49 protein-coding genes (1 of these 49 running past the window's edge) are annotated in these 57,671 nt (G+C 72.1%); 21 read left to right on the plus strand and 28 right to left on the minus strand.

All coding sequences use genetic code 11. From position 1 onward, the window contains the following. From recF to dnaA, 4 genes are all read right to left on the minus strand, one after another. A protein-coding gene (recF, locus tag ACIA6B_RS10130; protein ID WP_396772395.1) for a DNA replication/repair protein RecF crosses the window boundary here: on the minus strand, positions 1–292 show its 5' portion. 842 nt of this gene lie to the left of the window's left edge; 292 of the gene's 1,134 nt are visible here — the first part of the coding sequence; its start codon is at positions 290–292; its stop codon lies beyond the left edge, outside the window. Between the two features lie 16 nt (positions 293–308). Further along, positions 309–1,181, minus strand: coding sequence for a phosphogluconate dehydrogenase (NAD(+)-dependent, decarboxylating) (gnd, locus tag ACIA6B_RS10135; RefSeq protein ID WP_396772396.1), 873 nt, complete (start codon positions 1,179–1,181; stop codon positions 309–311). A 40-nt stretch (positions 1,182–1,221) separates the two neighbouring features. After that, positions 1,222–2,355, minus strand: coding sequence for a DNA polymerase III subunit beta (gene dnaN, locus ACIA6B_RS10140; protein WP_396772397.1), 1,134 nt, complete (start codon positions 2,353–2,355; stop codon positions 1,222–1,224). An 805-nt stretch (positions 2,356–3,160) separates the two neighbouring features. Beyond that, on the minus strand, positions 3,161–5,032 hold the full coding sequence (gene dnaA, locus ACIA6B_RS10145) for a chromosomal replication initiator protein DnaA (protein ID WP_396772398.1): 1,872 nt from the start codon (positions 5,030–5,032) through the stop codon (positions 3,161–3,163). Positions 5,033–5,608: 576 nt separating this feature from the next. Between dnaA and rpmH the strand changes: the two genes are divergently transcribed. The 8 genes from rpmH to ACIA6B_RS10185 all read left to right on the plus strand — a co-directional run bounded on the left by rpmH (position 5,609) and on the right by ACIA6B_RS10185 (position 12,048). Next, entirely contained in the window at positions 5,609–5,746 is a 138-nt protein-coding gene (gene rpmH / locus ACIA6B_RS10150) for a 50S ribosomal protein L34 (protein WP_091061882.1), read from the plus strand. A gap of 30 nt (positions 5,747–5,776) precedes the next feature. Then, positions 5,777–6,190, plus strand: coding sequence for a ribonuclease P protein component (rnpA, locus tag ACIA6B_RS10155; RefSeq protein ID WP_396772399.1), 414 nt, complete (start codon positions 5,777–5,779; stop codon positions 6,188–6,190). A gap of 41 nt (positions 6,191–6,231) precedes the next feature. After that, the gene (yidD, locus tag ACIA6B_RS10160; protein ID WP_233220212.1) at positions 6,232–6,471 is read left to right on the plus strand and encodes a membrane protein insertion efficiency factor YidD; all 240 of its coding nucleotides are present in this window, start codon (positions 6,232–6,234) and stop codon (positions 6,469–6,471) included. A gap of 3 nt (positions 6,472–6,474) precedes the next feature. Continuing rightward, complete coding sequence (yidC, locus tag ACIA6B_RS10165) at positions 6,475–7,464, plus strand: membrane protein insertase YidC (RefSeq protein WP_396772400.1); 990 nt, start codon at positions 6,475–6,477, stop codon at positions 7,462–7,464. Positions 7,465–7,672: 208 nt separating this feature from the next. After that, positions 7,673–8,263, plus strand: coding sequence for a R3H domain-containing nucleic acid-binding protein (locus ACIA6B_RS10170; RefSeq protein WP_281933921.1), 591 nt, complete (start codon positions 7,673–7,675; stop codon positions 8,261–8,263). A gap of 374 nt (positions 8,264–8,637) precedes the next feature. Further along, complete coding sequence (gene rsmG / locus ACIA6B_RS10175) at positions 8,638–9,408, plus strand: 16S rRNA (guanine(527)-N(7))-methyltransferase RsmG (RefSeq protein ID WP_396772572.1); 771 nt, start codon at positions 8,638–8,640, stop codon at positions 9,406–9,408. A gap of 240 nt (positions 9,409–9,648) precedes the next feature. Beyond that, positions 9,649–10,980 (plus strand): AAA family ATPase, encoded by a 1,332-nt coding sequence (locus ACIA6B_RS10180; RefSeq protein ID WP_396772401.1) that lies wholly within the window; start codon positions 9,649–9,651, stop codon positions 10,978–10,980. Between the two features lie 27 nt (positions 10,981–11,007). Then, complete coding sequence (locus ACIA6B_RS10185; RefSeq protein ID WP_396772402.1) at positions 11,008–12,048, plus strand: ParB/RepB/Spo0J family partition protein; 1,041 nt, start codon at positions 11,008–11,010, stop codon at positions 12,046–12,048. 329 nt (positions 12,049–12,377) lie between these two features. Here the strand turns inward: ACIA6B_RS10185 and ACIA6B_RS10190 are convergent, their stop codons facing one another. Continuing rightward, complete coding sequence (locus ACIA6B_RS10190; protein ID WP_396772404.1) at positions 12,378–12,623, minus strand: hypothetical protein; 246 nt, start codon at positions 12,621–12,623, stop codon at positions 12,378–12,380. 1,416 nt (positions 12,624–14,039) lie between these two features. Between ACIA6B_RS10190 and ACIA6B_RS10195 the strand changes: the two genes are divergently transcribed. Next, positions 14,040–14,891, plus strand: coding sequence for a hypothetical protein (locus ACIA6B_RS10195; RefSeq protein WP_396772405.1), 852 nt, complete (start codon positions 14,040–14,042; stop codon positions 14,889–14,891). 25 nt (positions 14,892–14,916) lie between these two features. On the opposite strand, the gene ACIA6B_RS10200 is transcribed toward ACIA6B_RS10195, so the two are convergent. Beyond that, complete coding sequence (locus tag ACIA6B_RS10200; RefSeq protein WP_281933927.1) at positions 14,917–15,909, minus strand: D-alanine--D-alanine ligase; 993 nt, start codon at positions 15,907–15,909, stop codon at positions 14,917–14,919. 7 nt (positions 15,910–15,916) lie between these two features. After that, on the minus strand, positions 15,917–17,230 hold the full coding sequence (locus tag ACIA6B_RS10205) for a PLP-dependent aminotransferase family protein (RefSeq protein WP_281933929.1): 1,314 nt from the start codon (positions 17,228–17,230) through the stop codon (positions 15,917–15,919). A gap of 290 nt (positions 17,231–17,520) precedes the next feature. Here ACIA6B_RS10205 and ACIA6B_RS10210 point away from each other — a divergent pair, with 290 nt between their 5' ends. Further along, the gene (locus ACIA6B_RS10210) at positions 17,521–18,186 is read left to right on the plus strand and encodes a GNAT family N-acetyltransferase (RefSeq protein WP_396772406.1); all 666 of its coding nucleotides are present in this window, start codon (positions 17,521–17,523) and stop codon (positions 18,184–18,186) included. Between the two features lie 5 nt (positions 18,187–18,191). Here the strand turns inward: ACIA6B_RS10210 and ACIA6B_RS10215 are convergent, their stop codons facing one another. From ACIA6B_RS10215 to murJ, 7 genes are all read right to left on the minus strand, one after another. Beyond that, positions 18,192–19,352: an N-acetylmuramoyl-L-alanine amidase gene (locus tag ACIA6B_RS10215; RefSeq protein WP_396772407.1), complete on the minus strand. Its 1,161-nt coding sequence runs from the start codon at positions 19,350–19,352 to the stop codon at positions 18,192–18,194. A gap of 165 nt (positions 19,353–19,517) precedes the next feature. Further along, positions 19,518–19,841, minus strand: a complete 324-nt coding sequence (gene trxA, locus ACIA6B_RS10220; protein ID WP_281933936.1) for a thioredoxin — start codon at positions 19,839–19,841, stop codon at positions 19,518–19,520. A 30-nt stretch (positions 19,842–19,871) separates the two neighbouring features. Next, positions 19,872–20,825, minus strand: a complete 954-nt coding sequence (trxB, locus tag ACIA6B_RS10225; protein WP_396772408.1) for a thioredoxin-disulfide reductase — start codon at positions 20,823–20,825, stop codon at positions 19,872–19,874. Between the two features lie 178 nt (positions 20,826–21,003). Then, positions 21,004–21,972 carry a hypothetical protein gene (locus ACIA6B_RS10230; RefSeq protein ID WP_396772409.1) on the minus strand — a complete coding sequence of 323 codons (969 nt, stop codon included), beginning with the start codon at positions 21,970–21,972 and terminating at the stop codon, positions 21,004–21,006. After that, the gene (gene sigM, locus ACIA6B_RS10235) at positions 21,969–22,679 is read right to left on the minus strand and encodes an RNA polymerase sigma factor SigM (RefSeq protein WP_396772411.1); all 711 of its coding nucleotides are present in this window, start codon (positions 22,677–22,679) and stop codon (positions 21,969–21,971) included. Before sigM ends, ACIA6B_RS10230 begins: the two co-directional genes overlap by 4 nt. After that, positions 22,676–24,295, minus strand: coding sequence for a protein kinase family protein (locus ACIA6B_RS10240; RefSeq protein ID WP_396772412.1), 1,620 nt, complete (start codon positions 24,293–24,295; stop codon positions 22,676–22,678). Before ACIA6B_RS10240 ends, sigM begins: the two co-directional genes overlap by 4 nt. A 373-nt stretch (positions 24,296–24,668) precedes the next feature. Continuing rightward, positions 24,669–26,414, minus strand: a complete 1,746-nt coding sequence (gene murJ, locus ACIA6B_RS10245) for a murein biosynthesis integral membrane protein MurJ (protein WP_396772414.1) — start codon at positions 26,412–26,414, stop codon at positions 24,669–24,671. A gap of 131 nt (positions 26,415–26,545) precedes the next feature. On the opposite strand from murJ, the gene ACIA6B_RS10250 reads away from it, so the two are divergent. Then, positions 26,546–28,003: a CCA tRNA nucleotidyltransferase gene (locus tag ACIA6B_RS10250; protein ID WP_396772416.1), complete on the plus strand. Its 1,458-nt coding sequence runs from the start codon at positions 26,546–26,548 to the stop codon at positions 28,001–28,003. Positions 28,004–28,185: 182 nt separating this feature from the next. Beyond that, positions 28,186–30,225 (plus strand): S8 family serine peptidase, encoded by a 2,040-nt coding sequence (locus ACIA6B_RS10255; RefSeq protein ID WP_396772417.1) that lies wholly within the window; start codon positions 28,186–28,188, stop codon positions 30,223–30,225. A 58-nt stretch (positions 30,226–30,283) separates the two neighbouring features. Here the strand turns inward: ACIA6B_RS10255 and ACIA6B_RS10260 are convergent, their stop codons facing one another. The 4 genes from ACIA6B_RS10260 to ACIA6B_RS10275 are packed head-to-tail and all read right to left on the minus strand — an operon-like array spanning position 30,284 to position 33,975. Continuing rightward, positions 30,284–31,789 carry an SPFH domain-containing protein gene (locus tag ACIA6B_RS10260; protein ID WP_357298760.1) on the minus strand — a complete coding sequence of 502 codons (1,506 nt, stop codon included), beginning with the start codon at positions 31,787–31,789 and terminating at the stop codon, positions 30,284–30,286. Between the two features lie 25 nt (positions 31,790–31,814). Beyond that, positions 31,815–32,336, minus strand: coding sequence for an NfeD family protein (locus ACIA6B_RS10265; RefSeq protein ID WP_281933951.1), 522 nt, complete (start codon positions 32,334–32,336; stop codon positions 31,815–31,817). 41 nt (positions 32,337–32,377) lie between these two features. Continuing rightward, positions 32,378–33,469 (minus strand): hypothetical protein, encoded by a 1,092-nt coding sequence (locus ACIA6B_RS10270; RefSeq protein WP_396772418.1) that lies wholly within the window; start codon positions 33,467–33,469, stop codon positions 32,378–32,380. Then, positions 33,466–33,975 carry a SigE family RNA polymerase sigma factor gene (locus ACIA6B_RS10275; protein ID WP_396772419.1) on the minus strand — a complete coding sequence of 170 codons (510 nt, stop codon included), beginning with the start codon at positions 33,973–33,975 and terminating at the stop codon, positions 33,466–33,468. Before ACIA6B_RS10275 ends, ACIA6B_RS10270 begins: the two co-directional genes overlap by 4 nt. A gap of 67 nt (positions 33,976–34,042) precedes the next feature. On the opposite strand from ACIA6B_RS10275, the gene ACIA6B_RS10280 reads away from it, so the two are divergent. Continuing rightward, positions 34,043–34,522, plus strand: a complete 480-nt coding sequence (locus ACIA6B_RS10280; RefSeq protein WP_281933957.1) for a methylated-DNA--[protein]-cysteine S-methyltransferase — start codon at positions 34,043–34,045, stop codon at positions 34,520–34,522. A gap of 88 nt (positions 34,523–34,610) precedes the next feature. Here the strand turns inward: ACIA6B_RS10280 and ACIA6B_RS10285 are convergent, their stop codons facing one another. Next, a complete protein-coding gene (locus tag ACIA6B_RS10285; protein WP_107162010.1) occupies positions 34,611–35,690 on the minus strand; it encodes an inositol-3-phosphate synthase in 1,080 nt (359 codons plus the stop codon). A 23-nt stretch (positions 35,691–35,713) separates the two neighbouring features. Next, the gene (locus ACIA6B_RS10290; protein ID WP_396772573.1) at positions 35,714–36,352 is read right to left on the minus strand and encodes a PadR family transcriptional regulator; all 639 of its coding nucleotides are present in this window, start codon (positions 36,350–36,352) and stop codon (positions 35,714–35,716) included. Positions 36,353–36,528: 176 nt separating this feature from the next. Between ACIA6B_RS10290 and ACIA6B_RS10295 the strand changes: the two genes are divergently transcribed. The 3 genes from ACIA6B_RS10295 to ACIA6B_RS10305 all read left to right on the plus strand — a co-directional run bounded on the left by ACIA6B_RS10295 (position 36,529) and on the right by ACIA6B_RS10305 (position 41,674). Continuing rightward, the gene (locus ACIA6B_RS10295) at positions 36,529–36,975 is read left to right on the plus strand and encodes a DUF5318 domain-containing protein (RefSeq protein WP_396772420.1); all 447 of its coding nucleotides are present in this window, start codon (positions 36,529–36,531) and stop codon (positions 36,973–36,975) included. A 194-nt stretch (positions 36,976–37,169) separates the two neighbouring features. Beyond that, the gene (locus ACIA6B_RS10300) at positions 37,170–39,986 is read left to right on the plus strand and encodes a transglycosylase domain-containing protein (protein ID WP_396772421.1); all 2,817 of its coding nucleotides are present in this window, start codon (positions 37,170–37,172) and stop codon (positions 39,984–39,986) included. A gap of 122 nt (positions 39,987–40,108) precedes the next feature. After that, positions 40,109–41,674, plus strand: coding sequence for a glycosyltransferase family 87 protein (locus ACIA6B_RS10305; RefSeq protein ID WP_396772422.1), 1,566 nt, complete (start codon positions 40,109–40,111; stop codon positions 41,672–41,674). A gap of 16 nt (positions 41,675–41,690) precedes the next feature. On the opposite strand, the gene ACIA6B_RS10310 is transcribed toward ACIA6B_RS10305, so the two are convergent. Together ACIA6B_RS10310 and ACIA6B_RS10315 are read right to left on the minus strand one after the other, a co-directional pair. Then, entirely contained in the window at positions 41,691–43,976 is a 2,286-nt protein-coding gene (locus ACIA6B_RS10310; protein WP_396772423.1) for a hypothetical protein, read from the minus strand. Next, on the minus strand, positions 43,973–44,755 hold the full coding sequence (locus ACIA6B_RS10315; RefSeq protein WP_396772424.1) for a deoxyribonuclease IV: 783 nt from the start codon (positions 44,753–44,755) through the stop codon (positions 43,973–43,975). Before ACIA6B_RS10315 ends, ACIA6B_RS10310 begins: the two co-directional genes overlap by 4 nt. A gap of 644 nt (positions 44,756–45,399) precedes the next feature. Here ACIA6B_RS10315 and rpsF point away from each other — a divergent pair. The 4 genes from rpsF to rplI all read left to right on the plus strand — a co-directional run bounded on the left by rpsF (position 45,400) and on the right by rplI (position 47,049). After that, positions 45,400–45,690, plus strand: coding sequence for a 30S ribosomal protein S6 (rpsF, locus tag ACIA6B_RS10320; protein ID WP_088643630.1), 291 nt, complete (start codon positions 45,400–45,402; stop codon positions 45,688–45,690). Between the two features lie 80 nt (positions 45,691–45,770). Continuing rightward, entirely contained in the window at positions 45,771–46,307 is a 537-nt protein-coding gene (locus ACIA6B_RS10325; RefSeq protein ID WP_175441301.1) for a single-stranded DNA-binding protein, read from the plus strand. A 41-nt stretch (positions 46,308–46,348) separates the two neighbouring features. Beyond that, positions 46,349–46,588, plus strand: coding sequence for a 30S ribosomal protein S18 (gene rpsR, locus ACIA6B_RS10330; protein ID WP_007073789.1), 240 nt, complete (start codon positions 46,349–46,351; stop codon positions 46,586–46,588). A 14-nt stretch (positions 46,589–46,602) separates the two neighbouring features. Beyond that, entirely contained in the window at positions 46,603–47,049 is a 447-nt protein-coding gene (gene rplI / locus ACIA6B_RS10335; RefSeq protein ID WP_281933971.1) for a 50S ribosomal protein L9, read from the plus strand. A gap of 99 nt (positions 47,050–47,148) precedes the next feature. Here rplI and ACIA6B_RS10340 read toward each other — a convergent pair whose 3' ends face one another. Further along, positions 47,149–48,558, minus strand: a complete 1,410-nt coding sequence (locus tag ACIA6B_RS10340) for a hypothetical protein (protein ID WP_396772425.1) — start codon at positions 48,556–48,558, stop codon at positions 47,149–47,151. A 483-nt stretch (positions 48,559–49,041) separates the two neighbouring features. Here ACIA6B_RS10340 and ACIA6B_RS10345 point away from each other — a divergent pair, with 483 nt between their 5' ends. Further along, entirely contained in the window at positions 49,042–51,723 is a 2,682-nt protein-coding gene (locus tag ACIA6B_RS10345; protein WP_396772426.1) for a replicative DNA helicase, read from the plus strand. 6 nt (positions 51,724–51,729) lie between these two features. Here the strand turns inward: ACIA6B_RS10345 and ACIA6B_RS10350 are convergent, their stop codons facing one another. The 5 genes from ACIA6B_RS10350 to ACIA6B_RS10370 form a co-directional block, all read right to left on the minus strand. Then, positions 51,730–52,413: a maleylpyruvate isomerase N-terminal domain-containing protein gene (locus tag ACIA6B_RS10350; RefSeq protein ID WP_396772427.1), complete on the minus strand. Its 684-nt coding sequence runs from the start codon at positions 52,411–52,413 to the stop codon at positions 51,730–51,732. Positions 52,414–52,516: 103 nt separating this feature from the next. Beyond that, the gene (locus ACIA6B_RS10355) at positions 52,517–52,906 is read right to left on the minus strand and encodes a zf-TFIIB domain-containing protein (protein ID WP_396772428.1); all 390 of its coding nucleotides are present in this window, start codon (positions 52,904–52,906) and stop codon (positions 52,517–52,519) included. Between the two features lie 23 nt (positions 52,907–52,929). After that, positions 52,930–53,562 carry a phosphoribosyltransferase gene (locus ACIA6B_RS10360; protein ID WP_396772429.1) on the minus strand — a complete coding sequence of 211 codons (633 nt, stop codon included), beginning with the start codon at positions 53,560–53,562 and terminating at the stop codon, positions 52,930–52,932. Continuing rightward, a complete protein-coding gene (locus ACIA6B_RS10365) occupies positions 53,559–54,914 on the minus strand; it encodes a glycosyltransferase 87 family protein (protein ID WP_396772430.1) in 1,356 nt (451 codons plus the stop codon). The genes ACIA6B_RS10360 and ACIA6B_RS10365 overlap by 4 nt, the downstream gene beginning before the upstream one ends. 53 nt (positions 54,915–54,967) lie before the next feature. Continuing rightward, positions 54,968–57,496 carry a putative bifunctional diguanylate cyclase/phosphodiesterase gene (locus ACIA6B_RS10370; protein WP_396772431.1) on the minus strand — a complete coding sequence of 843 codons (2,529 nt, stop codon included), beginning with the start codon at positions 57,494–57,496 and terminating at the stop codon, positions 54,968–54,970. Positions 57,497–57,671 lie beyond the last annotated feature (175 nt).

Consider the following 57,671-nt stretch of genomic DNA (forward strand, 5'->3'; position numbering starts at 1 on the left):
CGAGCCGGGCCCGGTTCGCCTTGCCCGGCACGATCTCCAGCTCGACGAGCAGTTCCCGGCCGTCGTGCACCACCGCGCAGCGGATCACCGCCGAGGTGGCGCCCATCCGGACCAGCGGGGCGTCCGTGGCGACCCGGTGCGAGTCCAGGGTCGCCACGTAGCCCAACGCCTCGACCAGGTTGGTCTTGCCGACGCCGTTGGCGCCGACGAGCACGCTCGGACCCGGCTCCAGGTCGACGCCGACCCGCTCGTACGAGCGGAAGTCGACCAGTTCGAGCCGGCGAACGTACACAGGCGGTGGACGCCGGTCAGCGCTTGTGGACGGCGTGCCCGCCGAACTGCTGGCGCAGCGCGGCGACGGCCTTCAGGGCGGGTGATTCGTCCTGCCGGGAGGCGAACCGGGCGAACAGCGCGGCGGTGATCACGTTGAGCGGCACGGCGAGCCGGACCGCCTCGTCGACCGTCCACCGGCCCTCGCCGGTGTCCTCGGTGTAGTCGCTCAGCTCGGCCAGCTCCGGGTCCTCGTCGAGGGCCCGGTCGAGCAGGTCGAGCAGCCAGGACTGGACGACGGTGCCCTTGCGCCACGACTTGACCACACCGGGGACGTTCGTCACCAGCTCGGACGCCGAGAGCAGCTCGAAGCCCTCCGCGTAGGCGTGCATCAGGCCGTACTCGATGCCGTTGTGCACCATCTTGGCGTAGTGGCCGGCGCCGACCGGGCCGGCGTGCACGAAGCCGAACTCGCCCTCGGGCCGGAGCGCGTCGAAGATCGGCATGAGCCGGTCGACGTGTTCCTGCGCGCCGCCGACCATCAGGCCGTAGCCGTTCTGCCGGCCCCAGACGCCGCCGGAGACGCCGACGTCGACGTAGCCGATGCCGTGCTCGTTGAGCCGCTCGGCGCGCGGGGCGTCGTCGCTGAACCGGGAGTTGCCGCCGTCGATGATGATGTCGCCCTCGCCGAGCACCCCGGCGAGGTCGTCGATGGTGGCGTCGGTGACGCCGGCCGGGACCATCACCCAGATGGCGCGCGGCGCGTCGAGCTTCTCGGCCAGCTCCGCGAGGCTCGCGGCGTCGCTGAGCTCCGGGTTGCGGTCGTAGCCGACCACCTCGTGCCCGGCGGCGCGCAGCCGTTCGCGCATGTTGCCGCCCATCCGGCCGAGTCCTACCAGGCCGAGCTGCATGTGCTGCTACCTCCGTACGTCAGGGTGGTGCTGCCGGCGATCAGCGGGAGACGCGGATCGGCATGATGAGGTACCGGTACCCCGGAATGACCTCGCCATCCTCGCCGGCCGGAGAAAGGACCGCGGGCTTGAAGGCGTCGACGAACCGCAGCAGGACGTGCTGGGCACCCAGGTTGGACAGGCCGTCGATCAGGTACTGCGGGTTGAAGCCGATGGTGAGCGGGTCACCGCTGAAGGTCGCCTCCATGGCCTCGCTGGCCCGGGCCTCCTCGGTGCCGCCGGCCTCCACGACCAGGCCGTCGGCGCTGAAGCTGAGCAGCACCGGGGTGGTGCGCTCGGCGACCAGCGCCACCCGCTTGACCACCTCGATGAGGGTGGCGACCGCGACCCGGGCCTCGGCGTTGTGGGCGGCCGGGAACAGCGAGCGCACCGGCGGGTAGTTGGCGCCGTCGAGCAGGCGGCTGGTGGTCCGGCGGGTGCCGCCGGAGAAGCCGATCATGCCTTCGCCGGCACCGCCGGCGGAGAGCGCCATGGTGACGTGCCCGCCGAGCGGGCCGAGCGCCTTCGCGGTGTCGTTCAGCGTGCGGGCCGGCACCAGCGCGTTGAGGCTGATCTCCGGGTCGTCCGGGTGCCACTCCATCTCGCGCAGCGCGAGACGGTAGCGGTCGGTGGCGAGCATGGCCATGGTGCCGCCGGACAGCTCGATCCGGACGCCGGTCATCATCGGCAGCGTCTCGTCGCGGCCGGCGGCCACGGCCACCTGGGCCACGGCGGCGGCGAACGCGGCGGCGTCGACGGTGCCGGCGCTCTCCGGCATCTCCGGCAGGGTCGGGTAGTCCTCCACCGGCATGGTGGGCAGTGTGAACCGGGCGCTGCCGCAGACCAGCTCCAGGTGGGAGCCGACGGCGGCGATGTCCACCGGCTTGGCCGGCAGCGCCTTGGTGATCTCGGCGAGCAGTCGACCGGAGACCAGTGCCGCGCCGTCCGCGTCCCCCTGCACCTCGACGGTGACCTGGCTGGAGACCTCGTAGTCGAAGCCCGAGACCTGGAGGTTGCCGTCGGTCACCCGGAGCATCACCCCGGCCAACACCGGCACGGAGGGTCGGTTGGGCAGGCTCTTGGCGGTCCACGCGACCGCCTCGGCGAGCGCGTCGCGCTCCACTCGGAACTTCATCAATGCCTCCGCGTCGACGTCAGCGACAACTCTCTCATGCCGACCGCTGCCACCCGTCCCGCCCGACCGTGCGGGTACCCATCGCACCTTAGGGCGCGTGGGCATCGGCTGTGCGCCCGACCCCGTGGATCCAGGTGCCCGGCTGACTGCCGACGGCAGCGCTGCGGCCCGATCCACAGAAAGTCCAACGGTGATGATTGGTTTTTGTTGTTTAGAAGAGATAACTCATCGTCTTCATCGCACCTGTGCAAACTGTGGAGAACCGGCGTCTGCGCAGGTCAGACACGTTTTCCACAGGTGGGTTGCCGGTGGATAACCCGGGGTACAACCCGGGTGGTGGTCCACAGGCCCCGCCGGCCGCCGGGTTTTCCACCGCCGTCCACCGGTTGTCCACCGGTAATCCACCGGTTTTCTCCCCAGCGCTGTGGACAACGCCGACGGCCCGGACCCCCGTCGTCCCCAGAACCTTCAACAGGATCCCCACAGGCGGCTCGTCGTCGGTGGACAACGCGACCGTCGTCCCCAGGCGTCCACAGGCTCGTCCCCAGGAGTTGTCCACAGTCTGTGGGTAACCGGCCGGGTGCACAGGGTGGTTTTCCACCGCCTGTGACACAGGGGATGTGGACAACCGGTACGAGCTGTGGACAACCACGACGCCGATTCTGGGCCCTCCACCGGGTCGAGGGTCAACCGGCGGCGTCCACGGGCGGCCCCGGGCCGTCGACCCGGCGTCCGACAGGCACGAAGAAGCCCGGCCGGAACGTCGTCCGGCCGGGCTTGTCGTGTCGGGTACGAGACGAGCGTCTCAGGTGTTCTGCTTGATCCGGTTCGTCAGCTCGGCGATCTGGTTGTAGAGCGAACGCCGCTCCGCCATCTGCTGCCGGATCTTGCGGTCGGCGTGCATCACCGTGGTGTGGTCGCGTCCGCCGAACGCCTGGCCGATCCGGGGCAGCGACAGGTCGGTCAGCTCCCGGCACAGGTACATGGCCACCTGGCGGGCGTTGACGAGCACCCGGGACCGGGAATGACCGCGCAGGTCCTCCAGGCTCACCCCGAAGTACTCGGAGGTCGAGACCATGATCTGGTCCGCGGTGATCTCCGGGCCGGCGCCGTCCGGGATGAAGTCGCGCAGCACCTCCTCGGCCAGCGACAGCTCGACCGAGGACCGGGTGAGGCTGGCGAACGCGGTGACCCGGATCAACGCGCCCTCAAGTTCCCGGATCGAGTTCGACACCCGGGAGGCGATGAACTCCAGCACGTCCGGCGGGGCGTAGAGCCGCTCCTGCGCCGCCTTCTTCTGAAGGATCGCGATCCGGGTCTCCAGGTCGGGCGGCTGGATGTCGGCGAGCAGGCCCCACTCGAACCGGGTCCGGAGCCGGTCCTCCAACGTCGCCAGCTGTTTCGGCGAGCGGTCGGAGGTGATGACGATCTGCTTGTTGGCGTTGTGCAGCGTGTTGAACGTGTGGAAGAACTCCTCCTGCGTCCGTTCCCGGTTCTCCAGGAACTGGATGTCGTCGATCAGGAGGATGTCCACGTCCCGGTAGCGGCGCTGGAACGCGCTGGTCTTGTCGTCCCGCAAGGAGTTGATGAAGTCGTTGGTGAACTCCTCGGTCGAGACGTACCGGACCGAGCGGGCGTTGCCCAACGTGGTGGCGTAGTGCCCGATGGCGTGCAGCAGGTGGGTCTTGCCCAACCCGGAGCTGCCGTAGATGAACAGCGGGTTGTACGCCTTGGCCGGCGACTCGGCCACCGCCACGCTCGCCGCGTGCGCGAAGCGGTTGGACGAGCCGATGACGAACGTCTCGAACATGTACTTCGGGTTGAGCCGGTTGCCGCCGCTCTCCACGCCGGGCAGCCGGCGATCGGCCTGCCCGCCCGGCCGGTGGTGATCGGCGGTGCCGCGGCCGGGGCCGTTGTCGGTGGCGCCACGGCCCGGACCGTTGTCGGTGGCGCCGCGCCCCGGACCGTTGTCGGTGACACCGTCCCGGGGCAGTCCGCGCAGCGGCGGGGAGTCGACCGGCCCCGGGGCCTCCCGGTAGCGGGGCTCGTACCCACCCCGGTCCGGAGCGGCCGGCTCCAGGTCGGGGCGGTCGTCGAAGGACCGGCGGTCGGGGGCGGCGCGCAGCGGCTCGGCGAACGCGGCGCCGAAGAGCGTGTCCTGCCCGTCCCGGCCGGCGGGGATCAGGTGCGGCCGGCCGCCGTCCGCGTTCCGCTGCCGTGGCGCGGGCTCCTCCAGCGGATGCTCCGGTCGGGCGTCCGCCGCGTACTGGGGCTCCGGGCGGGGCGCGGGGTAGGCGGACTCGGGGGGCGGGCCGGCCCGGTCGAATCCGGGGAGCAGACTGACCGCGCCCTCCCGGTCGGGAAGCGGTTCCGGGCCGCTGCGGTACACCGTGCCGGCCGGTCGCCCGCTCGGGTCGTCGGGGACCCGCACGGTGACGGCCACCTGGATCGGTCGGCCGAGCCGGCGGCTCAACGCCTCGGTGATGGCCGGGCGGAGCCGGGACTCGATCACGTCGCGGGTGAACGCGTCCGGCACGGAGAGCAGCGCGGTGTCCTCGACGATCGCGCGGAGCCGGGTCAGCCGGAGGTACGCCCGTTGCTGGGCGGAGATGATCTCGTCGGCGAGTTCCTCGGTGGCCGCCGCCCACACCGCGGCAAGGTCTGTCGCTCCGGTCACCGTCGTGCCACCCCCTCGCCTGATCCTCACGCCCGCCCGGACGGCTGACCGGTCGTCATCCACAAGTTATCCACAGCCTGTGTACCGACCGATTGTGGCCGCCCACCGGACGCGGGTCGGACCTGCCCCCCTGATTGGCGGAGGCGCTGAAGCGGGTTCACCGTGCCGAACGATTCAACAGCTTGTCCGGTCTTGCCGGTCGGCGACAAACCCGGGCACCCGACGCCGACCGCAATCGCGCACGCTAACAGCGCGGACCCCGCGCCATCAACCGCCGACACCCTTGAGGCGGTGACGACCGCACCGGAAACGACCCCGTCGGCCGCCGTCGCGGCGCAGGTCGGGGCCGGGCGGGAAGGGTTTGACGGTCATTGCGGTGCTGCGTAGGCTGGAGCGGATGCTCTCTCGCCCTCTGCTAGGGTGATGGATGCTCGTTGCCTGCGGCCACCTCCCCAGCACCACCGGGGGCCGGTTCGCCGGGCAGCGTCGATCAGCGGTCACCGTCGAGGTGATCGGGACCAGCACAGGACCCCGGGCGATCCGCCGCGCGGGGCGTACGACAACGGAGAGCCTGACGTGAGCAAGCGCACCTACCAGCCGAACAACCGCCGGCGCGCGAAGACCCACGGCTTCCGGCTGCGCATGCGCACCCGTGCCGGCCGCGCCATCCTTTCGACCCGTCGCGCCAAGGGCCGCACCCGCCTGGCGGCCTGAGGCCGACCGGGTCCGGGGACGTGGGCAGTCGTGCTGGCCGCCGCACAGCGACTGCGGCGCAGTAGCGACTTCGCCGCAGCGGTTCGTGGTGGCCGACGCGTCGGCCGTGGCGCCGTCGTGGTCCACCTGACGCTCCCCGAGCCGACCGAGTCCACCGCGACACCTTCGCCGGAGCCGGCGCGGAGCAGCGGTGCGGAGATCTCCGCACCCCGCCGCGCCGGCTTCGTCGTGTCCAAGGCCGTCGGCGGCGCGGTGGTGCGCAACAAGGTCCGCCGCCGGCTGCGGGACCTGGTCCGGGACCGCCTGGCCGAACTGCCCGCCGGCACCACCCTGGTGGTACGCGCCCTGCCCCCGGCCGCCGACGCGGCGTACGCCCGACTCGGGGCGGACCTGGACGCCGCGCTCGCCGCCGCACGGGCCCCCCGGGGACGGCGGTCGCGATGAACGGCGGCGCCACGACCCCCTCGCCGACAACCGGTGCCCGCATGCTGCTGGTACCCATCATCGCGTACCGTCGGTGGATAAGTCCGGCACTGCCGGCCCGCTGCCGGTTCTACCCGTCGTGCAGTGCCTACGCCGTGGAGGCGGTGTCCCGGCACGGCGCGTTGCGGGGAGCCTGGCTGACGGTCCGGCGGCTGTCGCGCTGCCACCCCTTTCACCCAGGTGGACACGACCCGGTGCCGGAGCCGGGCGGTCGCCGCCGTGCCGACGTGACTGGAGCCTGAGAATTGAGTCTCGACTGGATCTACTACGCGATCTCGTGGATCCTGCTGACCTGGCACTCGGCCTGGGACGCCATCGGGGTGCCGGTCGGCGCGGTCATCGGCACGAACTGGGCCTGGATCCTCGCCATCATCTTCCTGGTGGTGACGGTCCGGGTGATCCTGTTCCCGGTCTTCGTCAAGCAGATCAAGTCGCAACGGGCCATGCAGGCGCTCCAGCCGAAGGTGAAGGAGCTCCAGGAGAAGCACAAGGGTGACCGGGAGACGCTCCAGAAGGAGATGATGGAGCTCTACCGGAAGGAAAAGGCCAACCCGCTGATGGGCTGCCTTCCGATGTTCCTCCAGATCCCGGTCTTCCTGGGCCTGTTCCACACGCTCAAGCGGCTCAACCCGACGAACCCCGGCAAGACGCTCTACGGCTGGACGGCCGACCAGTTCAACAGCGCCTCCAGCGCGAAGCTCTTCACCGCCCCGATCTCCGGCCGGTTCGGCTCGACCGCCGCCGACCTGGCCCCGCTGGGCGCGAACACCGGCACCGTGAAGCTGATCGCCGGCATCCTGGTGCTCATCATGATCGCCACGACCTACCTCACCAGCCGGCAGATGATCCTCAAGACCGGCTGGGCGGAGGACCCGCAGCAGCGCATGGTGCAGCGACTGATGCTCTACGGCATCCCGGTCTCGCTGCTGGTCTCGGGCTCGATCTTCCCGATCGGTGTGATCATCTACTGGGTCACCAACAACCTCTTCACGCTCGGCCAGCAGCAGTGGGTGCTGCGGAAGTTCCCGCCGCTGGTGCCGCCGAAGAAGGCCACCGCCACCGCCGGCAAGACCACCGCCCAGCCGGCCAAGACCAGTGGCCTGTTCGGTCGCAAGGCCGCCGCGCCGGTGGCCAAGGCCCCGGCCGCCGCGCCGAAGGTGGCCGGTCCGAAGCCGGGCGCCAAGCCGACCAACCCGAAGAAGGGCGGCAACCGCCCCGCCAAGCGGCAGGGCTGAGCCGCACCGGGCCGCCGCCGCGACCGGTGGCGGCCCCTCCGGACCCGAGCAGCACCCGAGGAGTCGGCGCCGGGCCGGAACCGCCGCGCGACGCGCGGTCACGGGCGACACTGGCCCGTACGGACGTGCCCGAGGGGCATCCGGCGAACCTCCCGCCGGCCCCCGGGAGACAAGCGGACCTCGACGGTCCGGCCGAGCGAGTACGGAGATGAGACCCGTGACCGACACCAGCATCCCCAGCGCCGACCAGTCCGTGGACGAGGAGATCCCCGCGGCTGCCGCCACCGAGACCGACGAGGGCACGGCCGGGACCCGGGAGAAGAAGGCCCCGGCCGACAGCGACCTGTTCCGGCAGAGCGAGATCGCCGCCGACTACGTCGAGGGCCTGCTGGACATCCTCGACTACGACGGCGACATCGACGAGTTGGTCTCCGGTGGCCGGCCCGTCGTCGAGGTGGTCGGCGGTCGACTGCAGAACCTGGTCGGCCAGCGCGGCGCCACCCTGGAGGCACTCCAGGAGCTGGCCCGCCTGGCGGTGTTCCGGCAGACCGGCACGCCGAGCCGCCTGCTGCTGGACGTCGGCGGCTACCGGGCCGCCCGGCGCAAGGAACTGGCCGCGGTCGCCAAGAACGCGGTCGAGAAGGTCAAGGAGCACGGCGAGCCGGTGCGCCTGGAGCCGATGTCGGCGTTCGAGCGCAAGTGCGTGCACGACGTGGTCAACGCGATGAGCGGTGTGGAGAGCGAGTCCGAGGGCGTGGAGCCGAACCGCCGCATCGTCGTCCGGCCGGTTGCGGACTGAGGTCAGTGACCTCCGACGACACGACGGCGGACGCCGTGGCCGGCCCGGGTGGTACGCCACCCGGGCCGCCGGCTGTGCGGCCCGAAACGACCCCCGACCCGTTCCGCTCCGACGAGGACCGGCCGGCTGATCCGGCGTACGCGCCCGAGGCCGCGGTCGATCCCGAGTTCTCCGGCGACACCACGACGGTGGACGGCACCGAGCCTCCCGCCGCCACCGAGGTGACACCGGCCTTCTCCGGTGACGTGCCGGCAGCGGCTGAGCCCGTCGACGCCGACGCTCCGGCCGGGACGGTCGACCCGTTCTTCGCCGAACCGGACGTGGTGGCGGTGCCGGCCTTCGCGGATCCGGCAGCCGTTTCCGAGCCGTCCACGGTGGACGGGCCCGTCGCGGGTGCCGCGCCCGACCCGGCCGACGCCACATTGCCGCCGGAGCTGGCGGAGGCCGCACGCGCCCTCTTCGGCGACCGGCTCGACCTCGCCGCCGCGTACGCCGAACTCCTGGCCACCGAGGGTGTGCTCCGGGGCCTGATCGGGCCCCGCGAGACGCCCCGGCTCTGGGACCGGCACCTGCTCAACTGCGCCGTGGTGGCGGAGCGGATCCCGGCGGACGCCCGCGTGATCGACGTCGGTTCCGGTGCCGGACTCCCCGGCCTGGTGCTGGCGATCGCCCGCCCGGATCTCACCGTGACCCTTGTCGAACCGCTCGCCCGCCGGGTCGCCTTCCTGGTGGAAGCGGTGCAGCGCCTCGGCCTGACCCGGTCCGTCCGGGTGTTCCGGGGGCGGGCCGACGAGGCGGCGGCCGGTTCCCGGGACCGCGATCCGCTCTCCGCCGACATCGTCACCGCACGGGCCGTGGCCCCGCTGGACCGGCTCGCCGGCTGGTGTCTCCCGCTGATCGTGCCGGGCGGCCGGCTGCTGGCGCTCAAGGGCGCCTCCGCGGCCGAGGAGATCGCCGAGCACGCCGATGCGGTGACCCGGCTCGGCGGCGGGGAGCCCACCCTGCACCGGTGCGGGACCGGATTGATCGATCCGGCGGCAACGGTGGTCGAGGTGGTCCGGGAACGGGTGGTCAACCCGAAGAAGCCGAAGGCGAAGCGCTCGCGTGGCGGTCGCCGACGTGGCGACCGTAACCGGGATCGCTGAGCGGAGCAGGCTTTCCGGATGCCCCACGGGTCGTTGGACCCGTGGGGCGTGACCGGATCGATCACAACCCGACATGGACCCGCCACGCCCGTCGGCCGTAGGCTGACCGCGCGTCGATAGTGTGGAGCGGCGGTGCCGGGCGGCACCCGACCCGACCGTTTCGCCGGCCGGTGACGCCGCGCACAGCGGAGGCCCGATCGACGGTGCGGACCGACCATCCGGAGCGGGTAGGGATGACAGGTGCATGACGACGGCAGGTACGACGAGCCACGGCTGACCGGCGCCGGCGGGCGAGCCCCGGACGGTTCCGTTTCACGTGAAACCAGCTACCAGGAGTGGGCGGTGAACGATTTCCGTGACGCCTTGTCGCCTTCTCCCGTCGACCCGGCCCACCGGCCGGAGGCGTCGGTGGCGGGCTCTCTCCGACCGGTCTCGTCCGCACCGGCCAACGTCCCGCCGGCCCGCGAACCGCACGACCCGAGCGACGGCCCGGTGAACGCCCCGTCCCCGCGACCGGCATCGGTGCGGGCCAACGTCGCGATCCCCGCCCGTTACGAACCACAACCGCCGGTCTCCGCCGTACCGCACCAGCCCGTCCCGGACCCGGTGTCGGCCGACACGCCACCGGTCGCCGGATACGGGGACGAGGCAGCAGCCGACACGTACGTTTCACGTGAAACCCCGACGCGCGAAGAGGATGACCCACCGTTGGCTATGGAGGCGATGCGCGCCGTGCAGATCCTGAATCCCAGTGGCGAGGTCAACATGCCCCGCCCCGACCGGACCCGGGTGATGTGCGTCGCCAACCAGAAGGGTGGCGTGGGCAAGACCACCACCACCGTGAACCTGGCGGTGGCGCTCGCGCTGCACGGCAACCGCGTGCTCGTGGTCGATCTCGACCCGCAGGGCAACGCGTCCACCGGGCTGAACGTGCCACACCACACCGGTGTGCCGGACGTCTACGACTGCCTCATCGACAGCGTGCCGCTGGAGGAGGTGGCCCAGGCGGTCGAGGGCATCCCCAACCTGTGGTGCGTGCCGGCGACCATCGACCTGGCCGGCGCCGAGATCGAGCTGGTCTCGGTGGTCGCCCGGGAGTCCCGCCTGTCGCGCGCCATCGAGGCGTACCCCGGCCACTTCGACTACGTCTTCATCGACTGCCCGCCCTCGCTCGGCCTGCTGACCGTCAACGCGTTGGTGGCCGCGCAGGAGGTGCTGATCCCCATCCAGTGCGAGTACTACGCGCTCGAAGGGCTCAACCAGCTGATCAACAACATCAACCTGGTACGCCAGCACCTCAACCCGAAGCTCGACGTCTCCACCATCCTGTTGACCATGTACGACCGGCGTACCCGGCTGGCCGACGCGGTGGAGCAGGACGTCCGGAACCATTTCGGGGACAAGGTGCTCCAGGCCGTTATTCCCCGCAACGTGCGTGTCTCCGAGGCACCGAGCTACGGCCAGTCGGTCATGACCTACGATCCCGGTTCGCGGGGTGCCACGAGCTACTTCGAGGCCGCCCAGGAGATCGCCGAACGAGGGGTCAAGGAGCCGGTGAGCCGGAATGCGTAGTGCGGAGAAGTCGCTGGGAGGCGTCGCATGAAGAACCGTCCCCGCGGCGGTCTGGGCCGAGGGCTCGGCGCCCTCATCCCCACCGGGCCGGCGCCGGACGTCGCCCCGCCGGAGGCCGATGAGGCATCCGTCCCGACGGTGGCCACCCCGGCTTTTCCCGTCGCGGATCCGCCCCCCACCGGGGCCGGTGCGGTTCTCGACCGCGGCAGGCCGGCCGCCGAGCCGGAGTTCGAGCTGAGTCCGGTGCCGGGTGCCCGCTTCGCCGAGATCCCGGTCGACAGCATCGTGCCGAACCCGAAGCAGCCGCGCCACGTCTTCGACGAGGAGGCGTTGGAGGAGCTGAAGACCTCGATCCAGGAGGTCGGCTTCCTCCAGCCGATCGTCGTGCGGCAGCTCGACGGCGAGAAGTACGAACTCGTCATGGGTGAGCGGCGCTGGCGTGCCGCCCAGGCGGTCGGTCGGGAGAGCATTCCCGCCATCGTCCGGGAGACCAAGGACGACGCGATGCTCCGGGACGCGCTGCTGGAGAACATCCACCGCGCCAACCTGAACCCGCTCGAAGAGGCGGCGGCCTACCAGCAGTTGCTGGAGGAGTTCGGTGCCACCCACGAGGAACTGGCCCGCCGGATCGGCCGTAGCCGACCGCAGATCTCCAACACCATTCGCCTGATGAACCTCCCCGGGGCCGTGCAGCGGCGGGTCGCCGCCGGGGTACTCTCCGCCGGCCATGCCCGGGCGCTGCTCAGCCTCGATGACGGTGAGGCCCAGGAGAAGCTCGCCACGCGGATCGTCGCCGAAGGCATATCAGTACGCGGCACCGAGGAGTTGGTGGCTCTGGCGCTGGCTGAGGGGCCGGCAAAGCCCCCTGCGGCCAAGCGGCGGACCAAGGCGCATGCTCCCGCGCTCTCCGATCTCGCCGACCGGCTCTCCGACCGCTTCGACACTCGCGTGAAGGTCGACATCGGCCGGAGCAAAGGCAAGATCACGATCGAGTTCGCGACCGTCGACGACCTGGAGCGGATCGTCGGCATCATCGGGGTGGGCCAGGAGGAACAGCCCGAGGAGTGACTCACTGCCCGACCCGACCGGCCGCACACCCGTTGAGGGGTGCGGCCGGTGGCATTCCGGGCACCCGGTCCGCCGCTGCGGTTTGCCCCAACAATGCTGCGCCTTGCGCCCGTTGTCGTTCGCTCGACGTGCTGCGCCTCACGCCCGTTGGCGTTCGTCGGACGTGACGCGCCCCGATCGTTGGTCACCCGGGCGCGCCGCGCTGCCACCGATGCCGTTCGCTGGTCCTGCGGCGCTCGACGCGAGCAACTGTCGAGCGCCGGCACCCCCAGCCGTGGAACGCGCCGGGCCGGTGCGGGGGCGTGAGCGGTAGGGCCAGCGGTGCTGTTTCACGTGAAACGGCCCGGGCCTGTCAGGACCCCGCAAGCGCGTTTCCCATCCGCCTTGATGGTCTCGATCCGGATAGGCACCGCCCCCGCCCAGTAGGCCAACACGCGGTCCTTGCGTTGCTCGTTGCACGCGAACGAGCCGTGGCGACGGCGGCGTGTTTGTCGCCGGCCCTGCTCGATCTTCTCCCCTCCCGACCAGAGCCTCGCCGTGTCGTTGAGCCGATCTGCCTCGACCCGGCTGATCATCGGCCTTGCCCGTCGTGCTGTCCTGTGGCGGCGTGCGTGGTGCGCCCGGGCCGGCACCCGGTCGATCACCGGCGGGCCGCCGGGGGCCGGGGATCACCCGCTTCCCGCATGACAAGCCTGGCCTCGCGATGGTGCCCATGACGGCAAACACGGGCGCGACAGGTAGGGGCGCCGCGGTACAGGTGTGCCGCATCGGGAACGGCGCGTCGAAGGGCAGCCGTCCCGCAGCTTCGCGGCAATCCCTGCCACATCCTGGCTCAGTCACCGGCGCAGCCTCGCCGAGTTACCGGCACAGCCTGCTTAGTGACCGGCGCAGCGCGGCCGAGTTACCGGCGCAGCGTGGCCGAGTTACCGGCGCAGCGTGGCCGAGCTGCCCGGCGCAGCACCCAAGCGGTTCCGGTGCCCCGCGACGGCAGAGGCGAGCGTCGCGCTCAAGCCGCACATCCCCCTGGCCGCACTTTGCGCGGGCCGGCATCGGCCGGCGGCTTCGAAATGAGGTCTCCGCCCGGGACGGATGCGATGCCTTTCCTACGGAGCGCTGAAGACCCGAGCAGATCCGACCACGCGGCGCGGCCGGGTCTGGGAGCGCTTCAGGCGTGAGTCGACCGGTAGGACGAGTTCGGGCGTCGAGAGGTTGGCGGGAGACCTGCGGCAACCCGGCAAGCCGGCGTCTGAGGCAGCCCGAGTCGGCCCGAAGCACGCCGCTGCGGCGCGCCGATTGACGCCGCTCGTACGTCCCGCACCTTCGCAGCCGGAACCACTTCCTGGACGTATCCCACTGGGGGCGCGTCAACGATGCCCGGGAGGACCATCGGTGCCACCGCCCCGCAGTCCATCACCGGGCATACACCAGCGAGCACCCTGTCCGGGATGGATTCGTGAGTGGCGACGGAAGGCTTCTTCGTGTGGGCGGGCGAGCGTTCCTGCGGCGGCGGGCGAGCACGTGCGCGGCGGCGGGCCCTGAACCCGGCGATCCCCGTAGCCCTGGTTTCACGTGAAACGGAAGAGGGTCGCCTCCAAGCGAGCGCGGCACCTCCTCCAGCGCCTGAACCGTGACGACCCCGCGCGTCCAGGAGTCATGGAACGCTCCGTTTCACGTGAAACGGGTCAGCCCACGGGCCAGGACTGACCCCCTCTGGGCCGGTGCGTCGGAGCACTCCGCTCGTTGAACGGAAGGGTCGACGGGACGGCTCACGACCGCAGAAGTTATCCACAGCGGTTGTCCACAGGCTCACTCCGTTTCACGTGAAACAACGCCCGGAAACCCTTGCTGAGCTGTGGATGACGCACTGTGGTGGTGATCTCGGCGGCCTGTGGACAACGTGGTGGACAACGCGCTGTGGATCGTCGAAGCGGCCTCGACTCCGGTGGGAACGGGGAGGGACAGGCGTCGCCAACTCCGTTAGGGTCAGCGTCGTGCAGGACACCCCTCCCTCAGTCCCGGACTTCACCCAGTGGCCCTCCTTCCCTTTCGAGGGCGATCTTCGCGTCAAGCAGCTCGACGATCCCGTTCCGGTCGAACCTCCCCGTCGGGGCGAGGAGGACCGGGAGTGCACCGCCTGCAACGCGCCCGACGAGGCGTACATCTGGGTCGGTGAGCGGTGGCGGGTCCGCACCATGGACCGGCCCACCGGACTGCCCATGGTGCTGATCCTGGAGTCCCGCTCCCACCTGGACCTCGGTGACCTGCCGAACCTGCTCGCCGCCGAACTGGGGGTGATGACCGTCCGGCTGGAGCGGGCCATCCGCTCGCTGGACGGGGTCGCCCGGGTGCACGTCAACCGTTGGGGCGACGGGTCGGCGCACCTGCACATGTGGTTCCTGGCCCGCCCGTACGGGCGGCTGCAACTGCGGGGCACGTTCCTGTCGCTGTGGGACTCGATCCTGCCGCCGATCTCCGAGGAGCAGTGGCGGGAGAACCTCGCCATGGTGGCGGCGTGGCTCGCCGAGTTCGGCGGCCGACCGCTCGCCGAACCGCCGCGCATCCGGTGGCAGGCGCCGTCGAGCCTCTCCTCGCCGGCGCCGGCGGACACCACCGAGGAACCCGAGGAGGAGACGGCGTCGGTGATCGAAGCGGCGGACGAGATCCCGGAGGCCGAGCCGGTGGGGTCGGCCGACGACGCCGACGATGACCCGCCTTCCGGGCAACTGCCGGACGGCAGCCCTCGCGACGGGGATGGCAAGCCCGCGACCGGTGACGCCGGGCCGACGGCGTCGGACGGCGACGCGGAGCCGGCGACAGGAGCGGCCGGTCCGAACCGAGAGTGAGAGTGGTGGCGCCGGCCGGGTGAGTTCAGCGGCGGGCGGCGGCCCGGCCCACCAGCGAGCCCAGGACGCGGCCGAAGTCGAGCCCGGCCGCCTGGATCGCCAGCGGCAGCAGCGAGGTCTCCGTCATGCCGGGCGAGACGTTGACCTCCAGCACGTGCGGCCGGCCCTCCGCGTCGACGATCAGGTCGACGCGGGACACGTCCCGCAGGCCGAGCGCGGTGTGCGCGGCGAGCGCCACGTCGGTCACCTGAGCGGTCGTGGCGGCGTCGAGTCGGGCGGGCGCGTGCCAGGTGGTGCGCCCCGCCGTGTAGCGGGCCGCGTAGTCGTAGACGCCGTTACGGGGCACGATCTCGACCGGGGGCAGGGCCTGCGGGCCGTCGCCCAGGTCGAGCACGGACACCGCCACGTCCATGCCGGGCACGTAGCGCTCCACCAGCGCCGTCTGGTCGTACGCGAAACAGCCGACCATGGCGGCCGGCAGCGACGCGGCGTCCCGGACCACGGCGGCGCCCAGCCCGGAACCGCCCTGCGCCGGCTTGACCATCAACGGCAGCCCGAGGCGGTCGACGATCCGGTCCAGGACGGCGACCGCGCCCAGCTCGGAGAAGCGGTCGTGCGGCAGCGCCACCCAGTCCGGCGTGGGGATGCCGGCCTCGCGCAGGACGGCCTTGGCGGAGGGCTTGTCCCAGGCCAGCCGGGAGGAGCGGGCGTCGCAACCGACGTAGGGCACGTCACACAGGTCGAGCACGCCGCGCAGCGAGCCGTCCTCGCCGGTGGCGCCGTGCAGGGCGATGACCACCGCGTCCGGCGGGTCGGCGGCCAGCGCGGGCAGCAGCGCGACGTCGGCGTCCCGCAGCTCCGCCTGTACGCCGACCGCGCGCAGCGCGTCCAGCACCCGGCGGCCGGACCGCAGGGAGACGTCCCGCTCGTAGGAGAGACCGCCGGCGAGCACGAGCACGTGCAACTCGTCGGCGGAGGAACCGGTCACGGGTGTCGGTGCGGCGGGGGTGACGGCCATGCCGGCATCATGCCAAGTCGGGGCCGGGCGCGTCGGAGCCGCCCTGGCGTCGGCGTGGCCCGGCGTTGCCGACCGCGCCGAAGACCTTCCGCATGGCGATCTCCTGCTCCATCACGCCGGCCAGCCGGCGCACGCCCTCCCGGATCCGCTCCGGCGGCGGGAAGGAGTAGTTGAGCCGCATGTTGGACGTGCCCGTTCCGTCGGCGTAGAAGCCGGTGCCGGGCACGTACGCGACCCGGGCGGCGACGGCCCGCGGCATCATCGCCTTGGCGTCCAGCCCGTCCGGCAGGGTGGCCCACACGAAGAGGCCTCCGGTCGGGGTGGTCCAGGTGGTGCCGGCCGGCATCAGGTCGGTCAGCGCGCCGAGCAGCGCGTCCCGACGCTCGCGGTAGACCTCCCGGTAGGTCTTGAGCTGCTCCCGCCACGGCATGGTGCCGAGGTACGTCGAGACGGCGGACTGCGCGAAGACGCTGGGGCAGAGGATCTGCGCCTCGCTGGCGATGACCAGCTTGTCGCGCACCGCGTGCGGGGCGAGGATCCAGCCCACCCGCAGGCCGGGGGCGAACGTCTTGGAGAAGGTGCTCAGGTAGAAGACCCCGTCGCGCCGCCGGGCCCGCAGCGGCGCCGGCGCCTCGCCCTCGAAACCGAGCTGACCGTACGGGTCGTCCTCCACCACGAGCAGGCCGGCGCGCTCGCAGATGTCGAGCACCCGTTCGCGCCGCTCCTCGCTCAACGTCACGCCGGCCGGGTTCTGGTACGTCGGGATGGTGTAGAGGAACTTCACCCGCCGGCCGGCCCGGGCCAGGTCGGCGATGGCCACCTCCAGCGCCTCCGGGATCAGGCCCTGGTCGTCCATCGGCACGTGGGTCACCTGCGCCTGGGCGGCCTGGAACACCCCGAGCGCGCCGACGTAGGTCGGGCCCTCGGCGAGCACCACGTCGCCCGGGTCCAGGAAGAGGCGGGCCACCAGGTCGAGCGCCTGCTGCCCGCCGACGGTCACCACCACGTCCTCGGGGGAGGCCCCGCAGGAGGCGTCGATCCCGGAGAGGGCCATCACCTCGCAGATCCGTTCGCGCAGCTCCAGGGTGCCCTGGCCGATGCCGTACTGGAGGGTGGTGGCACCGTGCTCGGCGCCGAGCCGGCCGAGCATCTCGCCCACCGCGTCGAGCGGCAGCGCGGCGATGTAGGGCGCTCCGCCGGCGAGCGAGACGACCTCCGGCCGGCTGGCGACCGCGAAGAGCGCCCGGATCTCGGAGGCGGTCATCCCCCGGACGCGGCGGGCGTACCGGTCGGTGTAGTCGTCGAGCGTCGTGCCGGTCATGACATCACCTCGGTCGGGTGTCGGCGGGGCTGCCGCCCGGTGTGGTACCCGCGATGCCGGCATCCAATGGCGGCGCGCGGCCGATTGGTCGATCGTAGTCCCTGGTGACCGGCGCGGAACCCGCCGTGTGGACACGTCCACATCCCGGACTCCGGGTCCGTCGCCCGGGTGGGCGTTCGCGCGTCCCCTCCCGCGTCGGCGGGCGGAAGCGTACGATCGCTCGTCGGGAGCAGGAGGGCGGCGGCACACCGCGGTGACCGACGCTCCGAGACTGTTGGTGGGGTGCGCTCATGTCGCGACGTCTGGTCAGCCTGACGCTTGACACCCTGGAGGACCTTCCTCGATCCTGCCGGCGGTGCGTCTACTGGGAGCTGGATCCGGTCTCCGCGGAGCGGGCCTGCGCGGGCGGTGACCCGGGCCTGGAGAAGGAGGCGTGGGTCTCCCAGACGCTGCTGGAGTGGGGTTCCTGCGGCAAGTTGGTCTACGTCGACGGCATGCCGGCCGGTTTCGTCATGTACGCCCCGCCGGCGTACGTCCCGCGTTCGATGGCGTTTCCGACGTCGCCGGTCTCGGCGGACGCGGCGCTGCTGATGACCGCGCACGTGGTGCCCGCGTTCGCCGACGGCGGTCTGGGCCGGATGCTGGTGCAGGGCGTGGCGCGCGACCTCACCAAGCGTGGCATCAAGGCCATCGAGGCGTTCGGCGACGCCAAGTTCGGTGACGAGCCGGACGGCCCCACCCGGGCGTGTGTCGCGCCGGCCGACTTCTTCCTCTCGGTGGGCTTCAAGACGGTCCGCCCGCACCCCCGCTACCCGCGCCTGCGGCTGGAGCTGCGCACGGCGCTGAGCTGGAAGTCCGACGTCGAGTACGCGTTGGAGAAGCTGCTCGGCTCGATGAGCCCGGAGACGCTGCTGCGGCCGGTGCGGCCGGCGCCGGCCACCCGCTCGACGAGCTGACCGGCTCAGTCGATAACGGTGCCGGCGGCCACGATCGCCCGCAGCTCGCTGACGTCGATCGAGCCGGTCGGCACGTCCCGTTCGATCGGCAGGTACATCCGCTGCACCCCGGCCACGATCGCCTCGACCACCCGGTCGCGGAAGCGCGGGTCGACCAGCCGGCCCCGGTCGGTGGGGGAGGTCAGGTAACCCACCTCGACGCGGACCGCCGGCATCCGGGTGAGCCGGAGCAGGTCCCACGCCTTGGCGTGGGTGCGGCAGTCGCGCAGCCCGGTGCGGGCCACGATCTCCCGCTGCACCAGCCCGGCCAGGCGCTCCCCGGTGGCCGAGGTGACGCCGTTGTCGGTGCCGTAGTGGTAGGTGGCGACGCCGTCGGCCGCCGGATTGGCGTGCCCGTCGGTGTGCAGCGAGATGAACACGTCCGCGCCGAGCGAGTTGGCGAGCTGGGCCCGGTCCGCGTCCGGCAGGCAGGTCGGGGACGACGGGCCCCGGGTGAGCTGTACCCGTACGCCGGCCGCCGCCAGCCGCCCCTCCAGCCGGCTGGCGAGGTCGTGCACGAGGTCCGCCTCGGTCCAGCGCAGCGAGCCGTCGGGCACCACCACGCCGCTGTCGGTGCCGCCGTGGCCCGGGTCGATCACCACGGTCCGGCCGACGAGCGTCGGCCCGGCCTGCCGGATGGCGTCGGACTCGCGTAGCCACTGCGGGCGCCCGCCGACCACCTTGCGGCCGAGCCGGCGCAGCGCGTTGACGGTGTGCGGGCCGCACGACCCGTCCGGCTTCAGCCCCATCTCGCGTTGGAACTGGGCCACCGCGCGGGAGGTGCGGATGCCGTAGATGGCGTCGGCGCGGCCCACGTCGTACCCCATCTCCAGCAGGCGTTCCTGGAGCGAACGGACGTCCTCGCCGGTCAATGGCTCGGGCACCGCGTGGTAGAGCGCGCGGGCGCCGAACCGCCAGCGGGCCGCGTCCAGCGCCCGCCAGGTCTCCGCGCCCACCCGCCCGTCGACGCTGAGGCCACGGGACTGCTGGAAGGCGCGGACCGCGCGTTCCGTCGCGGCGTCGTAGTCGTCGGCGCGGCCGTCGGTGGGCAGCAGTTCCAGGCCGGCGAGCACGGTTCGGATCTCGGCCACCGCGGGGCCCCGGTCACCGGGTCGGATCGGACGCACGACGACCCCCTCTGCACGGGCGCTGGCGGAGGCGGTAGCTCCGACGGACGCTTACGGAGCGTACCGTGGCCGGTTACCCGGCGGGTTCGGGTTCACGCAGGTCAGGAACGCCGGAGCCCCCGACACCCGGGTGGGGTGACGGGGGCTCCGGCGGTGTCGGGTCGGTCAGAGCGCCGACTCGATGAGCTTGAGCAGCTCGCCCTTCGGCTTGGCGCCGGCGATCGACTGCACCGGCTCGCCGTTCTTGAAGATGGTCAGCGTCGGCACGGACATCACCCGGTAGGCGCGTGCCGTCTCGGGGTTCTCGTCGATGTTGAGCTTGACGATGGTGACCTGGTCACTCATCTCGCCCGCGATCTCCTCCAGGAGCGGCGAGACCTTGCGGCACGGACTGCACCACTCCGCCCAGAAGTCGACCAGGACCGGCTTGTCGGACTTCAGCACGTCGCTGGCAAAGCTCGCGTCCGTGACCGCCTTGGTTGCTCCCACGATGAACCCTTTCTCCCTTTGGTGAAATTCTCAGCCTTGCAGGGTGGCGATGAACCGCTCGGCGTCCAGCGCGGCCGCACATCCGGTGCCGGCCGCCGTGATGGCCTGCCGGTAGGTGTGGTCGACCACGTCGCCGGCGGCGAACACGCCCGGCACGTTGGTGCGGGTGCTCGGCGCCTGCACCTTCACGTAACCCTCGTCGTCCAGCTCCACCTGGTCGCGGAACAGCTCGCTGCGCGGGTCGTGGCCGATCGCCACGAACACGCCGGTGACGTCGAGCAGCTTGGTCTGGCCGGTGTGCACGTCGCGCACCCGTACGCCGGTGACCTTGCCGTCCGCGCCGAGGATCTCCTCGACCGTGGAGTTCCACTCCACCTTGATTTTCTCGTTGCCCAGCGCCCGCTCCGCCATGATCTTGCTGGCCCGGAACGAGTCGCGGCGGTGGATGATCGTCACCGACTCGGCGAAACGGGTGAGGAAGCTCGCCTCCTCCATGGCCGAGTCGCCGCCGCCGACCACCACGATGTGCTGGTTACGGAAGAAGAAGCCGTCACAGGTGGCGCAGGACGACACGCCGTGGCCGAGGTATTCCTGCTCGCCCGGCACGCCCAGCGGACGCCACGCCGAACCCGTGGAGAGGATGACGGCGCGGGCCCGGTATGCGGTCTCGCCCACCCAGACCGTGCTCACCGCGCCCGAGCCGATCTCGCCGGTGTCCTTCAGCTCGACCCGGGTCACGTCGTCGGTGAGGAACTCCGCGCCGAACCGCTCGGCCTGCTTGCGCATGTTGTCCATCAGCTCGGGGCCGAGGATCCCGTCGGCGAAACCGGGGAAGTTCTCCACCTCGGTGGTGGTCATCAGCGCGCCACCGGACTGCACGCCCTCGATCACCAGTGGCTTGAGGTTGGCGCGCGCGGCGTAGACCGCCGCAGTGTAGCCGGCCGGCCCGGAGCCGATGATGATCAGGTTGCGGACCTCGTCCACTGCCGTCTCCCGATGTGTGTGTTCGTCACCGGTACGCACCGATGTCGATCCGAGTGCCGACCGCACAGAGCGCCGGCGCCTGACTTCCAGAACGTCATCGTACGAAGCGGGGATTCCCGAGCCGGTCATCCGGTGGGTCAGGTCACGTGGCGGGACAGGACCCCTGACCGCCGCGGTTTCACCCTACCCGCGTACGGAACCGGGTGTCCGCTCCGGACCCGGGTACGCCGCATTCCGGCCCACTCACCCAGGCCCAACGGGCCCCGCCGGCGTCCGAGAACGTCACCACCAGCGCCGGACTGCCCTGGAACCGGGCGTAGTCGACCAGCTCGACGGTGAGCGGTGCCGCGCCGTGCTCGGCGCCGATCGCGGTCAGGCAGGCGGCCAGCGCCTCCGGACGGGCGAGCCGGTCCAACCCGCCCACGGCGCCGACGCGGTACTTGTCGGTGGCCAGGGGGGTCTCCCGGCCGTTGTCCGCCGCGCCCGACGGCCCGGCCATGTCCGGTCGGGCCGACATCGCCTTGGCGTCCCGCCCGAGGCGCTCCGGGGTCCAGTCCGTGCCGCTGCGTACGGCCGGCCCGGTGGTCCGGTACGGCGCACCCGCCGCCGGCGCCGCCTCCCCGGCCGGTCGACCGGCGGTGCTGCTGTCCCCACCCGTGTCCGACAGCCGGCCGACGCCGAGACCGACCGCGGCGACCGAGGCGGCGGCCAGTGCCACCGGCCCGGCGACCCGGGCCCAACGCCGGGTACGTCGCCCCGGCCCGGTGTGCCGGTCGGGACGGGTGACGGTGCCGGGTGGGCGGGTCGTCCGGCCGGGCTGCGTCGGCACGGTGACCGGCGTCGCATCCCGACCGGCGGGTTCGGGCACGTGGTCGGCGGCCGGGGCGGGACCGGCGCCGGCGAGCGCGGCCGTGATCCGGTCGGCGACCGCCACCGGCAGCTCCGGCGCGGACGACGACGCCCAGTCGGCCAGCTCGGCGTGCACCAGGTCGAGCGCGCCGGCCAGGTCCGCGTACGCCGCGCGCCAGGCCGGGTCCTGCTCGACCAGCCGGGCCACGGTGGCCTGCTCGGGGGTGCCGTCCAGCGCCCCGCCGAGGTAGTCGGCGAGGAGGTCGTGGTCGACCTCGCTGAACTCCCGCGAACTCACGGCTCCTCCTGGCTGGCGTCCGGCCGGGTGAGTCCCGACGAGGATCCGACGCCCTCGGGCCGCCGGCGGTTCCCTGCGGTGACCTGCGGCACGTGCACGGCGTCGTCGGCGCCGGTGCGCAGGTGCCCCAGCAGCACGGCGAGCCGCGCCCGACCCCGGGCGCACCGGCTCTTCACCGTCCCCTCGGCGACGTCGAGGATCCGGGCCACCTCGGCCACCGGGTAGCCCTGCACGTCCACCAGGACCAGCGCGGCCCGCTGCTCCGCCGGCAGGGCTGCGAGCGCCTGCCGGACCACCAGCGCGGTGTCGTGGTCGGGGGCGGGCGCGGCCGGTTCGACGCCGCCGGTGTGGCGTCCCGGCTCCCCGTCGGTGTGCACCCCGTCGGGCAGCGGGACGGTGGCGTGGGTCTGGCGTCGCCGCATCCGGTCCAGGCACGCGTTCACCACGATCCGGTGCAGCCAGGTGGTGACCGCCGAGTCGCCCCGGAACCGGGCCGCGGCGCGGTGTGCCGACAGCATCGCGTCCTGGAGCGCGTCGGCCGCCTCCTCGCGGTCCCCGATGGTCCGCAGCGCCACCGCCCAGAGGCGGTCGCGGTGCCGGTGGAACAGCTCGGTGAAGGCGTCCCGGTCGCCCGCGACGTGGGCCCGGAGCAGCTCCAGGTCGGAGCCGGCCGGCGGGCCGTCACCGGTCGCCGACCAGCGGCTCACGAGCCCTGGACCGTGATCTCCTGGACCCCGATCTTCCAGCCGCTGCCGTCGTCCTTCTTCGGCAGCTCGGTGATCCAGAAGAGGAGGTACTGGTACTTCTGGGCGGGGTCGAACCCGTTGAACGTCATCTTGGTGCCGTCGTGGTCCTCGAACGGCTGCCCGATCACGGTGGGGTACGCCGCGACGAGGTCCTTGTCGCCCTTGGAGGTGGAGGGGAACTCACCGTTGGTGCCGGCACGCAGCTCGGCCGAGGCGCCGGTGGACGAGAGCGTGGCCTGGAGCGACTTGACCGTGTGCGGGGCACCCAGGTCGATCCAGACGCCCATGCCCTTCTTCAGGCCGCCGAACTTGCCGTTGTTCCGGTAGGTCTGGGTCTCCCAGCCCTCGTCGTCGCTGCCGTCGATGACCTTCTCGGCGTTCCGCACCTCGGCGCGGTCCCCGCTCTCCGGGTCGATGATCCGGACGTCGGAGACGGTGAGCTTGCGGACCGGCGGGGCCGCCTCGGTGCTGCCGCCCGTGGCGGGGGCGCTGTTGGTGGGCTGGGCCACCGGCTCCTTGGCGTCGTCGTCACCGCCCCCGAGCACGCTGATCCCGACGAGCAGACCGACAAGCGCGACCACCAGCAGGCCGGCGATGCCCAGGGCGACCTTGCGCCCGCCGGCCGCGGCCAGCGGGGACGACGGCTCCTCGCCGGGGTCGGCGGTGAAGCGCAGCGGGCCGGCCTGCTCCAGGAACTGCTCGTCGGCCGGGATGTCGAGCCGGCTCAGCTCGGCGGAGAGCACGTCCGACGAGGGCGGGGCGATCTCCGGGTCGAGCAGGTCCATGGTGAGGTCGTCGAGATACGCCGGCACCCCGGCGCGGACCTGCCGGGGCGCGGCGATGCTGCCGCTGGCGTCCCGGACGGCGTCCGGCAGGGCGGCCCGGCCGTGCCCGGCGGTGGCGCCGTGCAGCGGGGCCTCACCGTGCGGCCAGTGCCCGGTCAGCGCGAAGTAGAGCACCCCGCCGACAGCCCGCAGGTCGTTCTCCTGGCTGTCCGCCCCGTCGGTGCGCGCGTCGGCCAACACCACCCGGCCGTCGTCGCTGATCATCACGGTGCCGGGGTGGAGGTTGCCGTGCACCATGCCGGTGGCGTGCACCGCGGCCAGGGCGCTGGCGACGGCGTTGCCGATCGCGGTCGCGCGGGCCGGGTCAAGCGGCCCGTCGGCGGCGACCAGCTCCCGCAGCGACTGGCCGTCCACCCACTCGCGGACCACGTAGGCCCGGTCGTCCTCGTCGATCGCGTCGTAGACGCCGACCAGATTGGGGTGGATGACCCGACTGGCCGCGACCGCGGCCTGGAGCATCTCGGTGGCGGAGTCGCCGCCGGGGTAGCGGAGGACCACCGCGACGGGCCGGCGCAGCACCACGTCGACCCCGCGCCAGACCAGCCGGCCGGCACTGTCGTTGTTGATGTGCTCGACCAGTTCGTAGCGCTCGGCGAGGAGCTCACCGACCGTGGGAGCACCGAGGGTCACGACCGCGGGAGAACTCTCCTCCGCTTCCTGACCCTCGCCGACCTGGGTCACCCGTCCTCCCTCGGTGATCGTGTCGATCGATGGACCCGTGCTGCTGGGCATGTGGCTTCCCGCTCTGGCTTCGGTGGAACCGGCACGGTCGGCGTCGACGCCCACGTCGACGCCGGACGTACCCGTCGAGAGCGACCTTACCCGGGATGCCCGGTTCTCCGACATGTCATCTTCCCGCCGCGGCGGGCGGGAAGCCAGCCGCAGCGAACACGCACCGCCAATCTAGAGGTTGACGGCAAGTGATCGGCGCAGGGGCGTCCCGGTGTGGCGTGCCGGTGCTTTCCCCGTCCCGGCCTGGGCACCCTCGTCCGTACGGTTGGTTGTCCACAGGCCGAGAGGCCCACTGGACGGCGGAATCCCGAGTTATCCACAGCCGTATCCCCAGCCTGGTGATCCTCGTTCACCGTCGGTCACGGGTGGGCGCTCAGCGCCCGAGCCGCCGCCGGACCATGCCGACCACCTCGGTGATCTCCCCGATCCGCAGCAGCATGGCCAGCCCGAGGTACGTGCCGCCGATCGCCGCGCCGCCGACCACCAGTTGGACCGCGGCGGCGAACCAGCTCAGCTTCGCCGGGTCGCCCGGGAGCACCGCGAGCACGAGCAGCCCGACCAGCGCGGCGCCGAGCGCGGCCACCACGACCCGGCCGAGCGTGCGCGTGATCCGGCCCAACCCGATCCGCCCCACCCGGGGGCGCAGCAGCATCGCCGAGATGATGGCGGCGGCCAGGTACGACACCGCGTTGCCGAGCATCATCCCGGCCGCCGCGAACGTGTTCGAGAAGATCAGGAAGAGGCCGACCTGGAGCAGCACCCGCAGGATCACCACCGGAATGTTGATCAGCGCCGGGGTGCGCGTGTCGGGCAGCGCGTAGAACGCGAACGTGAAGAGCTGGCTGACCGCGAACGGCACCAGCCCGAGCGCCGCGACCAGCAGCACGGTCGAGGTGGCCACCGCGTTGTCGCCGGTGAACGCGCCGTACCGGAACACCACCACGGAGATCGGCGCGGCCAGCACCGCGTAGCAGACCGCGATCGGGGCCAGCACCGCGCTGACCATCCGGGTGCCCCGGGACAGGTCGGCGGTGACGTCGCCGAACCGGCCCTCGGCGGCGGCGGCGCTCATCCGGGGCATCAGCGCGGTGATGATCGAGACCGCGATGATGCCGTGCGCCATCATCAGCAGCAGGAAGACGTTGTTGTAGATCAGCAGACCGGCGTTGTTGCCGCCGGCGGCGCGGGTGAGCAGGTTGACCACCACGAAGAGACCGAGCTGGTTGACCCCGACGTAGCAGAACATCCAGCCGCCGAGCCGGGCCAGCTCGGCCAGGCCGAGCGCCCGGAAGTCGAACCGCCACCGCCACCGGAAGCCCACCTTGCGCAACGCCGGCAGCAGGCCGGCGGTCTGGACCGCGACACCGAGCAGCGTGCCGCCGCCGATCAACAGGATCCGTCCCCAGCTCATCTCGCCCGGCTGGACGATGTTGGCGCCGAAGACCGCGATGTAGAGCGCGCAGACGCCGATGACCACCAGGTTGTTGAGGATGGGCGCCCACATCGGTGCGGCGAAGTGCCCGCGGGTGTTCAGCACCGCGGCGATCAGCGCGCTCACGCCGGTGAAGAACAGCATCGGCAACATCAGGTACGACAGGCTGGTGACCAGACCGCGGTAGTCGGCGTCCTTGCCACCGGCGTAGATGGCGGTCAGCACCGGCGCCGCGACCAGGGCGAGCAGCACGGTGGCGGCCAGCGCCAGCACCGCGAGCGTGAGCAGCCGTTGGGAGTACGCCTCGCCCCGGTCCGGGTCGGACTTGCGCCGCCGGACCAGCACCGGGATCAGCACGCTGGTGAGCACGCCGCCGAGCAGGAACTCGTACACCTGGTTCGGCAGGAAGATCGCGGTGGTGAACGCGTCACCGACCAGCGCGCCGCCCAGCGCCGCGCCGATCATCAGGTTGCGGATGAAGCCGGTGCCGCGGCTGACCAGGCTGCCGATCGCCATCACCGCGCTGTTCGCCGCGGCGCTGGTCTCGGCGACCACCTCCTGCGGCGGCGCCACCGACTCGACGCCCGGCTGGTTCAGCGGCTCCGCCGAGATGAAGGTCGCGCCGTCGTCCGGCGGCAGGCCGCCGCCGTGCGCGTTCGCGCTGCGGTAGAGCCCGCCGCCGCTCATCTCACAGCCTCCCAGGGGGATGTCGGAACCGGGCCCGACGGCCCCGCACCACCGGAACCTTAGTCAACCTCGCCCGGTTACCCACGCCCGGCGCGGTCGATCCACCCCCGGCCCGCTAGGCTGGCGATCCCATGTCCGAAGCCTCCGCCTCCGCCGCCGATCGCCGTGAGCTGACCGCCGCGCAGCGCAACGCCGTCGCCGAGCTGCTCCGCGTGTCCCCGGTCGCCGACGAGCTGGGCCGACGCTTCGCCCGTGCCGGTCACGAACTGCACCTGGTGGGCGGATCGGTCCGGGACGCGCTGCTCGGCCGCCTCGGCAACGACCTCGACTTCTGCACCGACGCCCACCCGAACGAGACCGTCAAGGTCATCCAGGGCTGGGCCGAGTCGATCTGGGAGACCGGGCGGGAGTTCGGCACCATCGCCTGCCAGCGCGACGGGCTCACCCTGGAGATCACCACTTTCCGGGCCGAGGTCTACGACCAGGTGAGTCGCAACCCGGTGGTGCAGTACGGCACCAGCCTGGCCGAGGATCTGAAGCGTCGCGACTTCACGGTCAACGCGATGGCGGTGAGCCTCCCGGACCACCGGTTCACCGACCCGTACGGCGGTCTGGACGACCTCGCCGCCAAGGTCATCCGTACCCCCGGCACGCCGCAGGAGTCGTTCCGTGACGACCCGCTGCGGATGCTGCGCGCGGCCCGGTTCGCGGCCCAGCTCCGGTTCGCCGTCCACCCCGACGTCCGGGACGCGATGGCCCGGATGGCGGCCGACCTCGACCGGATCACCGCCGAGCGGATCCGGGACGAGTTCACCAAACTCCTGTGCGGGGCCGACCCGGTGACCGGGCTGCGCCTGCTTGTCGACACCGGCTTGGCCGAGCGCTTCCTGCCGGAGCTGACCGGCCTCAAGCTCACCATCGACGAGCACGCCCAGCACAAGGACGTCTACGAGCACACGCTCACCGTGGTGCTGAACGCCATGTCGATGGAGTCCGAGGGCTGCGACTTCGTGCTGCGGATGGCCGCGCTGATGCACGACGTCGGCAAGCCGGGCACCAAGGCGGTCGGCCCGGACGGCCGGGTCAGCTTCCACCACCACGAGGTGGTCGGAGCGCGGCTCACCAAGGCCCGGATGAAGGCGCTGCGCTACCCCAAGGACGTCACCTCCCAGGTGGTCAAGCTGGTCGGGCTGCACCTGCGCTTCTACGGGTACGGCCGGGGCGAGTGGACCGACTCGGCGGTCCGCCGGTACGTCACCGACGCCGGTGACCTGCTGTCCCGGCTGCACAAGCTGACCCGTTCCGACTGCACCACCCGCAACCGGCGCAAGGCGGCCCAGCTCGCGGCCGACTACGACGCGTTGGAGGAGCGGATCGCCCGGATCGCCGCCGAGGAGGACCTGGCCCGGGTCCGGCCCGACCTGGACGGCAACGCGATCATGGAGCTGCTCGGCGTGCCGCCGGGCCCGGTGGTCGGCCGCGCCTGGGCGCACCTCAAGGAGCTGCGCCTGGAGCGTGGCCCGCTGGACCGGGACGAGGCCGAGGCGGAGCTGCTGCGCTGGGCCCGCGGCGAGGGCATCGTCGGCTGATCCGCCGGCCGGGAAAAATCGACGACGATACGCCGGCGTGTCGACCGAACGGTTGACCTGTTCCGGTCGATCTCTCCCGCATGATGTTGGTCATCGCCAGCCCCCTGCTCGTCGGGCGCGGCTGTCCTGATCTCATCCGCCCGTCCGCTCCGGACGGTCGCTGGACACGGGGAGACAATTCGGTGTCACGTCCCGGCGCGCTGCGCCGCTCCGCGCTGGTGGGGCTCGCCCTCACCTCCGCCACCTCGATCATCTGCGCCGCCACCGGCGGCGCCGCCCTGGCCGATCCCGTCGCCCCGCCGCGTGGGGACATCCGGGGCACCGGCACGGCCAGCGCCGTGCCGGGCAGCTACATCGTCGTCCTGAAGGACGGCAAGGCCAGCCCGGCCAAGGTGCGGTCCACCGCGTCGGCCCTCGCCGGCGAGCACGGCGGTTCCGTCCGGCACGTGTTCAGCCGGGCGCTGCACGGCTACTCCGCCGCCATGGACCGCCGGCAGGCGGAGCGGCTCGCCGCCGACCCGGCCGTCGCGTACGTCCAGCAGGTCCAGCGTTGGAAGACCTCCGGCAGTCAGACCACGCCGCCGTGGGGGCTGGACCGGATCGACCAGCTCAAGCCGAAGACCGACGGCCGGTACACCTACCCGGCGACCGGCGCCGGGGTCACCGCCTACGTCATCGACACCGGCATCGACATCGACCACGAGGACTTCGGCGGGCGGGCCAGCTACGGCTACGACGCCGTCGACGGCGACGACGTCGCGCAGGACTGCAACGGCCACGGCACGCACGTGGCCGGCACGGTCGGCGGCACGAAGTACGGCGTGGCCAAGGACGTCGACCTCGTCGCCGTGCGGGTGCTCGACTGCGACGGCAGCGGTCGTACCGACCAGGTGCTGGCGGGCATCGAATGGGTCACCGCCAACGCGGTCAAGCCGGCCGTGGCCAACATGAGCCTGGGTTCCGACCGGGTCGACCAGGCGATCAACGACGCGGTCGCCCGCTCGATCGCCGCCGGCGTCACGTACGCGGTCGCGGCCGGCAACGAGTCGGCGGACGCCTGCACGGTCTCGCCGGCGAGCGTGCCGACGGCGATCACGGTCGGGGCCACCGACCGGCTCGACTTCCGGGCCCGGTTCTCCAACTACGGCTCCTGCCTGGACACGTTCGCGCCGGGCGCCGGCATCGTCTCGGCGGAGCAGGGCACCACCGACGGGTCGGTGGCGATGAGTGGCACCTCGATGGCGTCCCCGCACGTGGCGGGCGCCGCCGCGCTGCTGCTGGAGGCACACCCGACCTGGACGCCGCAGCAGGTGCGCGACTCCGTCGTCACCACCGGCATCGGCGGCGCGGTGCACGACAGCATGGGCTCGCTGGACCGGCTCCTGCACCTCGGCGCGGTGCCCACCGCCCGGGGCTCGTACGGGCTCAAGGCCCGGACCAACGGCCGCTACGTCGTGGCGGAGAGCGCCGGGACGAAGCCGCTTGTCGCACGCGGCACCACCATCGGCGCGTGGGAGAAGTTCGACGTGGTCGACGCCGGCGGTGGCCTGTACGGCCTGCGCGCCCGGGTCACCAACAAGTTCGTCACCGCGGAGAGCGCCGGCGCGAAGCCGTTGATCGCGCGCTCGGCCACCATCGGCGCCTGGGAGAAGTTCCAGATCGTCGACAACACCGACGGCACGGTCAGCCTGAAGGCCACGGTCAACGGCCGGTACGTCACCGCGCCGAGCGCCACCTCCCCGCTGATCGCCAGCAAGACCTCGATCGGCGCGGCGGAGAAGTTCGACTTCGACGCCCCGTCCCCGATCGTCGGCATCAAGGCGGTGGCCGGCGGCCGGTACGTCACGGCGGAGAGCGGCGGCGCGAAGCCGCTGATCCCGCGCTCGACGACGGTCGGCGCCTGGGAGAAGTACGAGGTGGTCAGCGACGGCGACGGCTTCTTCGGCCTGAAGGCGCTGGCCAACGGCAAGTTCGTGGCGGCGGAGAGCGCCGGCGCGAAGCCGCTGATCGCGCGCAGCACCTCGATCGGCGCGTGGGAGGCGTTCGTCTTCCTCGACTACTACGGTGACGGCTCGGTGAGCCTCTACGCCAACGCCAACGGCAAGGCGGTCACCGCCGGCAGCGCCGGCACCAGCCAGCTCGTCGCGAGTCGCGTCATCGACTGGGACAGCGACAGCCTCGGCCTGGGCGCCGGCGAGAAGTTCGTCCTCGCCGTGCTCTGACCCGTACCACCGCGACGGCGCCCGCCGGCTCCCCGAGGGAACCGGCGGGCGCCGTCGTTCACGGGGTGACCGTGCTGCCGTCCACCGCGGTCTTGCCGTTGGTGTGCGCGCTGCCCAGCCGGGCGAGCAGGCCGGCCAGGTCGATGCCGGTCAGGTCGCTGCCGAGCTGGAGGCCCTGGGCGACGTTGCCGGCCACCGACTTGGTCAGCGACGAGGCGCCGTCGGTGGAGATGACGGTCATCTTGTCGATCGCGCCAATCGGGGCGCTCGCCGCTCCGACCACCTCGGGCAGCACCTTCACCAGCAGGTCCAGCACCGCCGCCTCGCCGTACGCGGCGAACGCCTCGGCCTTGCGAGCCATCGCGTCGGCCTCCGCCTGCCCCTTGGCCAGGATGGCCGCGGCCTCGGCCTGGCCCTCCCGCTCGACCGCCTCGGCGATCGCGGACCGCCGGCGCTGCTCCGCCTCACCTTCCTTGGCGCCCTCGATCGCGTTCGCCTCGGCCAGCGCGGCGCGGCGGGCCCGCTCACCCTCACCGGTGAGCCGGGACTGCTCGGCGATGGCCTGGGCGGCGGCGATGGTGGCCTGCCGCTCGGCGTCGGCGCGCAGCACCGCCGCGTTGCGGGCCGCCTCGGCCTCCTGCTCCACCTTGTACCGCTGCGCGTCGGCCGGCTTGCGGACCTCGGTGTCGAGCTGGCGCTGCTTCAGCTCGGCGTTGCGCTCGGCCACCTTCTGCTGCTCGGAGAGGATCGCCTGGTCCCGCTCGGCCTGGGCCAGCGGACCGGCCGCGGCCGACTTCGCCTTCGCCGCGTCGATCTCGGCCTGGATGCCGGCCTGCTTGAGCGACAGGTTCCGGTTCGCCTCGGCGATGGCCTCCTCGGCGAGCAGCCGCTCCTGCTCGGCGGCCTGCCGGGCGCGGGCCTCGGCGATGGCGGCGTCCTTGAGCACCCGGGCGGCCTCGGGCCGGCCCAGGTCGGCCAGGTAGGACCCCTCGGCCAGAATGTCCTGGAGCTGGAACGTGTCCAGCACCAGGCCCTGGTTGGTCATCGAGTGCTCGGCCTCCTCGGCCACCGCGCTGGCGAACGCGGCCCGGTCCCGGATGACCTCCTCGACGGTGAGCCGGCCCACGATCGAGCGCAGCGCGCCGGCCAGCACCTCCCGGGTGAAGTTGTCGATCTCGTCCTGCTGGTGCAGGAAGCGCTGGGCGGCGGCCCGGATGGCGTCCTCGGTGCCGCCGACCTTGACGATCGCGACACCGTGCAGGTCGGCGCGGATGCCCTGCTTGCTGACCGCGCCCCGGATGCCGACGTCGATGCGCCGGCTGGACAGGTCGAGCGACTGGAGCTTCTGCACCACCGGCAACACGAAGACCGAGGCGCCGAGCACGACCTTCTGGCCGGACATGTCGGTGGAGCGGATGCCGTCGGCGGTCTGGGTGGTCCGGCCCTTGCGGCCGGTGACGATGAACGCCTCGTTGGGCCCGGCCACCTTGATCCGGGAGAGCACGAAGAACACGAGCAGGACGGCGAGGAGGACCGCGCCGCCGATGGCGACGAGCAGGGGCATGGGGGTTCCCGTCTGTGCGGAGGGATCAGTAGGTCTCGACGTGCACGCTGGTCTCGCTGAGCGCTTCGACCACGAAGATCCGGGCGCCGACCGGGATCGGTCGGTCGGACCGGGCGTTGAGTTTGACCGGCTGGCCGGCGAGTCGGACCCGGACCTCGCCGTAGCCGTCGCTGGGGATCGGGGTCACCACCAGACCGATCGCGCCGGCCAGGTGGTCCCGGGTGGGGGTCGGATCGGTGCGCATGTCGCGGGCCGCGCGGCTCAACCGGGCCGCCAGCCAGCCGGTGGGCACGGCGGCGAGCGCGCCGCCGGCCACCGCCGCCGCGATCATGCCGGGGGTACGCGCCCCGAGCATCTCGTTGACGATCGCGCCGCCGAACCCGAACGCGCCGATGAACCCGGCGACCGCCTCCAGCGACACCGGCCCGTCGACGTCCGGGTGACCGAGGTGCAGCACTCCCGAGCCGAGCAGGGCCAGCGTCAGCACGCCGACGCCCACTCCACCGATGATCAGGAAAATGAGCGTCCCCGTGGCCACGACCTGCACGGTATCGACCCGGTGCAACGTCCCCCACCCTGAGCGGGCGCTCAGTACGGCGCGATCGTCACCGCCAGGTCGACAAGTTGCCTCGGCAGCGGCTGACGGACCAGTTCCCGACCGGTGCGGTCGGCGAGCACGAAGTCCCCGGCGCCGAACGGCCGGCGGTAGAGCAGCCGGTCGCCGGTGACCCAGGCGACGTCGGCGCTGGGCAGCGGGTTCACCACCCGGCCGGTCGCGGTCTCCACCAGCAGCGGCTCCTGACGCCCCTGGACGACCACCAACGTGCCGTCCGGCGACCAGGCGTCCGGGCCGACCGGCCCGCCCGGCAGTTCGACCAGTCGGGTGGGCCGGCCGTCGTCGACCGACAGGAGTTGCACCCCCTTGGCGAGGTCCCGGGGCCACGCCTCCGACTTCTGCCTGCTCAACGTCAACGCGACCGACCTCCCGTCCGGCATCCAGGTGAATTCGCACCGGTCGGCGCAGGGCCAGCCGAGCGGTCCCACCGGATGGGTCTTCTTTCGCCCGTCCAGGTCCAGCACGATGAAACCGAAGTGGTCGACCTGGCTGGTGGTGAAGAGCAGTCGCCGGCCGTCCGGGGACCAGCTCGGCGTGGAGAGCGCGCGGCCCACCTCGTACCAGCGGGTCTTTCCGGTGGCCAGATCGACCAGGCCGACGTCCCGGGGACGGCCGTCGTCGCGGACCGCGACGAGGGAGCCGGTCGGCGCCGGGAAGATGCCGTCGTACCTGTCGGTGGCGAAGTAGCGCCCGCGCCTGCGGTCGAGCAGGAACCCGCTGCCGGAGCCGCCCACCACCTGGGCCCGGATGACCACCCACTCACCGGGCAGCACCAGCGGCCGGTCCGTCCAGTTCGCGCCGGGTTCGGCCCGGAGCGCCGGCGAGGGGGTGACGGTGACCGGTGGGGTCGTGGGCGGCGGGGCGGAACGGGGACGCAGCAACACGAACGGCAGCGTCACCGCCACCACCGCGACCAGCGCGGCGGCGGTCGCGGCGACCCGCCGGCGGCGACGCCGCCGACGGCCCCGCCCGAGCGCCCGCAGCGCCAGGTCCGGCGCGGGCGCGACGCCGTCGGCCAGATCGCGTACGGCCGTCCGGAGCGTCTCCTCCAGCGACGTGCTCATCGGGTCACCTCCGCCCGGTCGGTCAACTCGTCGAGCGCCGGCACCAGTTGCCGCAGCCGGGCCAGCGCCTTGGCGCTCTGGCTGGCCACCGTGCCCGGCCGGCAGCCGAGCAGCGCGGCCGTCTGCTCGACGCTCAGGTCCTCCAGGTAGCGCAGCGTCAGCACCGCGCGCTGCCGGGGTGGCAGCGCCCGGAGCGCGTCCCGCAGCAGCATCCGCAGGTCACTGTCGTCCCCGACCGCCGGCCGCTCCGGCACGTCCGCCACCGGCACCTCCGCGCGCCGCGCCCGCCGCCGCCAGCCGGAGACCTGGTCGTGGTAGAGGATCCGTTTCACGTACGGCTCCGCGTCGCCGCGGATCCGGGGCCACCGGGCGTACGCCTTGGCCAGCGCGTTCTGGAGCAGGTCCTCGGCCGCGTGCTGGTTGCCGGCGAGCGCGTACGCGACCCGCAGCAGGACCGGCCCCCGTTCGTTGACGAACGCGGTGAACTCCCCGTCGACCTCCGCCACCGTCCACCTCCGTGTCTCAGACGCCCGGGGCGGAGGAAACTTTGCCCGCCGCGCGACAATGGGTGGCATGCGCTGGACCGTGCTCGACTCGCCGATCGGGGAGTTCTCCGTCGGCACCGACGCCGACGCCGTACGCGGCGCGCACTTCGGCCGGGTGGCGTCGGCGTCCGACGAACCCGGCGACGACCTGGCCCGGCGGGCGGTGGCCGAGTTGCGGGCCTACTTCGCCGGCGAGCTGACCGAGTTCGGCGTGCCGGTGTCGGCGCCGCGCGGCTCGGAGTTCGAGCGCGCGGTCTGGCGGGAGATGACCGGCATCCCCTACGGCGAGACGACCACCTACGGCGAGGTGGCCCGCGCGCTCGGTGACCCGGGCGCGGCCCGGGCGGTGGGGGTGGCGTGCAACCGCAACCCGGTGCCGGTGATCGTGCCCTGTCACCGGATCGTCGGCGCGGGTGGCAAGCTGGTCGGCTTCGGCGGCGGGCTGCCGCGCAAGGTGACGCTGCTGGAGCTGGAGGCGGGCGTCGCGCTGCGCCGCGCCTGGTCCTGACGTTCGCGCCCACCCGACCGGCCGGCCCGAACACGGAGGGCCGGGTCCCGAACGGACCCGACCCTCGCGATGTGCTGAGGTCAGCGCGTCAGCGCTCGATCTCGCCCTTGATGAAGGACTCGACGGCGGCGTGCGCGTCGTGGTCGGCGTACTGCTGCGGCGGGGACTTCATGAAGTACGAGGAGGCGGAGAGGATCGGGCCACCGATCTTCCGGTCCAGCGCGATCTTCGCGGCCCGGACGGCGTCGATGATGACGCCGGCCGAGTTCGGCGAGTCCCACACCTCGAGCTTCAGCTCCGCGTTCAGCGGGGTGTCGCCGAAGGAGCGGCCCTCCAGGCGGATGTACGCCCACTTGCGGTCATCCAGCCACGGCACGTGGTCGGACGGGCCGATGTGCACGTCGCTCTTCTGCATCTCGTGCGGGATCTGGGAGGTCACCGACTGGGTCTTCGAGATCTTCTTCGAGACCAGGCGGTTGCGCTCCAGCATGTTCATGAAGTCCATGTTGCCGCCGAAGTTGAGCTGGTACGTGCGCAGCAGCTCGACCCCGCGGTCCTCGAACAGCTTCGCCAGCGCGCGGTGCACGATGGTGGCGCCGACCTGGCTCTTGATGTCGTCACCGACGATCGGCAGGCCCGCGTCCTCGAACTTCTTGGCCCACTCCGGGTCGGAGGCGATGAAGACCGGGAGGGCGTTGACGAACGCGCAACCGGCGTCGATCGCGGCCTGGGCGTAGAACTTGTCGGCCTGCTCGGAGCCCACCGGCAGGTAGGAGACCACCACGTCGACCTGCGCGTCGCGCAGCGCCTGGGCCACGTCGACCGGCGTGGCGTCCGACTCCTCGACGATCTCGCGGTAGTACTGGCCCAGGCCGTCGAAGGTCGGGCCGCGCTGCACGCTGACGCCGGTCGGCGGCACGTCGCAGAGCTTGATCGTGTTGTTCTCGCTGGCGACGATCGCCTCCGCGAGGTCCATGCCCACCTTCTTGGCGTCCACGTCGAACGCCGCGACAAACTCCACGTCCGAGACGTGGTAGTCGCCGAAGGTGACGTGCATGAGACCCGGGACGCGGTCGTTCGGGTCGGCGTTCCGGTAGTACTCCACGCCCTGTACGAGGGACGAGGCGCAGTTACCCACACCGACGATGGCGACGCGGACGGAGCCCATAGCGTCTGCCTCCTTCTTCTTCATCACGGCCGCTCTGTCCTGGACTTTCCAGGCGTGGGCGGGCTGTCGTTGTCTCCTCGGCCGCCGGCCGTCCGGGAATCCGGGGCGGTCGGGGCCCGGCCGGAGCGCTCGTTGGCGATGAGCTCCTCCAGCCAGCGGACCTCGCGCTCGCAGGCGTCGAGCCCGTGGCGCTGCAGTTCCAGGGTGTACGCGTCGAGGCGCTCGGCTGCCCGGCCGAGCACGTCACGAAGACCTTCGCGGCGCTCCTCGATCTTGCGACGGCGACCTTCCAGGATCCGGAGCCGGGTGGCCTGGTCGGTCCGGGCGAAGAACGCGAAGTGCACGCCGAAGCCCGTGTCGTCGTACGTCTCGGGTCCAGCCTGCGCTATGAGCTGGGCGAAGCGTTCCTTGCCCTCCGCGGTAATGGTGTAGACCACCCGACCGCGTCGGCTGGTCAGCGCGGGAACCTCCTCGGCGGTCGCGGGTGTCTCGGCGGCTTCGGTGATCCACCCCGCCGCCTGCAGCCGTCGCAGGGTCGGGTAGAGCGAGCCGTAGCTGATCGCCGCCCGGATGGCGCCGAGCTTGGCGGTCAACTCCTTGCGTAGCTCGTAGCCGTGCATAGGAGCCTCCTGAAGGAGGCCCAGGATGGCGAACTCGAGCACGGGCGCCATCCCTTCTTTCCCCCTGGGCGGAGGGCTAACCGCCGCGATGTATCGGGCCGATACATCGAACGGTAGCCGAGAGCGGTGGCCAGGGCAAACCTCTGGTTACGCGACGCGATCCTCACCGATCGTGACCATGGTCGCCTCGGTTCCCCGGAGCGCGTACCCTTTGCCGCATGCGTACGCAGCGCCAGGTCGTCGACTACTCGCTCCAGAAGCGAGCGGTGCTGCGTGAACTCCTCGCCGGCCGGATCGGCACGTACGACGTCTGCGACGCCTCGCCGTACCTGAAGAACGCCGCCCGTTTCCACGGCGAGCCGACCGAGCACCGCTGCCCCATCTGCCGCAGCGAGAACCTCACCCACGTCCACTACATTTACGGTGACGAACTCAAGCAGTCGGCGGGTCAGGCGCGTACCCGGGCCGAGTTGCCCGTGCTGGCCATGACGCTGCGTGAGTTCCAGGTGTTCGTGGTGGAGGTCTGCCCCGGCTGTGACTGGAACCACCTCGTCGAGCAGTTCCTGCTCGGCCGGGACGGTCTCGCGGGCGAGGCGACGGATGCGACCGCGTCGGCCGCGGCCGACGGCTCCACCGCCCGGCGAAGGCGAGAGGCGCAACGGTGAACTCGGCTGTCCCGACCACTGCCGGCCCGTTACCCGGGCGGCGCGTGCGACAGCCGATAAGCGCAATTGGTCCGATTAGGTCGGATTCGACGGACACGGGCCGGCGCGGCGGGCCGGTAATCTTCCGTGTTCCAGCTCACGGCAACCCGGTGGTGGCGCCCCCGCGCCCCACCGCGACCGGCAGGGTGTGAGGAATGAACTACGGCGATTCCAGTTCTTCGCGTGGGCGGGCCCAGATCCCGGGCCCGAACGGCGACCCCGGCTCCGAGCGGAGTTCGCGCGGGAACGGTTGGTCCGGCGCCCCCGAGGGTGGCGCCTCGGCGCGTGCCTCGGTCACCCCGGGCGGTGTCGGCGGCCGGGCCCCGGTCGGCGGCGTCGCCCCGGTGCCCCGTGGGGCTTCGGGCTCTGCCTCGGTGGGCCGCGCCGGCGCGGGACGCGCCTCGGTGCCGGTCTCGCCGGCACCCGGTGTCGCCGGGCGCGCGGGCGCGGGCCGGGCGTCCGTCCCGGTCTCCCCGGCCGGACCGGCCGGGCGTGCCTCGGTCGGCGCGGCGAGCGTGGGCGGCGCCGGGCGGGCGAGCGTCGGCGCGGCCCCGGTCGGCGGCCGTGCCGCGGTGGCCCGGGCCGGAGTGCCCGGCTTCAGCGGCGGCCCGGGTGGCCCGGGTGGTCCGACCGGCCCCGGTCGCGCCGGCCGCGGTGGGGACCCGGGCCGGGCGAAGAAGCGGCGCCGGCTCAACATGCTGATCGCCGGCTTCGCCGTGTTCATCATGCTCGCCGGCATCGGCGTGGTCAGCTTCACCTGGTACTCCACCAAGGTGGTGCTCCCGGAGGACACCATCCCGCCGCTGTCGACCACCATCTACGACTCCACCGGCAAGACCCCCATCGCCCGGATCGGCGACCAGAACCGGCAGTTGGTCACCATCGACCAGATTCCGGAGCACGTCCAGCACGCGGTCGCGGCGGCGGAGGACCGCAACTTCTACCGTCACTCCGGCGTGGACTACAAGGGCATCGCGCGGGCCGCCTGGAACAACATCAGCGGTGGCGACAAGCAGGGCGCCTCGACGATCACCCAGCAGTACGCCCGCAACGCGTTCGACAACCTGAACCAGGACACGTACGGCCGCAAGGTCAAGGAGGCGGTCCTCGCCTCCAAGCTGAACGACCGCTACGACAAGCGGACGATCATGCAGCACTACCTGAACGTCATCTACTTCGGCCGGGGCGCGTACGGCATCCAGTCGGCGGCACGGACGTACTTCGGCAAGGACGTCAACAAGCTGACCGTGGCCGAGGCGGCGGTGCTGGCAGCGTTGATCAAGCAGCCCGAGCCGAGCTCCACGCACCAGGGCTACGACCCGGCGATCAATCCGCAGGCCGCGCTGGACCGGTGGAACTACGTCATCAACGGCATGATCACCGAGAAGTGGCTGGACGCGCCGAACATGCCGCAGCACCCCACCGAATACCCGAAGAACATTCTCAAGCCGACGAAGAACAGCGCCGGCGGCTTCGGCATCGACACGCCGTACGGCAACGTCGTCAACTACGTCTCGCAGGAACTGCGCGAGATGAACCTCTGCACCGACAACGAGGCCGAGGCGACCGACGCGAAGCCGCTCTGCTCGAAGGCGCTGAGCCGTGGTGGTTACAAGATCACCACGACCATCAACGCCAAGATGCAGGAGGCGGCGCTCGACGCCGCCCAGCGGGCCAAGAAGGGCTCCGCGCTCGCCGGGCAACCGTCGAACCTGATGGCCGCCATGGTGTCCGTCGAGCCGAAGACCGGCCGGGTGCTCGCCTACTACGGCGGTGACAACGGCACCGGCACCGACTACGCCGGCAAGAACATCGAGAACGGCGTGGTCAGCGGTGGCCACTCGCCGGGATCGAGCTTCAAGATCTACACCCTGGCGGCGGCGCTGAAGGAGGGCATCTCCATCAAGTCCCGCTGGAAGGGCTCCGCGTTCACGCCGAAGGACACGAAGTTCAAGGTCAGCAACGCCGGCGCCGACAAGGTCTCCTGCGGGGACTCCTGCACGCTGGAACTGTCCACGCTCAAGTCGCTGAACGTGCCGTTCTACTACATCACCGAGAAGATCGGCCCGGACAAGGTCCTCGACATGGCCAAGCAGGCCGGTGTCACCACCATGTGGCAGACCGACACCAACCCGGCCAAGCCGCACGACCTGACCAAGGCCGACCCGAAGGACCTCGCGCCGAATCCGTTCTTCCACGTGATCGGCTACGGCCAGTACCCGATCACGGTGCTCGACCACGCCAACGGCGTGGCCACCTTCGCCAACGAGGGCGTCTACAACAAGGCGCACTTCATCCGGAAGGTCGAGAAGCAGAACCCGAACACCGGCAAGTGGGACACGGTCGGCGGCGAGAAGCTCAAGCCGCAGCGGCGGATCGACAAGGACATCGTCGCCGACGTCACCTCCGTGCTGGAGCAGTACCCGGGCCAGGTGGACCGCCGCCTCGACGACGGCCGCAAGGCCGCCGAGAAGACCGGCACCTGGGAACTCGGCGACGGCAGCACCCGCAACGGCGACGCCTGGATGATCGGCTACACGCCGCAGCTCGCCACCGCCGTCTGGGTCGGCAACAAGGGCGCCCGCAAGGCCATCAAGTACAAGAGCGGCGCGGACATCAGCGGCGCCAAGATGCCCGGCGAGATCTTCCAGCGCTTCATGAACGACGCGCTCAAGGGCAAGGACAAGGAAGACTTCCCGCCGGCCGCGAACGTCGGCAAGGACGACGTCGGCAACGGCGAGATGCCCGCACCCCCGCCGCCGGCCCCGAACGAGCCCGGCGGGCCGTCCTGTGACCCGCTCGGCCTGTTCTGCCCCGGCGGCAACAACCCGGGCGGCGGCAACCCGGGCGGCGGCGGCAACCCCGGCGGCGGCGACCAGGGCGGCGGCACCCCCGGTGGCGGCCTCCCCGGCGGCGGCGGGCGAGGCGGCGGCGTGCTGCCCAGCACCCCACCCACCCGTCAGACCAACTGACGCGTACCACCCGACGGCGGCGGCCGGACCCGAGCGGTCCGGCCGCCGCCGCGTTTCGCGTACCGGAATTTCTGCCCGCGCGGCGGGACGGACGGCCCCGACGTACGGCAGGATGCCTCTCCATGAGCACCCAGTCGACCGCAGGCATCGATGAACCCGGCACGTCCGGGGAGCAGACGCCCCGGCCCGGAGCGACCGAGGACCACCCGTCCCGCTCGGACTGGTTCGTCCGCGGCACGTCCGGCCTGATCGGCGGACCGCTCGGTGACCACGCCGCCGCCCTCGACCGGCCGGCCGGCCGCGACAGCCGGTTCTGGAGCGCGGCGCGGATCGTGCTGGCCCTGATCTGCCTCACGCTCGCGCTGCACTGGGTGCAGAAGTCCCCCTGCCAGGACGGCGCCTGGCAGAACAACGTCCAGTACACCCGGATGTGCTACACCGACGTGCTGGCGCTCTACTACGCCGAGGGTCTCAACGAGGGCAAGGTGCCCTACGCCGACCACCCGGTGGAGTACCCGGTGCTGACCGGCTACTTCATGGGCGCGCTCGGCCTCCCGGTGCACGCCCTCGGCGTGGACAATCCCGCCATCAACCAGGGGCAGTGGTTCTACAACCTCAACGCGCTGGTGCTCGGCGCGCTCGCGGTCGCCACCGTCGCGGTAATCCTCAGCCTGCGCCGACGACGACCCTGGGACGCGGCGCTGTTCGCCCTCTCGCCGGCGCTGGTGCTCACCGCCACCGTCAACTGGGACCTGCTCGCCGTCGGCCTCGCCGCGTTCGGACTGCTGGCCTGGGCGCGCGGCCGACCCGACCGCTACGGCATGCTGATGCCGGGGCTGGCGGGCCTGCTGCTCGGGCTCGGCGGCGCGGCGAAGATGTGGCCGCTGTTCCTGCTCGGCCCGATCCTGATCCTCACCCTGCGCGCCGGCCGGCTGCTCGCCGGGCTCGTCGCCACGGCCACCGCGCTGGTGACGCTGGTCGCGGTCAACCTGCCGGTGGCGATCCCGTACCGGGAGAGCTGGGGACGGTTCTTCGACCTGAACACCACCCGTCCCATCGACTGGGGCACGCTCTGGTACGTCGGCCGCTACCTGGACGGCCGGATCAGCCCGTCCGCGCCCGGCGAACTCGGCCCGTTCGAGTGGCTCAACGCGAACATCCCCACCCTCAACTGGGTGTCGTACCTGCTGTTCGGGCTGGCCTGCCTCGGCGTGGCCGCGCTCGCCCTGCTCGCCCCGCGTCGGCCCCGGCTCGCGCAGGTCGCGTTCCTGGTGGTGGCCGCCTTCCTGATCTTCAGCAAGGTCTGGTCGCAGCAGTTCGTGCTCTGGCTGCTGCCGCTCGCGGTGCTCGCCCGACCCCGGTGGGGCGCGTTCCTGGCCTGGCAGTTCGCCGAGGTCTGCTACTTCGTCGCGTTCTACGGCGAACTGCTCGGCACCGCCACCTCCCGGCCGGTCTTCCCGGAGGGCGTGTTCGTGCTGGCCTCCAGCCTCCGCCTGATCACCGTGGCGGTGCTCTGCGGTTTCGTCATCCGGGACATCATGCGGCCCGATCAGGACGCGGTGCGCCAGACCTACGCCGACGACCCCGACGGTGGAGTGCTCGACGGCGCGCCGGACGCGCCCTGGCACCAGCGCTGGCGCGCACGCTCCGGCGCCACCGACCTACCCGCCGAACCCGTGCCCGCCTGAGACCCACCGGCAGAGGTCACAGGCGGTAGACGACCGCGTCGCCGACCTGCTCCCGGGTCACCCCCAGCCCCTCGACCGGCCGGTCGAGCATCCCCTCCCACGGGGTGCCGCCCAACTGGTCCCGGAGGACCACCACGGTCCGGACGCCGATCTGCCGCAGGTAGTCGACGCTGGCGTAGTCGGGAAAGCTGACCGTGGCCTCGCGGGTCCGGGCCTGGGACGCCGGGGTGAAGCCGCTGCCGCCGTTGACCATCTGCGGGAACCGGTCCGTCGACCAGAGCATCACCGGCTGGTCCAGGTTCTGGCTGCTGGGCAGCACCACCAGTGGCCCGTCGACGGTCCGCATCACGGCCGGCTGTTGCGGCACCACCGGATGCGGGGTGACGTTCAACCCCTCGGCGAGCACCAGCGCCAGCGGCAGCAGCGTGGCCAGCCGCAGCCACGGGCCGGGCCACGGCGGCACCCGTTCGGCGGCGAGTTCCCGCACCCGGGCGCAGAACGCGGTGACCGCGCCGGCCGCGAGCAGGCCGAGCAGCAGCGTGGCCCAGAGCATCATCCGGCCCGGCGTACGCAGCCCGTTCCAGCCCGGCAGATAGTCGAAGAGCGGCACGTAGGTGAACCGGCCGTCGAGGAACCGGGTGCCCATCGCCAACGCCATCGCCACCAGCACGCCGGCGAGCAGGAAGAGCCGGTGGCGGACCCGCCAGACCGAGAAGAACAACCCACCGGCGGCCAGCGCGTAGAGCGCGAAACCCGGCAGCAGCGTCATCTCCGGGGGCCAGGGCAGCGCCGCCCGCGCTCCCTCGTGCAGCTCGCCCCAGACCCGGGACTCGCCGGGCGCGGTGAACAGGCCGCTGGCCGGCGGCGAGTAGAGCTGGATCTCGGCGAGCGTGCGGGCCGCGTTGGGGTGCAGCTCGGCGACCTTGAAGAAGGGAATCGCCAGCAGGCCACCCACCGCGGCGAACACCAGCCCGCCGAACAGGTCGGCCAGGAACAGCCGGCGGCCGAACGGGCGCTTCACCCGGCGGCGCCGGACGAACCACAGCACCGCCGAGACCAGCACCACGCCGGCCAGCAGGTACGCGAACGGCAGCCCGATGCCGAAGCCGAGACTGAGCTGCCAGGCGGCCACCAGCCAACCGGCGAGCGCCCATCCCGCGTGCCGGCGGCGCGGACGGTAGCCGTACCGCAGCGACCAGCCGTGCCCGCGGGCGAGCATGGCCAGCGCCAACGGGATGCCACCGTTGGAGATGATGTGCAGGTGCCCGGCCTGGGCCAGCAGCCACGGCGCGTACGCGAAGCTCACCCCGGCCACCGCACCGCCGATCCGGCCCGCGCCGAGCTGCCGGGCCAGCGCGTACGCCCCGAACGCGGCGAGCGCGTGGGCCAGCACGAACATGATGTTGTAGCGCAGCACGGCGTGCTCCGGACCGACGCCGATCAGGCCGGCCGGCGCGTACCCGAGCAGCGTGTCGGAGAACGCGAAGCTCCAGTTCTCCGGGAAGAACGTGTTGGAGTGCCAGAGCATCGCCGGGTCGGTACGCAGGATGTGGCCGGACCACGCCATCTGCCACGCCTGGAGGCTCGGGTCCCAGTAGTCCTGCGGCAGGGTGTAGCGCGGATAGCGCAGCGTGGGCCACGTCATCGCGGCGGCCAGGGCCAGCGCGGCGACGGCGGCGAGCGTCCACTCGTGCACCAGGAACCGGCCCACCGCGCGGAGCGTCCGGCGGGCCCGGCCGAGCACCGGCTCGGGTGCCGGCCCGAACGCGGTCCAGGGATCCGCCGGCTCCGCAGCGTCCGTACCGGTGGTCTGGTCCGTTTTCGAGGTCTGGTCCGCGCCGGCGTCGCCGGTCGGGTTCGTGTCGGTGGTCCTGCCCGTGCCGGTGGCCCGGTCCGACCCCGCGCCACCGGTCTGCTCCGGGCCGTTGGTCTGGTCCGGGCCGTTGGTCTGGTCCGGGCCGTTGGTCTGGTCCGGACCGGTGGCGCCGCGCCCGTTGTTGCCGGCGTCGGCGGTCGTGGTCGTGCGCCTGCCGTCGCGCCGGCTCCGGCCGGACCTGCGCCGGCTCTTACCGCCGCCGCCGTCGCCGGCCTTGTCGTTGCCGTCGCCGGCCTTGTCCTTGCCGTCGCCGTCCGCCGCGTCGGCGGACTCGTCGCTGTCGGCCCGGGACCTGCTCGTGCCGCCCTCCACCTCGCCGGTGGCTCGGCCCGGTGCGGGCGCTGCCCCGTCGACCGGGGAGCCCTCCGGGGCCGGTCGCGGGTCGGTGCCGGAACGACCGGACGCGCCGGACTGCTCCGTGGTCATGCCGCGGCGCCCAACTGGGCGCGCAGGAACGCGATGTCGGCGGCCTGCCCCTCGACGCCGCCCGGGGTCTCGACGATCACCGGTGCTCCGGCCGCCCGGATCACCGCCACCAGCAGTTCCGGCTCGATGGTGCCGCCGGTGAGGTTGTCGTGGCGGTCCTGGCCGGAGTTGAAGGCGCCCTTCGAGTTGTTCGCGTGGATCAGGTCGATCCGGCCGGTGATCGCCTTGACCCGGTCGACCAGACCCAGCAGCTCCTCGCCGCCGGCATGGGCGTGACAGGTGTCGAGGCAGAAGCCGACCTCGTGGTCGCCGAGCGCGTCCCAGAGCCGGGCCAGCGCGTCCAGGTGCCGGGCGCAGGCGTTGTCACCGCCAGCGGTGTTCTCGATCAGCACCGGCAGCGGGAAACCGCCGGAGTCCGCCGCGTACGCGAAGGTCTTGCGCCAGTTGTCGAAGCCGGCGGCGAGGTCACCCCCGGCGTTGACGTGGCCACCGTGCACGATCAGCCCGCGGGCCCCGACGGCCGCCGCGGCGGTGGCGTGGGCCAGCAGCAGCTTGCGGCTCGGGATGCGGATCCGGTTGTTGAGCGTGGCCACGTTGATCACGTAGGGCGCGTGGACGTAGAGGTCGACGTCGGCGGCGCGCAGGCGCTCGGCGTCCTCCCGCGGCTTCGGTGCCTTCCAACCCTGCGGGTCGGCGAGGAAGAACTGCACCGCCTCGGCCTCCCGGGTGGCCGCCTCAGCCAGGGGGTCGGTCGCGTCGACGTGGGCTCCGATTCGCATGCAGGGCAGCCTACGTCGCGCCTGCGACGCTTGGCGCGCACGCGCGCGGGTTCCGGCGGGGGGACGCGTCACCGCCCGGCCCGGCGGTCGTTGTCCGAGGTGGGATCGATGGTCGACGCTCCGCCCGACGTGGTCCACAGCACGGACGGCGAGCGCCGGCCGTCGGCGACGGATCGCCCCGCCGTGCGGCCCGGCACGACGGGGCGGGTCCCACTCGTCACCACACGGCAACCGGTCAGATGGATTAATTCCAGCATTTCCCCCAAGTGGTGACGAGAGCCGCTGTATGGTCAGACCAGGTGACAACATGATAAAGCTCCGCGGGGCGCTCCCGATCCAACCTCATCGGTGTGGTCGTTCCTCCCCAGGTCCCACCCAAGGAATGCGGACGGGACGCCCCGCGGCCCCGTGGACAGGGGCCCACCTTTTCGGCGCTGGACGCCGGGGGTGGGCCCCTGTCACCGCGCCCGGAGCCGCCCCGGAAACGTCCGGGGCCACCGGCCCCGGCATGATCGTCCGGACCGGCTATCCTGGTCCGGTTGTCCGCGTCCGGCCGGGTTCCCCCGGCATCGGGCGGGCCACGACGCACGACCTCCTGCCACGGAAGGACCGTGGCCGTCTAGCCCACAGGAGGTGAGCACGTCTTGCGTCACTATGAAGTCATGGTGATCCTCGATCCCAGCCTCGAGGAGCGCACCGTCGCCCCGTCGCTCGACACGTACCTGAACGTGATCCGGACCGCGGGTGGCTCGGTGGAGAAGACCGACGTGTGGGGCCGCCGGCGCCTCGCGTACGAGATCAACAAGAAGGCCGAGGGCATCTACGCCGTCGTCGACCTCCAGGCGACGCCGGAGGCCGTGGCTGAGCTGGACCGTCAGCTCCGACTCAACGAGTCGGTGCTGCGCACCAAGGTCATTCGCCCGGAGATGCGCTGAGCATCTAGACCCGGCACGTCCGGATCAAGCCTCATCCGCGCTGTCGGAGGGCTCTGAGAGCCTGTACGGCACAACGATGAGTGCGCGAGGAGATGGTCATGGCAGGAGACACCACCATCACGGTCATCGGCAACCTGACCGATGACCCCGAGTTGCGGTTCACCCCCTCCGGTGCGGCGGTGGCCAAGTTCCGGGTCGCTTCGACGCCCCGGTTCATGGACAAGGCGTCCGGCGAGTGGAAGGACGGCGAGCCGCTGTTCCTCTCGTGCACGGTCTGGCGCCAGGCCGCCGAGAACGTCGCCGAGTCGCTGCAGCGCGGCGCCCGGGTGATCGTGTCCGGCCGGCTGCGTCAGCGGTCGTACGAGACCCGCGAGGGTGAGAAGCGCACCGTCATCGAGCTGGAGGTCGACGAGATCGGCCCGTCCCTGCGCTACGCCACGGCGAAGGTGCAGAAGATGTCCCGCTCCGGTGGCGGAGGCGGCGGCTTCGGCGGTGGTGGCGGTGGTGGCCAGGGTGGCGGCGGAGGCAACTTCGACGACCCCTGGGCCTCGGCTGCCCCGGCCCCCTCCCGCGCCGGTTCGGGCGGCGGAAACTTCGACGAGGAGCCCCCGTTCTGATGGCGCCGAGCGCCCGCGATCGCAAACCAGGAGCAAGAGCAATGGCGAAGGCTGCGGCACTGCGCAAGCCGAAGAAGAAGGTGAACCCGCTCGACAAGGACGGGATCACCTATATCGATTACAAGGACACCGCGCTGCTGCGCAAGTTCATCTCCGACCGCGGCAAGATCCGCGCTCGACGGGTGACCGGCGTGACCTCGCAGCAGCAGCGGCAGATCGCCCGTGCGGTCAAGAACGCCCGTGAGATGGCGCTCCTGCCCTACACGGCCACGGCCCGCTGAGGGGAGGCACGGACATGAAGATCATCCTCACTCAGGAGGTGTCCGGCCTCGGCTCTCCGGGCGACATCGTCGAGGTCAAGGACGGCTTCGGCCGTAACTACCTGCTGCCGCAGGGCTTCGCGATCGCCTGGACCAAGGGCGCCGAGAAGCAGGTCACGGTCATCAAGCGGGCCCGCTCGGCCCGCGAGGTCCGCGACCTCGACCACGCCAACGAGATCAAGGGCCAGCTCGAGGGCCTGAAGGTCAACCTGAAGGCCCGCGCCGGCGACGGCGGGCGGCTCTTCGGTTCGGTCACCCCGGCCGAGATCGTCGACGCCGTCCGGGCGGCCGGCGGTCCGAGCCTGGACCGTCGCCGGCTGGAGACGCCCGGCCACATCAAGTCGCTCGGCGCCTACCCGGTCAGCATCCGGCTGCACCCCGAGGTGACCGCCAAGTTCGACCTGAACGTGGTCAAGGGCTGACCCCACCGCACCACGAAAGGGCCCGCACCGGTTCTCCGGTGCGGGCCCTTTCCGCATCTCCCGACGACCCGCCATCTCCCGGCGACCGCCGCCGGCACCTCAGCCGATCGGCTGGCCGGTCACCGCGCTGATCACCACCGTGGACAGCCCACCGCCCACCACGGCCGCCGCCAACGCCACCGTCGCCGACCGCCACGTCGTACCGACCTGACGCAGCAGCACCGCCACCACGAGGCTGCTCACCAGCGCCAGCCCGAACCTCGGCGCCGCCGCCGACAACGACGCGAACGCGTGCGCCCGCGGCGAGTCGCAACCTCCACCACTGATGTCGGTGACACACCCCGCCGGGGCCTGCCCGTCCAGGAGGACCAGACCCAGGAAGAGCAGCACCGCCGGCACCAGATAGCAGGCGGCCGTGTAGACGAGCGGTCGCAACGGCCCACCCGGGTCCGGGTCCAGCAGGTCGTCCTCCAACCGCCGGCCCCACGAACCCCCGCCGATCGGGTCCACCCGTCGCCGCACCGCGGACCCGCCCGGCTCTCCCGCCCGGCGCCGGGGCGCGGCCCGGGGACGCGGCGCGGTGTACGCGACCACCGGCGACCGGGGCGCCGACGTCGGCGTCTCCATCCACCGCGGATCGTCCCCCGCCAACCGGGTCCCCGACCAGAACTCCTCGACCTGCTCCGGCGACGCCCAACCCTCCCGGACCGGCGGTGCCGTACGGTCCCACGGGTCGGCCGCCGGATACCGCGGACCGGCGTCCCGCACCCGGTCGAGGTGGCCGGTGTCGGTGAACCGGTCCCACTCACCGGTGTGCTCGGTGCGGTCCCACCGGCTCTCGGCCTGCTCCCACCGGCTCCCGGCGTCCGCCCGACCCCACGCGTGCACGCCCGACGCGTCCCACGGGTCGACCGCCGGCTGCTCCGCCGGAGCCGGCCCGGCCGCCCGGCCCCGCTCCCAGGGATCCACCGCCGGCGGCGGCCAGGAGGAACCGCCCGCCGTCCGCGGACTCCGCCGGGCCGGCCGCTCAGCCTCCCACCCGCCGGTGTCACCACCCGGGCCCGCCTCCTCCGGCAGCCCCGACCAGATCACCTCCGGCCGTCGGGTCGCCGCACGTCGCGGACGGCTGCGAGGCGCCGCACCGGACACCGGCCCGTCCTCCGCGGACTCGGCTCGCCGGCTCCCGACGTAGCCCTGTTCCTGCGGGGCGTCCATGGTCCACTCGGCGGTGTGGTCGGACACCGGCCCGGCCCCGACGGCCCGCAGCCCGCGCCGGCCGTCGTCCCGACGCCGACCGGCCTCGGGCCGCCAGCCACCGTCGGAAGCGGGCGATCCGACCTCCGCCTCGTCGTCGTCCGGCGCGGCATGCCGCCCACCGCCGTCCGCCCGACTGATCCCCGACTCCACCGCCCACCGCGGAAGGTAGGCGTCCACCGGCTCGTCCTGACCGCGTTCGATCGCCCGGCGCCGGCTCGGCGTGCGCTGACGCTCCGGCGCGTACGGGTCCACGCGCCGCGGACCAGCGGAAGCGTCCCAGGAAGCGCTCGGCCGGCGCTCGCGCGGGCTGTCCTCCCCGCTTGCCCAGTCCCGGTGTCTCACGGCGGGAGCGTGACCCTTCTCAACCCGAAAGTGCAATCCGCTGTCAAGGTGCAGCCGTTCGCAGCGATAGTACGGGACGAACGACGCCAAGGCTCGACCAGAAATCTTCCGTCCACAGGGTGGGGATGGCAGAAGCCCAGGTCAGGAGCAATACGCGAGGAAAACGCCATCACTTTTCCACACCCCTGTGCACACCCTGCGCACATGCTGGCCCCCTGCGTCCACAGGTTGTCCCGAGGCTCGTCCACCGGCGCTGTTGGTGGCTGACCTCGGGTTCCGTATCGTGGCCAGCGACCGCCGGGCGATGGCCCCCGATCGACCGGAGGGTCGGCGGAAGTTGTCACACCCCGGCGATAGAGCTGGACTCGATCCGACGCAGCAAGGGGGGAACCCGTGTCGGTCACCGACGAGACGCGCGCGGGACGGACCGGGGGGCAAGCCTCCGAGCCGCCGCCGCGGGACGCGTCCTTCGAGAAGACACCACCCCAGGACGTGGCCGCCGAACAGTGCGTCCTCGGCGGCATGCTGCTCTCCAAGGACGCCATCGCGGACGTCGTGGAGATCCTCAAGACCAACGACTTCTACCGCCCGGTGCACGCCACCATCTTCGACGCGATCCTGGACATCTACGGTCGGGGCGAGCCGGCCGACCCGATCACGGTGGCCGCGGCGCTGGCCGACTCCGGCGATCTCGCCCGCATCGGCGGCGCGCCCTACCTGCACACGCTGATCGCCAGCGTGCCCACCGCCGCCAACGCCGCCTACTACGCCCGCATCGTCGGCGAGCGGGCCGTGCTCCGCCGACTGGTCGAGGCCGGCACCCGGATCGTGCAGCTCGGCTACGGCACCGGCCCGAGCGGCAGCCGGGACGTGGACGACATCGTCGACCTCGCCCAGCAGGCCGTCTACGAGATCACCGAGAAGCGGGTCAGCGAAGACTTCGCGATCCTGGCCGACATGCTCCAGCCCACGCTGGACGAGATCGAGGCGGTCGGCGCCCAGGGCGGCGTGATGACCGGCGTCCCGACCGGCTTCACCGACCTCGACCGCCTGCTCAACGGCCTGCACGCCGGGCAGTTGGTGATTGTGGCTGGTCGACCTGGTCTGGGCAAATCGACCGCATCTATGGACTTCGCCCGGAATGCTGCGATTCGTGCCAACCAGGCTGCGGCCATCTTCTCGCTGGAGATGAGCAAGGTCGAGATCGTCATGCGACTGCTCTCCGCCGAGGCGCGCGTACCGCTGCACGTGCTGCGCAGCGGGCAGCTCTCCGACGACGACTGGACCAAGCTGGCCCGCTGCATGGGCGAGATCAGCGAGGCGCCGCTCTTCGTCGACGACACCCCGAGCATGAACCTGATGGAGATCCGGGCTAAGGCGCGACGGCTCAAGCAGAAGCACGACCTGAAGCTGATCGTGGTCGACTATCTCCAGCTCATGACCTCGCCGAAGCGCACCGAGAGCCGGCAGCAGGAGGTCGCGGACCTGTCCCGTGGCCTGAAGCTGCTGGCCAAGGAGGTCGAGTGCCCGGTGATCGCGGTGAGTCAGCTGAACCGTGGCCCCGAGCAGCGTACGGACAAGCGACCGCAGTTGTCCGATCTGCGAGAGTCAGGCTGCCTTACCGCGGATACCAGACTCATCAGGGCCGACGACAATTCGGAGGTGACGCTCGGCGAGCTGCTCGCCACCAAGGCGAAGGACATCCCGGTGTGGGCCTTGGATGAGAGCCTCCGTTACACCGCCCGGACGCTCACCCACGCCTTCCCCAGTGGAACGCGGGAGGTGTTCCGGATGACCCTCGCTTCCGGGAAGCAGATCGAGGCCACCGCGAATCACCCATTCCTCACGTTCGGCGGCTGGATGCCGCTGGCCGAACTCGCGCCGGGGGCGAGGATTGCGTCTCCCCGGCACATCCCACCGCCGCTGGACGTTCAGCCGTGGGCTGAGTCCGAGGTGGTCATGCTGGCGCACCTGCTCGGGGACGGCTCGTTCGTCCGACGTCAGCCGATTCGCTACGCCAGTTGCGCCGAGGCCAACCTGGGCGCAGTGGCGGAGGCTGCCCGGCATTTCGGGATCACGGCGGTGCGCGATGACTACGCTGCTGCTCGAGTGACCACCCTCCGCCTACCGGCACCCTTCCGACTCGCCCGAGGGCGGCGGAACCCGATCGCGGAGTGGTTGGACGGGCTCGGGCTGTTCGGGCTCCGGTCCCACGAGAAGTTCGTGCCCGCACCGGTGTTCGGTCTGCCGAAAGACCAGATCACGCTCTTCCTGCGACACCTGTGGGCCACCGACGGGTCGGTGACCGTGAACAAGTCGGGTCGAGGTGGACGCGTCTACTTCTCCTCCACCTCGCAGCGAATGCTGGAGGACATCTCGCGGCTGTTGCTCCGCTTCGGAATTTCGGCGCGACTCAGGCAGGTTCCGGTTGTCCGGTACCGACCGCAGTACACGCTCGACGTCTCCGGTCGCGACGACCAGCTCCGTTTCCTCCGTGAGATCGGTGTGCACGGCGAGCGCGCGAGCGGCTGTTCAGCGTTGCTGGGGAGCCTTGAGGCCATGGTGAGCAACCCGAACGTGGACACCGTCCCCAGAGAGGTGTGGACGCGGGTGCGAGAGGTTCTAGCTGAGCGGAAGATGAGCCATCGGGAGTTCGCGGCTGCTGTCGGCACCAAGTTCTGCGGCAGCACGATGTGGAAGCGCGCCCCCAGTAGGTCTCGTCTTGCCAAGATCGCCAGCGTGCTGGACTCGGCCGACCTCGACCTGCACGCTACCAACGATGTTTTCTGGGACGAGATCGTCTCGATCGAGCCGGCTGGTGAGAAGGACGTCTACGACGCAACCGTGCTCGGTACGCACAACTTCATCGCCAACGGGATCGCCGCTCACAACTCGATCGAGCAGGATGCAGACGTCGTGATCCTTCTGCATCGCGACGACTATTACGATAAGGAATCTCCCAGAGCGGGCGAAGCGGACTTTATTGTTGCCAAACACCGGAATGGCCCCACTGACACGGTGACGGTCGCCGCGCAGTTGCACCTGTCTCGCTTCGTGGACATGGCCATCGTCTGACGCCTCTCAGCCGAGCAGCGGGAACCAGCCCGCCGCCTCGCCCAGCTCGAACCGCTCCCGGTCGGTCAACGGCACCCGCCCGGTGGCCTTGAGCAGATACTCGTGGTCGTCCCAGGCGGCCGGGCGTACCGCGTCGTCGCACAGCAGGCCGTCCATCGTGGTCACCGCCACCCGGGTCGGGCCGGTCGCCGGCGGTGGCGCGTCCGGCAGGTCCACCACCAGGTCGAGGTGGTGCACGACCGCCTCGGTGGTCAGGGTGGCAAGCAAATCCGGTACGCGCAGCACGTGCCCCTGGGTGGTGACGTGCCCGGTGGGGTCCGCGGCGGCGGCCGCGCGGGCGGCGGCCGGAGCGGTGTCGGACCAGATCCGGACCACGCCGGTGGGCCGGTCGAACGCGGCGGCCGAGCGGCGGGCCCACCAGGCGTGCTGCGCGCCGGCCCCGTCGTCGCCGTCGGCACCGAATGCGCGCCAGTAGCTGATGTCGTTCACGTCGGCCGGGCCAGGGACCGGGCTGGCCAGCGCGACGAGCGCGCGTTGGGCGTCGCAGAGCACGTGGAAGAGCAGGTCGGCGACGAGCCAGCCCCGGCAGCGGGTGGGTCGTTGCAGGCCGGCGTCGTCGAGCGGGGCGACGGCGGCGGTGATGCCGTCGTACGCCTGGGCCAGCGCCTCGTGCGGCCGGATCGGGCTCATGGGGTGCAGCCTGCCACGGCGCGCGGCCACCGGCACGGTTAGGCGGGGCCCCTTCCTATCACCCAGGCGATAAGCAGGGCCCCCGCCTAACGACGAGCGGCGGTCAGTCGAACAGCTCGCCGAGGAAGCCGTGCTTCTTCTTGCGGCGGTAGTGGCCGTGGTAGCCGTAGTGCTGCTGCTGACCGTGGCCGTACGCGGGCTGCGGGTAGCCGTGGCCGGGCGGCGGCGGAGGGGGCGGGGGGACGGTGCCGTAGCCCGGCTGGTGCGGGGCGGCGGGCGGGGGCGGCGGAGGCGGTGGGTAGCCGGCCCCGGCGGGCGCGGCCTGCGGGGCGCCGCCCTGCTGCCGGTTCCAGTTGGCCTCGGCTTCGAACAGCTTTTCGAGCTCGCCTCGGTCGAGGAAGATTCCGCGGCACTCGCCGCACTGGTCGATGACTACTCCGCTGCGCTCGTACTGGCGCATCTCTCCACGGCATTTGGGACAGGTGAGCTGCATGACAACGACGGTACCGGGTGTTTTCACGCGGTGGCGGTCAGCGCGTGCGTCACCTCGTCGTCGGAGACCTCGTGAAAGTCGTCGTAGTAGGCGCCGACGGCGGCGAAGTCGGCCGGGAGTTGGCTGCTCACGACCGTGTCGGCAGTGGCGGCGAGCATCTCGTACGCCGGCGGGGAGCCGACCGGGACGGCGACGACCACCCGGGCGGCGCCGAGTTGGCGGGCGACCTGGACGGCGGCGCGGGCGGTGGCGCCGGTGGCGAGCCCGTCGTCGACGATCAGGGCGGTGCGGCCGGTCAGGTCCAGCGGTGGCCGGCCGGCGCGGTAGCGCTGCTCGCGACGGTCCAGTTCGGCCTGTTCGCGGCGGCGGACCTGAGCCCGGTCGTTCTCGCTGATCCGGCCGGCGACCATGTCGTTGAGGACCTGCACGCCGCCGGGGCCGAGCGCCCCGAAGGCGACCTCGGGCGCCCAGGGCACGCCGAGTTTGCGGACGACCAGCACGTCGAGGGGAGCGTGGAGCCGGTCGGCGATCACCCGGGCGACGGGGACGCCGCCGCGGACCAGGGCGAGCACGACGACGTCGGGCCGGTCGGCGAGGTCGGTGAGTCGCTCGGCGAGGTCCTGTCCCGCTTCGGTCCGGTCACGGTAGGTGGTCATCCCTCAGGTGTACGCCTTCCGGCCGGGCCGCGGCGGGTGGTTGCCGGGAATGCCGGCCGGCCGGGCTGCCCGGCGGGTGCCCCGGCGAGTGCCAGCGCGGGGGCGAGGACGAGCAGGGCGGCCGGGTAGAGCAGGTAACCGAAGCGGGTGGAGGGCATCAGCAGGATCGCGGCGAGCAGCCCGTACCCGCAGATGAGGGCCGTGGCGGCGGCGGTGCGCGGCGGGTGACGCAGCAGCCGGACGGCGATCGCCAGGCCGACCGCGACGAGCAGCGCGGCGGCGATCACCCGGCCGGCGGGGAGCGCCTCGGCGATCAGGTGGCCGGGGAACGGGGACTGGGCGGGGCTGGTCACCAGGCCGTGGCCGAGCGGGAACCGGAGCACGTTCTCGACGAGGGCGTCGCGGTCGACGAGCAGGACCGGCAGCAGCGCGAGGACGGGCAGGCCGAGGGCGCCCAGGGCGGTGCGCGGCGCGGCCCGGCGGGTGGCGGCCCAGCAGACCAGCACGACCGCCACCGGCCAGGCGAAGAGCTTCAGCGCGCCGGCGACGCCGACCGCGAGGCCGGCGCGGCCGGGCCGGTCGGCGGCGGCCAGCGCGAGGGCGAGCAGGCAGAGCGCGAGTACGGGGAGGTCGTCGCCGCCGGTGGCGAGCGTGAGCGCGGAGACGGGCAGGACGGTGGCGGCCTGGACGGCGCGCAGCAGCGCGGCGGAGCGGCGGGGCGAGGTGGGGCCGGCACTGGCGCGCAGCGTGGTGACCAGGGTGGCGAGCGCGAGCGCGGTGCCGATCGCGAACCAGACGCGGGCGTCGGTCCACCAGGCGTCGGCGGCGGCCCGGGGCAGCCCGAACAGCGCCATTCCGGGTTGGTAGGGGGTGTAGCCGAGGAGTTGCTCGCCGGGGGGCAGGGCGGCGATGGCGTCGGGGCCGAGGTAGGGGGTGCCGTGTTCGGCGAGGCGGGTGCCGGCGTGTTCCACCACGAGCACCTCCTCCTGGGCCCGGTCGGTGCGTCCGCCGGCCCGTTGGATGCTCTGGACGACGACCGGGAGCAGCGCGGTGGTGGCCCAGGTGAGGCCGGTGACCGTCCAGCGGGCGGGCAGGCCGGCCAGGGGGGTGCCGGGGTGTCGGCGGCGGGCGAGGAACTGGGTGGTCGCGGCGAGCGCGGCGACCGCGTACCCGATGGTGGCGACGGCGCCCCACGCGCGGTGCGGGGGCAGGGTGGAGGTGGCGGCGGTGACCGCGGCGAAGATCGTGGCGGCGGCGTAGAGACCCAGGTCGAGGGCGAGACCGCCGGCGGCGGTGTCGAGCGCCGACCAGCGGCGGGACGTGGCGGTGGCCGGGTCGGCGTGGGCGGTCACGCGGGCCAGTCTGGCAGACCGGGGGTGCGGTCCGGCCGGGTCGGGCCGGTTGGTCAGGGGTGCCGGGCGTCGGTGGCGGGGGCCGGGCGGGTCCGGGTGCCGGCGGCGCGGCGGCCGGGTAGCCGGATGACGGCGCCGGCGTCGTGCAGCGGTGCGGCGAGGGCGCCGGGTCGGCCGCCGGCGCCGCGTTGGAGGGCGGCGAGCAGCGCGCCGGCCGGCAGCGGCCGGGCGAACAGGTGGCCCTGGCCGGCCGTGCAGCCCAGCTCCCAGAGTGTGCGGCGTTGCGGTTCGCTCTCCACGCCCTCGGCGACCACGGTGAGGTCGAGGCTGCGGCCCAGGTCGAGGGTGGAGCGGATCACGGCGGCGGCCTCGGGCGCGGTTTCCATGGCGGTGACGAAGCTGCGGTCGATCTTGAGTTCGTGGACCGGGATGCGGGAGAGCAGGGAGAGCGACGAGTAGCCGGTGCCGAAGTCGTCGAGGGCCAGCCGGACGCCGGAGTCGCGGAGCCGGCTGAGGACCCGGTCGACCACGTCGAGCTGGCTGAGGGTGAGCGTCTCGGTGAGTTCCAGGACGAGCCGGTCGGGTGGGAGGTCGTGGGCGCGCAGCCGGGCCAGCACGGCGCCGGGGAAGCGGGCGTCGAGGAGGCTGCGTGGCGACACGTTCACCGAGACGGGCAGGTCGAAGCCGGCGTCGTGCCACGAGCCGGCCGCGATCAGCGCCTGGTCGAGGATGGCCTCGGCGAACGCGGGCAGCAGCCCGGAGCGTTCCACCGCCTCCAGGAAGCGCAGCGGGTCGATCAGGCCGTGGGTGGGGTGGTGCCACCGGGCCAGCGCCTCCGCGCCGGTGACCTGGCCGCTGCCCAGGTCGACGATGGGTTGGAAGTTGACGGTGAACTCGTGGTCGGCGACGGCCCGGGGCAGTTCGCCGCCGAGTGTGAGCCGGCTGAGGTCGGCGGTGTCGCGGGTCGCCGCGTACGTGGCGATGCGTTGGCCGGCGCGCTTGGCCTGGTACATCGCCACGTCGGCGCGGCGCAGCAGCTCGGGCATCCCGCCGGTGGCGGGGGCGACGGCGATGCCGCCGCTGGCTTCCACGCTGATCCGCATGCCGTCGAGGTCGATCGGGTCGTGCAGCGCGGCGAGCAGGGCTTCGGCGCGGTGCGCGGCGACCGCCGGGGCGGGCAGGCCGCGTAGCAGCACGGCGAACTCGTCGCCGCCGAGCCGGGCGACGAGGTCGTCGGCGCGTGCCGCGTCGCGGAGCCGTTCGGCGACCTGGATCAGCACCCGGTCCCCGGCGCCGTGCCCGAGCGTGTCGTTGACCTCCTTGAAGTGGTTGAGGTCGATCAGCACCAGGGCGGTGACGCCGTCGGCGTGCCGGGTGGTGAGCTGGGCGGTGCCCTCGTCCAGCAGGTGCCGGCGGTTGGACAGGCCGGTGAGGGCGTCGTGGGTGGCGGCGTAGGCGTGGTCGGCGGCGACGCGGGCCAGTTCGGCGTACGCCTGGGCGTTGCGGACCGCGGTGCACAGCGCGGAGGCGAAGGTACGCAGCGTGTACTGCTCCCGCTCGGAGAGCTCGACCGGGCCGACGAAGCGGAGCCGCAGCTCGCCGATGTTCTCCGCCCGGTCGTGTCCTTCCAGCGTGACCGGCATGATCCGGCCGTCCGTGGCGCTGGGGCGTGGTGCGGTCCCGTCGTACGCGATGCCGGTCGCGCCGCCGCGGACCGTGCGCCCGCCCTCGCGTAGTTCGATCTCGACCTCGTCGGCGGAGAAGAGTTCGGCGGCCTCGGTGACGGCGGTGGTGAGGACCTGGTCGAGGTCGACCACGTTGAGCGCGTCGGTGGTGCGGGCGAGTCGCTGCCAGGCCTGCTGCTCGGTGCGGGCGCGGATCCTGGCGGAGTAGGCCAGGTGCAGGCTGAGCACCAGGGGCGGCACGGCGAGCAACAGCCGGGGGTCGACCCGGAGGATCAGCACGGTGGAGGCGGCCACGACGAATCGCACGCCGAAGCCGGCGATCCGTAGGTCGAGGTTATTGCGGAACTGGCGCAGGATCGGCGTTCGGGACGCGAGCGCGATGACCGGAATCGCAAGTACGTCGTCGAGGATCGCGGCGACCAGATAGACGATTCCCAGCAGTACGACGATGCGGAGTGGCTCTCGGGGTGGCCAGGCGCCGCCGAGCAGGAGTGTGGCGACGGTGGCGCCGCCGGCCACGAGGGTGTGCTTCGCGATGGCGAACGCCACCTTGATGGGTGCCAGGCGGGTCACCGATCCGGCGGCCACCCCGAGGCCGGTGGCCAGGACGACCCAGGAGGCCGGCGCGACGGCCAGGCCGATGACGATTGCGGTTTCCACCCATGCGAAGTAGAAGGTGGTCGACCTGATCCGTAGCCGCGTCTTGATGACGGTGGCCAGCGCGACGGTCACCACGAGCGTTGCCACGGTGACGAAGTCGCGTACCGATTCGGGGTGTTGCCTGCGCGTGGCGGAGACCGCGATGAGCGCGACGAGCGATGCGCCGGCGACCAGGGTGTAGACGAGGCCGCGCAGGCCGGGGTCGACACCCGTGCGGCTCTCCGTCGTCCGGCTCACCCGAGTCACCCGCCGCTCACCGTCGGTACGCGATGAGCGGCAGCCTACCGCTTCGTTCCGGTGCGGGAAACTCTCATCCCCATTCGGTGCTACGCATTGTTCGTCCCTCCTCCAATATCCCGTCGGGCCGGAATCGCCGCCGATCGGAGTCGTCACCCGCAATCGGTTGTGGCGC

The sequence above is a fragment of the Micromonospora sp. NPDC051141 genome (genome assembly GCF_044455765.1).
In the GTDB taxonomy this organism is placed as follows: Bacteria; Actinomycetota; Actinomycetes; order Mycobacteriales; family Micromonosporaceae; genus Micromonospora.

Coding starts and splice junctions, on each gene's coding strand:
- gnd (WP_396772396.1), bottom strand. CDS start 1,181: ATGCAGCTCGGCCTGGTAGGACTCGGCCGGATGGGCGGCAACATGCGC.
- dnaN (WP_396772397.1), bottom strand. CDS start 2,355: ATGAAGTTCCGAGTGGAGCGCGACGCGCTCGCCGAGGCGGTCGCGTGG.
- yidD (WP_233220212.1), top strand. CDS start 6,232: ATGCTGCTGGTACCCATCATCGCGTACCGTCGGTGGATAAGTCCGGCA.
- ACIA6B_RS10170 (WP_281933921.1), top strand. CDS start 7,673: ATGAGACCCGTGACCGACACCAGCATCCCCAGCGCCGACCAGTCCGTG.
- ACIA6B_RS10185 (WP_396772402.1), top strand. CDS start 11,008: ATGAAGAACCGTCCCCGCGGCGGTCTGGGCCGAGGGCTCGGCGCCCTC.
- ACIA6B_RS10190 (WP_396772404.1), bottom strand. CDS start 12,623: ATGATCAGCCGGGTCGAGGCAGATCGGCTCAACGACACGGCGAGGCTC.
- ACIA6B_RS10200 (WP_281933927.1), bottom strand. CDS start 15,909: ATGGCCGTCACCCCCGCCGCACCGACACCCGTGACCGGTTCCTCCGCC.
- ACIA6B_RS10205 (WP_281933929.1), bottom strand. CDS start 17,230: ATGACCGGCACGACGCTCGACGACTACACCGACCGGTACGCCCGCCGC.
- ACIA6B_RS10210 (WP_396772406.1), top strand. CDS start 17,521: ATGTCGCGACGTCTGGTCAGCCTGACGCTTGACACCCTGGAGGACCTT.
- ACIA6B_RS10240 (WP_396772412.1), bottom strand. CDS start 24,295: ATGCCCAGCAGCACGGGTCCATCGATCGACACGATCACCGAGGGAGGA.
- murJ (WP_396772414.1), bottom strand. CDS start 26,414: ATGAGCGGCGGCGGGCTCTACCGCAGCGCGAACGCGCACGGCGGCGGC.
- ACIA6B_RS10250 (WP_396772416.1), top strand. CDS start 26,546: ATGTCCGAAGCCTCCGCCTCCGCCGCCGATCGCCGTGAGCTGACCGCC.
- ACIA6B_RS10260 (WP_357298760.1), bottom strand. CDS start 31,789: ATGCCCCTGCTCGTCGCCATCGGCGGCGCGGTCCTCCTCGCCGTCCTG.
- ACIA6B_RS10270 (WP_396772418.1), bottom strand. CDS start 33,469: ATGAGCACGTCGCTGGAGGAGACGCTCCGGACGGCCGTACGCGATCTG.
- ACIA6B_RS10280 (WP_281933957.1), top strand. CDS start 34,043: ATGCGCTGGACCGTGCTCGACTCGCCGATCGGGGAGTTCTCCGTCGGC.
- ACIA6B_RS10285 (WP_107162010.1), bottom strand. CDS start 35,690: ATGGGCTCCGTCCGCGTCGCCATCGTCGGTGTGGGTAACTGCGCCTCG.
- ACIA6B_RS10295 (WP_396772420.1), top strand. CDS start 36,529: ATGCGTACGCAGCGCCAGGTCGTCGACTACTCGCTCCAGAAGCGAGCG.
- ACIA6B_RS10300 (WP_396772421.1), top strand. CDS start 37,170: ATGAACTACGGCGATTCCAGTTCTTCGCGTGGGCGGGCCCAGATCCCG.
- ACIA6B_RS10305 (WP_396772422.1), top strand. CDS start 40,109: ATGAGCACCCAGTCGACCGCAGGCATCGATGAACCCGGCACGTCCGGG.
- ACIA6B_RS10310 (WP_396772423.1), bottom strand. CDS start 43,976: ATGACCACGGAGCAGTCCGGCGCGTCCGGTCGTTCCGGCACCGACCCG.
- ACIA6B_RS10315 (WP_396772424.1), bottom strand. CDS start 44,755: ATGCGAATCGGAGCCCACGTCGACGCGACCGACCCCCTGGCTGAGGCG.
- rpsR (WP_007073789.1), top strand. CDS start 46,349: ATGGCGAAGGCTGCGGCACTGCGCAAGCCGAAGAAGAAGGTGAACCCG.
- rplI (WP_281933971.1), top strand. CDS start 46,603: ATGAAGATCATCCTCACTCAGGAGGTGTCCGGCCTCGGCTCTCCGGGC.
- ACIA6B_RS10350 (WP_396772427.1), bottom strand. CDS start 52,413: ATGAGCCCGATCCGGCCGCACGAGGCGCTGGCCCAGGCGTACGACGGC.
- ACIA6B_RS10355 (WP_396772428.1), bottom strand. CDS start 52,906: ATGCAGCTCACCTGTCCCAAATGCCGTGGAGAGATGCGCCAGTACGAG.
- ACIA6B_RS10360 (WP_396772429.1), bottom strand. CDS start 53,562: ATGACCACCTACCGTGACCGGACCGAAGCGGGACAGGACCTCGCCGAG.